At 48.5% G+C, this 57671-nt stretch carries 52 protein-coding genes (2 of these 52 only partly in view); 21 read left to right on the top strand and 31 right to left on the bottom strand.

What is annotated here, in order from left to right; genetic code table 11:
- Together F0P94_RS14475 and F0P94_RS14470 are read right to left on the bottom strand one after the other, a co-directional pair.
- Positions 1 to 4 carry the 5' end (the start) of a hypothetical protein gene (locus tag F0P94_RS14475; protein ID WP_150904604.1) on the bottom strand. 476 nt of this gene lie to the left of the window's left edge, so only the first 4 of its 480 coding nucleotides appear in the window; its start codon is at positions 2 to 4; its stop codon lies off the left edge, out of view.
- Positions 5 to 133: 129 nt separating this feature from the next.
- Positions 134 to 622 (bottom strand): DUF421 domain-containing protein, encoded by a 489-nt coding sequence (locus F0P94_RS14470; RefSeq protein ID WP_225307229.1) that lies wholly within the window; start codon positions 620 to 622, stop codon positions 134 to 136.
- A gap of 191 nt (positions 623 to 813) precedes the next feature.
- Between F0P94_RS14470 and msrA the strand changes: the two genes are divergently transcribed.
- Entirely contained in the window at positions 814 to 1290 is a 477-nt protein-coding gene (gene msrA / locus F0P94_RS14465; RefSeq protein WP_150904603.1) for a peptide-methionine (S)-S-oxide reductase MsrA, read from the top strand.
- A 256-nt stretch (positions 1291 to 1546) separates the two neighbouring features.
- Here the strand turns inward: msrA and F0P94_RS14460 are convergent, their stop codons facing one another.
- The gene (locus F0P94_RS14460; protein ID WP_150904602.1) at positions 1547 to 1870 is read right to left on the bottom strand and encodes a hypothetical protein; all 324 of its coding nucleotides are present in this window, start codon (positions 1868 to 1870) and stop codon (positions 1547 to 1549) included.
- Positions 1871 to 2118: 248 nt separating this feature from the next.
- Between F0P94_RS14460 and F0P94_RS14455 the strand changes: the two genes are divergently transcribed.
- Positions 2119 to 2775, top strand: a complete 657-nt coding sequence (locus F0P94_RS14455) for a hypothetical protein (RefSeq protein ID WP_150904601.1) — start codon at positions 2119 to 2121, stop codon at positions 2773 to 2775.
- 239 nt (positions 2776 to 3014) lie between these two features.
- On the opposite strand, the gene F0P94_RS14450 is transcribed toward F0P94_RS14455, so the two are convergent.
- The 9 genes from F0P94_RS14450 to F0P94_RS14410 form a co-directional block, all read right to left on the bottom strand.
- Positions 3015 to 3731 (bottom strand): TVP38/TMEM64 family protein, encoded by a 717-nt coding sequence (locus F0P94_RS14450; RefSeq protein WP_225307228.1) that lies wholly within the window; start codon positions 3729 to 3731, stop codon positions 3015 to 3017.
- A gap of 73 nt (positions 3732 to 3804) precedes the next feature.
- The gene (locus F0P94_RS14445; protein WP_150904599.1) at positions 3805 to 5094 is read right to left on the bottom strand and encodes a zinc dependent phospholipase C family protein; all 1290 of its coding nucleotides are present in this window, start codon (positions 5092 to 5094) and stop codon (positions 3805 to 3807) included.
- Positions 5095 to 5168: 74 nt separating this feature from the next.
- Positions 5169 to 6251: a DUF3616 domain-containing protein gene (locus tag F0P94_RS14440; protein ID WP_150904598.1), complete on the bottom strand. Its 1083-nt coding sequence runs from the start codon at positions 6249 to 6251 to the stop codon at positions 5169 to 5171.
- Between the two features lie 156 nt (positions 6252 to 6407).
- Complete coding sequence (locus tag F0P94_RS14435; protein WP_150904597.1) at positions 6408 to 6692, bottom strand: hypothetical protein; 285 nt, start codon at positions 6690 to 6692, stop codon at positions 6408 to 6410.
- A gap of 212 nt (positions 6693 to 6904) precedes the next feature.
- A complete protein-coding gene (lpdA, locus tag F0P94_RS14430) occupies positions 6905 to 8308 on the bottom strand; it encodes a dihydrolipoyl dehydrogenase (protein ID WP_150904596.1) in 1404 nt (467 codons plus the stop codon).
- 399 nt (positions 8309 to 8707) lie between these two features.
- Positions 8708 to 10321: a 2-oxoglutarate dehydrogenase complex dihydrolipoyllysine-residue succinyltransferase gene (gene odhB, locus F0P94_RS14425; protein WP_150904595.1), complete on the bottom strand. Its 1614-nt coding sequence runs from the start codon at positions 10319 to 10321 to the stop codon at positions 8708 to 8710.
- 148 nt (positions 10322 to 10469) lie between these two features.
- On the bottom strand, positions 10470 to 13223 hold the full coding sequence (locus F0P94_RS14420) for a 2-oxoglutarate dehydrogenase E1 component (protein WP_150904594.1): 2754 nt from the start codon (positions 13221 to 13223) through the stop codon (positions 10470 to 10472).
- A 167-nt stretch (positions 13224 to 13390) separates the two neighbouring features.
- Entirely contained in the window at positions 13391 to 14035 is a 645-nt protein-coding gene (locus F0P94_RS14415; RefSeq protein ID WP_150904593.1) for a PRC-barrel domain-containing protein, read from the bottom strand.
- A gap of 166 nt (positions 14036 to 14201) precedes the next feature.
- Positions 14202 to 14399, bottom strand: a complete 198-nt coding sequence (locus F0P94_RS14410; RefSeq protein WP_150904592.1) for a hypothetical protein — start codon at positions 14397 to 14399, stop codon at positions 14202 to 14204.
- Positions 14400 to 14722: 323 nt separating this feature from the next.
- Here F0P94_RS14410 and F0P94_RS14405 point away from each other — a divergent pair, with 323 nt between their 5' ends.
- The 3 genes from F0P94_RS14405 (at position 14723) to F0P94_RS14395 (ending at position 17040) form a co-directional block, all read left to right on the top strand.
- Positions 14723 to 15115 carry a DUF6960 family protein gene (locus F0P94_RS14405; protein WP_150904591.1) on the top strand — a complete coding sequence of 131 codons (393 nt, stop codon included), beginning with the start codon at positions 14723 to 14725 and terminating at the stop codon, positions 15113 to 15115.
- A gap of 494 nt (positions 15116 to 15609) precedes the next feature.
- Positions 15610 to 16542, top strand: coding sequence for a DnaJ C-terminal domain-containing protein (locus tag F0P94_RS14400; RefSeq protein WP_150904590.1), 933 nt, complete (start codon positions 15610 to 15612; stop codon positions 16540 to 16542).
- 153 nt (positions 16543 to 16695) lie between these two features.
- Positions 16696 to 17040, top strand: coding sequence for a chaperone modulator CbpM (locus F0P94_RS14395; protein WP_150904589.1), 345 nt, complete (start codon positions 16696 to 16698; stop codon positions 17038 to 17040).
- Positions 17041 to 17111: 71 nt separating this feature from the next.
- Here the strand turns inward: F0P94_RS14395 and F0P94_RS14390 are convergent, their stop codons facing one another.
- Complete coding sequence (locus tag F0P94_RS14390; RefSeq protein ID WP_150904588.1) at positions 17112 to 17549, bottom strand: DUF4345 domain-containing protein; 438 nt, start codon at positions 17547 to 17549, stop codon at positions 17112 to 17114.
- 254 nt (positions 17550 to 17803) lie between these two features.
- Here F0P94_RS14390 and F0P94_RS14385 point away from each other — a divergent pair, with 254 nt between their 5' ends.
- The gene (locus F0P94_RS14385) at positions 17804 to 19729 is read left to right on the top strand and encodes a gliding motility-associated C-terminal domain-containing protein (protein ID WP_150904587.1); all 1926 of its coding nucleotides are present in this window, start codon (positions 17804 to 17806) and stop codon (positions 19727 to 19729) included.
- Positions 19730 to 19770: 41 nt separating this feature from the next.
- Here F0P94_RS14385 and F0P94_RS14380 read toward each other — a convergent pair whose 3' ends face one another.
- From F0P94_RS14380 to F0P94_RS14370, 3 genes are all read right to left on the bottom strand, one after another.
- Complete coding sequence (locus tag F0P94_RS14380) at positions 19771 to 20433, bottom strand: hypothetical protein (protein ID WP_150904586.1); 663 nt, start codon at positions 20431 to 20433, stop codon at positions 19771 to 19773.
- A 181-nt stretch (positions 20434 to 20614) separates the two neighbouring features.
- Positions 20615 to 21715: a type I restriction endonuclease gene (locus F0P94_RS14375; RefSeq protein ID WP_150904585.1), complete on the bottom strand. Its 1101-nt coding sequence runs from the start codon at positions 21713 to 21715 to the stop codon at positions 20615 to 20617.
- A 101-nt stretch (positions 21716 to 21816) separates the two neighbouring features.
- Positions 21817 to 23031 (bottom strand): NAD(P)-dependent oxidoreductase, encoded by a 1215-nt coding sequence (locus tag F0P94_RS14370; protein ID WP_150904584.1) that lies wholly within the window; start codon positions 23029 to 23031, stop codon positions 21817 to 21819.
- Between the two features lie 359 nt (positions 23032 to 23390).
- Between F0P94_RS14370 and gcvP the strand changes: the two genes are divergently transcribed.
- Together gcvP and F0P94_RS14360 are read left to right on the top strand one after the other, a co-directional pair.
- Positions 23391 to 26312 (top strand): aminomethyl-transferring glycine dehydrogenase, encoded by a 2922-nt coding sequence (gene gcvP / locus F0P94_RS14365; protein ID WP_150904583.1) that lies wholly within the window; start codon positions 23391 to 23393, stop codon positions 26310 to 26312.
- Between the two features lie 312 nt (positions 26313 to 26624).
- Entirely contained in the window at positions 26625 to 27221 is a 597-nt protein-coding gene (locus tag F0P94_RS14360; RefSeq protein WP_150904582.1) for a DUF4136 domain-containing protein, read from the top strand.
- Between the two features lie 101 nt (positions 27222 to 27322).
- Here the strand turns inward: F0P94_RS14360 and lipA are convergent, their stop codons facing one another.
- Positions 27323 to 28207 carry a lipoyl synthase gene (gene lipA / locus F0P94_RS14355; protein WP_394349687.1) on the bottom strand — a complete coding sequence of 295 codons (885 nt, stop codon included), beginning with the start codon at positions 28205 to 28207 and terminating at the stop codon, positions 27323 to 27325.
- Between the two features lie 62 nt (positions 28208 to 28269).
- Positions 28270 to 28989, bottom strand: coding sequence for a hypothetical protein (locus F0P94_RS14350; RefSeq protein ID WP_150904629.1), 720 nt, complete (start codon positions 28987 to 28989; stop codon positions 28270 to 28272).
- A gap of 96 nt (positions 28990 to 29085) precedes the next feature.
- Here F0P94_RS14350 and F0P94_RS14345 point away from each other — a divergent pair, with 96 nt between their 5' ends.
- Positions 29086 to 29493, top strand: a complete 408-nt coding sequence (locus F0P94_RS14345) for an OsmC family protein (protein WP_150904580.1) — start codon at positions 29086 to 29088, stop codon at positions 29491 to 29493.
- A 345-nt stretch (positions 29494 to 29838) separates the two neighbouring features.
- Here F0P94_RS14345 and ytxJ read toward each other — a convergent pair whose 3' ends face one another.
- The 4 genes from ytxJ to F0P94_RS14325 are packed head-to-tail and all read right to left on the bottom strand — an operon-like array spanning position 29839 to position 33059.
- Positions 29839 to 30183, bottom strand: a complete 345-nt coding sequence (ytxJ, locus tag F0P94_RS14340) for a bacillithiol system redox-active protein YtxJ (RefSeq protein ID WP_150904579.1) — start codon at positions 30181 to 30183, stop codon at positions 29839 to 29841.
- A gap of 23 nt (positions 30184 to 30206) precedes the next feature.
- On the bottom strand, positions 30207 to 30533 hold the full coding sequence (locus tag F0P94_RS14335) for a hypothetical protein (RefSeq protein ID WP_150904578.1): 327 nt from the start codon (positions 30531 to 30533) through the stop codon (positions 30207 to 30209).
- Between the two features lie 2 nt (positions 30534 to 30535).
- The gene (locus tag F0P94_RS14330) at positions 30536 to 31057 is read right to left on the bottom strand and encodes a hypothetical protein (RefSeq protein ID WP_150904577.1); all 522 of its coding nucleotides are present in this window, start codon (positions 31055 to 31057) and stop codon (positions 30536 to 30538) included.
- A 25-nt stretch (positions 31058 to 31082) separates the two neighbouring features.
- Positions 31083 to 33059 (bottom strand): alpha-ketoacid dehydrogenase subunit alpha/beta, encoded by a 1977-nt coding sequence (locus F0P94_RS14325; RefSeq protein WP_150904576.1) that lies wholly within the window; start codon positions 33057 to 33059, stop codon positions 31083 to 31085.
- A gap of 384 nt (positions 33060 to 33443) precedes the next feature.
- On the opposite strand from F0P94_RS14325, the gene F0P94_RS14320 reads away from it, so the two are divergent.
- From F0P94_RS14320 to F0P94_RS14300, 5 genes are all read left to right on the top strand, one after another.
- Positions 33444 to 34727, top strand: a complete 1284-nt coding sequence (locus F0P94_RS14320) for a M16 family metallopeptidase (RefSeq protein ID WP_150904575.1) — start codon at positions 33444 to 33446, stop codon at positions 34725 to 34727.
- Positions 34728 to 34740: 13 nt separating this feature from the next.
- Positions 34741 to 35136 carry a hypothetical protein gene (locus F0P94_RS14315; protein ID WP_150904574.1) on the top strand — a complete coding sequence of 132 codons (396 nt, stop codon included), beginning with the start codon at positions 34741 to 34743 and terminating at the stop codon, positions 35134 to 35136.
- Between the two features lie 329 nt (positions 35137 to 35465).
- Positions 35466 to 35945: a 2-C-methyl-D-erythritol 2,4-cyclodiphosphate synthase gene (gene ispF, locus F0P94_RS14310; RefSeq protein WP_150904573.1), complete on the top strand. Its 480-nt coding sequence runs from the start codon at positions 35466 to 35468 to the stop codon at positions 35943 to 35945.
- A 54-nt stretch (positions 35946 to 35999) separates the two neighbouring features.
- A complete protein-coding gene (locus tag F0P94_RS14305) occupies positions 36000 to 37688 on the top strand; it encodes a M28 family peptidase (protein WP_150904572.1) in 1689 nt (562 codons plus the stop codon).
- Positions 37689 to 38141: 453 nt separating this feature from the next.
- Positions 38142 to 39518, top strand: a complete 1377-nt coding sequence (locus F0P94_RS14300; RefSeq protein ID WP_150904571.1) for a LutB/LldF family L-lactate oxidation iron-sulfur protein — start codon at positions 38142 to 38144, stop codon at positions 39516 to 39518.
- A gap of 46 nt (positions 39519 to 39564) precedes the next feature.
- Here the strand turns inward: F0P94_RS14300 and F0P94_RS14295 are convergent, their stop codons facing one another.
- Entirely contained in the window at positions 39565 to 39756 is a 192-nt protein-coding gene (locus tag F0P94_RS14295) for a hypothetical protein (RefSeq protein WP_150904570.1), read from the bottom strand.
- A 271-nt stretch (positions 39757 to 40027) separates the two neighbouring features.
- Positions 40028 to 40168: a hypothetical protein gene (locus tag F0P94_RS19700; RefSeq protein WP_191907052.1), complete on the bottom strand. Its 141-nt coding sequence runs from the start codon at positions 40166 to 40168 to the stop codon at positions 40028 to 40030.
- A gap of 266 nt (positions 40169 to 40434) precedes the next feature.
- Here F0P94_RS19700 and F0P94_RS14290 point away from each other — a divergent pair, with 266 nt between their 5' ends.
- Genes F0P94_RS14290 through F0P94_RS14280 form a run of 3 tightly spaced genes read left to right on the top strand, consistent with a single transcriptional unit; the run spans position 40435 to position 42368 of the window.
- Positions 40435 to 40698, top strand: coding sequence for an autorepressor SdpR family transcription factor (locus F0P94_RS14290; protein ID WP_150904569.1), 264 nt, complete (start codon positions 40435 to 40437; stop codon positions 40696 to 40698).
- Positions 40699 to 40704: 6 nt separating this feature from the next.
- Positions 40705 to 41373 carry an SdpI family protein gene (locus tag F0P94_RS14285; protein WP_150904568.1) on the top strand — a complete coding sequence of 223 codons (669 nt, stop codon included), beginning with the start codon at positions 40705 to 40707 and terminating at the stop codon, positions 41371 to 41373.
- A gap of 35 nt (positions 41374 to 41408) precedes the next feature.
- Positions 41409 to 42368, top strand: a complete 960-nt coding sequence (locus F0P94_RS14280) for an alpha/beta hydrolase (RefSeq protein ID WP_150904567.1) — start codon at positions 41409 to 41411, stop codon at positions 42366 to 42368.
- Between the two features lie 397 nt (positions 42369 to 42765).
- Here the strand turns inward: F0P94_RS14280 and F0P94_RS14275 are convergent, their stop codons facing one another.
- The 3 genes from F0P94_RS14275 to F0P94_RS14265 all read right to left on the bottom strand — a co-directional run bounded on the left by F0P94_RS14275 (position 42766) and on the right by F0P94_RS14265 (position 46273).
- Positions 42766 to 43200: a hypothetical protein gene (locus F0P94_RS14275; protein ID WP_150904566.1), complete on the bottom strand. Its 435-nt coding sequence runs from the start codon at positions 43198 to 43200 to the stop codon at positions 42766 to 42768.
- A gap of 219 nt (positions 43201 to 43419) precedes the next feature.
- Positions 43420 to 44328, bottom strand: a complete 909-nt coding sequence (gene sdaAA / locus F0P94_RS14270; RefSeq protein ID WP_150904565.1) for an L-serine ammonia-lyase, iron-sulfur-dependent, subunit alpha — start codon at positions 44326 to 44328, stop codon at positions 43420 to 43422.
- A 535-nt stretch (positions 44329 to 44863) separates the two neighbouring features.
- The gene (locus tag F0P94_RS14265; RefSeq protein ID WP_150904564.1) at positions 44864 to 46273 is read right to left on the bottom strand and encodes a thioredoxin-like domain-containing protein; all 1410 of its coding nucleotides are present in this window, start codon (positions 46271 to 46273) and stop codon (positions 44864 to 44866) included.
- Between the two features lie 561 nt (positions 46274 to 46834).
- Here F0P94_RS14265 and F0P94_RS14260 point away from each other — a divergent pair.
- Positions 46835 to 49297: a DUF5686 and carboxypeptidase-like regulatory domain-containing protein gene (locus tag F0P94_RS14260; RefSeq protein WP_150904563.1), complete on the top strand. Its 2463-nt coding sequence runs from the start codon at positions 46835 to 46837 to the stop codon at positions 49295 to 49297.
- A gap of 62 nt (positions 49298 to 49359) precedes the next feature.
- The gene (locus tag F0P94_RS14255; protein WP_150904562.1) at positions 49360 to 50883 is read left to right on the top strand and encodes an NAD(P)H-hydrate dehydratase; all 1524 of its coding nucleotides are present in this window, start codon (positions 49360 to 49362) and stop codon (positions 50881 to 50883) included.
- A gap of 435 nt (positions 50884 to 51318) precedes the next feature.
- Here F0P94_RS14255 and F0P94_RS14250 read toward each other — a convergent pair whose 3' ends face one another.
- A complete protein-coding gene (locus F0P94_RS14250) occupies positions 51319 to 52161 on the bottom strand; it encodes a UbiA family prenyltransferase (RefSeq protein WP_150904561.1) in 843 nt (280 codons plus the stop codon).
- Between the two features lie 48 nt (positions 52162 to 52209).
- Here F0P94_RS14250 and F0P94_RS14245 point away from each other — a divergent pair, with 48 nt between their 5' ends.
- On the top strand, positions 52210 to 53157 hold the full coding sequence (locus F0P94_RS14245) for a hypothetical protein (RefSeq protein ID WP_150904560.1): 948 nt from the start codon (positions 52210 to 52212) through the stop codon (positions 53155 to 53157).
- A gap of 39 nt (positions 53158 to 53196) precedes the next feature.
- On the opposite strand, the gene F0P94_RS14240 is transcribed toward F0P94_RS14245, so the two are convergent.
- The 3 genes from F0P94_RS14240 to pafA all read right to left on the bottom strand — a co-directional run bounded on the left by F0P94_RS14240 (position 53197) and on the right by pafA (position 56356).
- Positions 53197 to 53877: a DUF6766 family protein gene (locus F0P94_RS14240; protein WP_225307227.1), complete on the bottom strand. Its 681-nt coding sequence runs from the start codon at positions 53875 to 53877 to the stop codon at positions 53197 to 53199.
- A gap of 86 nt (positions 53878 to 53963) precedes the next feature.
- The gene (locus tag F0P94_RS14235; RefSeq protein ID WP_150904559.1) at positions 53964 to 54530 is read right to left on the bottom strand and encodes an inorganic diphosphatase; all 567 of its coding nucleotides are present in this window, start codon (positions 54528 to 54530) and stop codon (positions 53964 to 53966) included.
- A 167-nt stretch (positions 54531 to 54697) separates the two neighbouring features.
- Positions 54698 to 56356 (bottom strand): alkaline phosphatase PafA, encoded by a 1659-nt coding sequence (gene pafA, locus F0P94_RS14230; RefSeq protein WP_225307226.1) that lies wholly within the window; start codon positions 56354 to 56356, stop codon positions 54698 to 54700.
- A 158-nt stretch (positions 56357 to 56514) separates the two neighbouring features.
- Between pafA and F0P94_RS14225 the strand changes: the two genes are divergently transcribed.
- A protein-coding gene (locus tag F0P94_RS14225) for a ribonuclease D (protein WP_150904558.1) crosses the window boundary here: on the top strand, positions 56515 to 57671 show its 5' portion. It continues 103 nt past the right edge of the window; the window shows 1157 of its 1260 coding nt (coding positions 1-1157); it begins with the start codon at positions 56515 to 56517; its stop codon lies beyond the right edge, outside the window.

The following is a 57671-nucleotide window of genomic DNA, read 5'->3' as shown; positions in this document are numbered from 1 at the left end:
TCATGATCTTTTCTGTTGGTTAAAAATTAGCCCCATAAACGTAGTACAACATAAACGCAAAGCAGATACTACGGTTGTTTCAGCGCCGAAAAGCAGGATCGTAAAAATCACTTAAAGAATGAATCGGGTTTGTTTAGTCGGCTTTAATAATACTGATGCTGCCGTTCCGCTCAATAAAGGCATCTTTCACCTGTTGCAGGTTTTCTACGCTGTTTTGGCGGGTAGCTTCCTCCAGGTCGTTTCTCGTAATTTTGGCTTGCGCCAGGGCGTCTTCCTGAAATTGCCCGTTCTTTATGAGTTGCAGTTCCCGGCCCTTAACCAGTTTACCGAATTTAGGATAGTGAAAGGCAAAGTAAGCGGTAATCCGGTGCAGCCCCATTAAAACCACCGAAGTAAAAAGCGCCGGCCCGAAAGGGGCATTGCCGGTTATGGCCCGGCTCAGTACCGAGCCCAGCACGATGCCCATTACAATGTCAAGAGCCGTGTTTTTACCAAATACCCGCCGGTCGCCGGTGCGCAGGATTATCAGGGCGGCAATAAACACGATAACGGCGCGGAGACCCATTTGCCACCAAGTAATATCACCCTGGGTACCCAGTAACGCCTCGAAAAATTCTTCCATAGCCTTGTTGTTGCCCTTGCTTTTACTGCTTTTACTTTGCCGGGTTCATACATTATTTAAAAAAATTTAAAATTTTGTTTACTTAAATTTAACTGAGCCGTATAAGTCCCGGGGGAGGTATTTATACGCATGTATACTCCAAGCCAGTATTCATAAACCTGTTTCGTAGTACAAACTTTTATTTTAGCGGTATGGAGAAAGCCACTTTTGCGGCCGGCAATTTTTGGGGGGTTGAAGCTGTTTTCCGGCAGCTTAAAGGTGTAACAGCCACGTGTGTGGGCTACATGGGGGGCACCTCCGAAAGCCCCACCTACGAAGAAGTCTGTTCGGACACTACCGGCCATGCCGAAGCAGTGGAAGTGCTTTACGATCCGTCGCAGGTTTCTTACGATGAATTGCTGGAAGCTTTCTGGCAACTTCATGACCCTACCACGCTGAACCGCCAGGGCTCCGATGTTGGTTCGCAGTACCGTTCGGCCATTTTCTACCATAGCCCTTCGCAGAACGAAGCCGCGCAAACCTCCCGGGCTTTCCTGCAGCAAACTACCAAATACCTGAACCGACCAATTGTAACTCAGATCTGTCCGGCTGCCACTTTTTACCGGGCCGAAGAATACCATCAGCAATATCTGGAAAAGCGCGGACATAAAGCTTTACAGCTCGTTTAGAAAATATGCTAACCGTTAGCTATAGCAAACAGCAATAGATTCTTGTACAGGAAAACGCTTGTTCATTAAAACTTCAGCTAGAATCAGGGCTGAAGCCGCGAGCAATCTGTTTGAAATTTAAGGTTCGGCTACCTAAATTGATTACCAGCTTGCTAACTCCATGCTTATTTAGGATCTACTTTCTTCAATATTGAAATTATTATAAACAAAAAGCCCGGTAAAACTACCGGGCTTTTTGTTTGCATTATGTATTAGCTTACCGGCGGCCGGTTTTGCGGTGGCCGAAGTCGTTTTTGGAACGGGTCGATAACCAGCCGGCTCCCAGCACCAGTAAAGCGCCGCCAATAACTTTCTGGGTAGTGCTTAAGTTGCCCACCGATTTGGTAACCGAATTGCCGGCCTGTTTCAGCATGTCCGGAATTTTGTTCAGGTTGTTCATCATACCCGAAGAAGAACCGGAATCGAAGCCGGAGCTACCGCCTATGTTCGAAGACCCGCCGATGTTGGAGCCCATATTTTGGTTTGAACTGCCTTCCTGATAGCTGTTGTGCATAGAAGATGGATTGTTTGGATTTCTCATAATATAAAAAAAATTAAAGGTTGAAGGTAGTACTGGAAAAGCGGCGCACATAAAGCCCCGGACTTTCTATATCGGATAAGCGTAGGGTCTGGTTTCATTTAAAAGGCCGGATTACTTCAGAAAATGATAAGCATTTAATTAAGAAGTGCAAAGCCCGCAAGAACCTGGGTGACGGTGGTTCGTAAAGTATTAATGCGGCAGCTTTTTAAAGCGTTTACCGCATTTCGATTCACTTAAAATTGAAAGCTATGAAAAATAAGAAGCAAGAAAGTGGCGAACGTGGTCACCGCGACCACACCGCCGGACATGGAAATAAAGAAGGCCGTCAGGGTGGCGGACCGGGCGAACGGCAAAGCTTAGCCGGCGAACAGGGCGCCAAAGCCGAAACGCCGGAAAATAGCATCCGCTCCCATACCGAAGCCGGCGAAGTTCGCGGCCATGGCAGTTTAAAGGACGGCTCCAGCCGCGACCAACGCAGTGAAGAGCGGACAACCGGCCTTCATTTAGGCGACGATTTCCGCGTAGACCCGTTAACCGGGAAGCAAGACCAATCGGTGAAGCGTGAAGGCGGCGTGGCCAACCACATGGGCGGTAAAACCGAAGGTAACGGCGGCGGAAAAAGCAGCGGGGGCGCCGGCCATGGCCCGCAATCCGATCATAAAGGCCAATCCACTTATAACGATCCGCACAGGGGCAACAACCAGAATGCCTGGATAAAGAATAAGAGCAAGGGCAGCGGCAGCAGTTCCGGAACCTCCGGCACGCCGGATGCCTATAAAGGCTACGAAGGGGGTACCCCTCCCGGAAAACTGAAAAGCGGCGGCGACCACATGCACGCCGGCGAGTTCCCGCCCCGTACCCGCCAGAATCCGAACGAGGAAGGAAGCTCGGCCGGTAGCCATTAATTTCGATCTTTAAATTTAGACCTATTACAAAAAACAGCCCCGGTGTCTGATGACACCGGGGCTGTTTTTTATGCAGTGACAAATACATAGTCAAGTTAATTTTTAGAAAGTGGGATTACAAATCCCACGGCTCGGTAAAGACGGGATTATAAATCCCGTCAAGCAAATATCCATATACCGGGGCTGCTTTTTTATGGCTGAAGCCTACTGTTTTTCAGTACTTTTCCCACATTTAAAGCCTACCGTTTTTCAATCTTGCCGGCTTTCTTTCGCTTGTTGCGGTCGTAGAAATAGTAGATGATGAAGCCCAGAATTGATACCACCGACACCCAGATCAGGCCGGTTTTAAGCTGTTCCAAATCGTTACCCAGAAAGGCAATGAAAGCGATGAGCGGCGTAATACCGGCGATGGTTGCTCCCATATATTTCAGAAAAGGCATATTGCCGGCACCGGCTATAAAACTGATGGCATCGTTGGAAAGAAAGGGCGAAACACGCGCAATAATTACCGCCCAGATGCCGTAACGCGCTATTGCGGCTTCTACTTTGGCGGAGGATTTCCTGCCAATAAATTTATGCACCACTTTACTTCCCCACACCTTTCCAATAAAATAACCAATTACAGAAGCAATTATAATTCCGGACAGCGAAAGCAAGGAACCCCAGACCGGACCATAAGCCAGCACCGCTACAATTATCAGCAGCATTACATTTACTACAAACAAAAACATTTGCAGCACCATAAACAGAATGATAAAGAACGGCCCCCAGAAACCAAATTGCATCACCCAGTCAGAAATTCTTTCCTGGTCACCCGAAAGCAATACTTCCCAGCCTTCGCGCACGGTTTCGCCGAAGGCCGGCCAGAAAAAATACGCTGCCAGTATGCTTAAAACTATGCCTAAGGTAAGATAGAGCGGTAGCTTGCCCGATTTTTCTTCTTTTTCAGGTTTCAAATGCCGGATTGGTTTGTTGCGGGAGAAGATCGAAGCGTTTTACGGTTTTTTGGGTAGGAAAGGATACTGTTTTTTATTTATTGCCTGGCTTATTTATTTGTTGCAGCTGTTGCAGCATGGCTTTGGTTTTGCGGCACTGCTTTTTCTCCATGCGGCAATCGGATGGTGGCTGCGTGGCAAAATAGTGAAGGCCGTCGGCGCTCAACGTAGCCGGAGCAGTTTTAAAACCTTTGTCGGAGAGTTTCAGGAGTAAGCGCGAATACGTTTCATCCGCCAGAGAATATTCGCCTCTATGCGCTTCAAAACCGGTATCGAGGTTGTAATCGGTTAAAGCAGGCAGATTTTCCGGCAGGCTTTGCAGCGAAAAGCGGTATTGGTGCAGGGCCGCATCAAAGCTGTCCGCAAAAAGGCTTTCGGCTTCGGAGGTGGGAATCTTGAAATTGAGCGTCTTCAGCAATCCGACCTTAGGCACAAACCTGAAACCCATAGCTAAAAGCTTGGTCGAAAGGCTAGGCCCATCGCTATTCCGGAGAAGCATTTCGTCAAAACTGCTTCGGCGGAGCAAATGCGCTACTTTCTGGTTTGCGGTGCCGTCTTTATTTTTCAGCGCGTCTTTATCTATCCACTCCCAGGCAATGCCGGTAAAAAACGGCAAAACAACTTTCACCGAGACTTTGAAAACGAGCGCAGCCAGCGGCAGGTACACAAAAATTTGTTTGAGTCGAAGTCCGTACGTTTTATAAAATGCCCGTTCCAATGCATTTCCGGCCACTTTAAAGCCAATAAAATCGCGGTAAGCTTGGGGCGCATAATTGCCCCGGGCCGCCTGCAGCACATCAAACCCGAATTCCATACGCATGTGCGCTACCGGATCATCTTCGTAGGTAACTACATGGCCAAAGTGCTTGCCGGTTTTAGGATAAACCAGCGGCACACTCAGGTTGGTTGCCAGTTTGTGCCCCTGAATATCGCCGTGGTAATGCGCCAGCGCACCCAGAGCAAAAGCCAGTTCGTTGCGGTTCGTTGCTTCAGAAATTAAATTCCGGGTAAAATCGCCGGTGCGTACGTAATGCACCAGGTCGGTAAAGAAGCGGCTTCCGAAGGGATAATACCCCATATCGGGCACAATGGCGCCGCCGTATGCGTAGGCGTGCGCCTCTTTCAGTTCCCCGGCAGAAGCTCCCGGAAACCGTTCTTCCAGCACCGGCACGATCTCTTTGCTCCATACTGCATCGATCATGGCCTGGTGTGTAAGCACCGAATAAGCCTGCAGCTGCAAGCAGCCGGTGGAAAGCAAAATAACTGCAAAGGAAAATAAGATCTTCTGAAGCAAACCAGTTTTGTTTACTTCTTTCCTACGCATTTACCCCAAGGCCAGTGTGCCACCGGATCAAAATCTGGCAAAGGTCGGTTTTAGCGGCTCCAAACTTACCGTTTTCAGAGTTTATAAATATCGGCTACTACTCCGTTATCTCCGGTTTTCCGTTTTTCTGTTGGGCTGTCGAATACAATTAATACGTGGCTCTCGTCGTAGAGTGCCATGCCTTCGGCTTTGTCCTGGCCGCTGGTATCGCCGGAGCCATGCGGCACGTCGAATAAGCGTTCCAGTTCTTTGCGGTGCACCATGGCTTCTGACTCCTGCTTCATGGCATCTTTCCACCGGTAAACCGAAATGGTTCCGTCCAGATCCATGGTAGGGCCGGCCAGAATAAGCAGATCGTTTTTAATTACGCGTAATTCCCGGATGCCCATGCCTTCCAGGTGCAGGAAATGCTTTTTGTAGAATGCGCCTTTTTCGCCGATGGGTTTCAGCTTGAAATGCGCCGATTTGGTATCCTCGATCGCCACTTCCAGGATCATGGCCCAACCCCGCAAAACCGGACCGCGCAAACCGATAAAGATCTTTTCTTTGCTCAAGGCCAGGCCTTCAATATCGAAACCGTTGTCTTTGCCGGGAATGTTCAGGAAAGGTTTCAGGTGAATATCGTTGGCCAGTACGCTCATTAATTTGTTTTTATCGCCGTAGCTTACCAGTTGGGCAGCGTGCAATTTCACGTTCGGGATATCGGGGTGCGGGCATTCTTTGCGCAATACGTATTCGCCGGTTTCCTTGTCTTTCACCATCGGAATACGCGCCAGCAAATAGCGGTTCGGATCGTCTTTTACTTTCGCCAGCCGCTTGATCTGTTTTTCCGGCGTATCGGCTTTTCTGGGTTTCTTCCGGGCCAGGCTATGCGAACCTACGAGCCACAGGTAATGGTCTTCAAACCCAAGGCCTTCCACATCTATTTCGCTGTCGGCATCGGGCAATTCCAGGAACTCGGTTAAATCGAAGGATTGGTGATTGCCGAAGGTGTCCTTATCGGTGCGGGTGAGGCGTTCGAGGCTGCTCCGTTCGTCACAGGCAATCCAGAGGTTGTCGCCTAAAATGATGGCCGTAGAAAGCCCGTCGCGCACGTGCTTGCCGGCTTTGTTTATGCTTAGCTTCTCGTTGAATTCGAGGTTGAGGTGTTTTTTCATGAAGTATGTTTTGCCTTTAAACATAAGTAGTTTTCAGGTGTTGTTGCATACTGATTCTGGTGGGGTTGGGTTATGCTGCTCCATGCCCCGAAAGGCATAGTAATTCAATTTATTCCAGCAAAGGGCAATTAAATTAGTTTCGGTTTAGAATCGGAATTAGAACCTTTCCCAAATATAGTCTTTGATTAAGGAATCAATTTTCCAAAGTTGTTTGCTAAGTATTGAATCTTCTGATAGCCTATCAGTGATAGTAATAAGATAAAAAAGTGAATTCTGTAGTTCTAATTTTATCTTCTCCCCATTTATAACTTTTTCCTGAAGCCTAAACAAAACAGTCGTTGCCTCTTCATAGAACCATGTAATTCCATTTAGATTTTTATACCCTTCAATAGTCGTTAAAACCTCAGTTATCTTTTCAGTTAACTGATCTCTTACATCCATGTCGTAAAATTTAAAAAGCCATCAAGCTATCTTATGAGAACCTTAAAATAGTCATTTTAAACCCTAAAGCTATCCCAAACCCTCAAAAAAATCAGGGCAAAAAAATACCTCCCGGAATGGCAGTACCAGGAGGCATTTCAGTAAAAGAAAACTGATGATGTTGAATCTAAAAACAATTTTCAAATTTTCACATCTTCAAATTTCCAGATTTGTTAAATATGGATCGCACGGTTTTCCGTGGCGGCTAAGCAGGCTTCTTTCATCGCTTCGGTGTAGGTCGGGTGCGCGTGGCTCATTCTTGCAATGTCTTCCGCGGAAGCCCGGAATTCCATCGCAACTACGGCTTCGGCAATTAAGTCGGCAATACGCGGTCCGATCATGTGTACGCCTAAAATCTCGTCAGTATTCTTATCGGCCAGTACTTTCACGAAACCGTCGGTATCCATGGAAGCTTTGGCACGACCAGAGGCTTTGAAAGGAAACGAACCGGTTTTGTAAGCGCGGCCCTGCTCTTTCAGTTGCTCTTCGGTGAAACCAACGCCTGCTACTTCCGGCCAGGTATACACCACACCCGGGATCAGGTTGTAGTTAATGTGAGGTTTCTGACCGGCCATGTATTCCGCTACCAATACGCCTTCTTCTTCGGCTTTGTGAGCCAGCATCGCGCCACGAACTACGTCGCCAATGGCGAAAATGCCCGGTACGTTGGTTTCCAGGTGATCGTTCACGGCAATCATTCCGCGTTCGGCCATTTGTACGCCGGCAGCTTCCAGGTTCAGACCATCGGTGTACGGCTTACGACCAATAGAAACCAGGCAGTAATCGCCTTCGAAGGTAACGGTTTCGCCTTTCGGGTTTTCGGCCGTTACTTTTACGCCTTCGCCGGTATTGGTGGCGCCGGTTACTTTATGCTGGAAGAAGAATTCGAAGCCTAAAGTTTTCTTCAGAACGCGCTGCAATTCTTTACCCAAAGCGCGGTCCATGGTCGGGATAATGGAATCCAGGAACTCTACTACGGTGATTTTAGAACCTAAGCGCGCATACACCGAACCTAATTCCAGACCGATCACACCGCCACCAATGATGATCATGTGCTTCGGAACTTCTTTCAGTTTCAGGGCTTCGGTGGAAGTAATGATGCGCTCTTTATCTACCGGCAGGAAAGGCAGCACCGTTGGCTTGGAACCCGTCGCGATAATCACTTTTTCGGTTTCAATTTCCTGGGCTTCGCCACTTTCCGGCGTTACTTTAATTTTGTTTTTATTCACGAAAGAACCCAGACCGTTGTACACATCGATCTTGTTCTTCTTCATTAAATAAGTAATCCCGTCGTTATTCGATTTTACAACGCCGGCCTTACGGTTGATCATCTGCTCCAGATTTACCTGCAGGTTTTCCAGCTCAATGCCGTGCTCCTTGAAAGTATGGGCAGCGTTGTGGAAATGCTCGGAAGAATCTAAAAGCGCTTTGGAAGGAATACAACCCACATTTAAGCAGGTACCACCCAAAACATTGTATTTTTCAATTATAGCGGTTTTCATGCCCAGCTGTGCACAGCGGATTGCCGCCACGTAGCCCCCGGGGCCGGAACCGATAACAGTTACATCGTATTTCATTGCTTATTTCATTAGGGAGTTGCCTCCGGTTTTTCGTAATACTTTTAACCCACCCCTAACCCCTCCGAGGAGGGGAATTATCAGATAATGTATTTTCTTCGGAAGTGGGTCCACATTAAGCTTTCGCAACATATACACCTGTCATCCTGAACGCTAGTGAAGGACCTTGTTGGCTCGCCGTAGAAAAGCTTCTGCTAAAAGCCTACAAGTTGTTTCGCTATCGCTCAACATGACAAATATTTTATTGGAAAGCATTATTTCAAATAATTCAATCTTGCGACTACAAATTCCCAATTCCCCTCCTCGGAGGGGTTAGGGGTGGGTCCGCGCATTTCAGATCGAAAAACAAGAGGAGGAAATTCAGCCAAACCTTCTTCCCTCCTCTTCTATCATTTCAAATTAAACGCCTAATAATAAGCGCATCGGATCTTCAAGCAGCTCCTTCACGCGTACCAGGAAGCTCACGGACTCGCGGCCGTCAATTATTCTATGGTCGTAAGAAAGGGCTAAATACATCATCGGGCGGATTTCAACTTGTCCATTGATGGCAACCGGGCGCTGCACGATGTTGTGCATACCTAAGATAGCTGATTGCGGCGCGTTGATAATTGGCGTAGACATCATGGAACCGAAGATACCACCGTTGGTGATGGTGAAGGTACCGCCGGTCATTTCGTCGATGCTTAATTTACCGTCGCGGGCTTTCTTGGCTAAACGAATAACTTCTTTCTCGATACCGTCTAAGCTCAGCTGCTCGGCGTTGCGGATAACCGGAACCACTAAGCCTTTCGGCGAAGAAACAGCTATAGAAACGTCACAGAAATCGTTGAATACGATCTCGCCGTTGTCGATCATCGCGTTTACGGCCGGCCACTCCTGCAAGGCTACGGTACAAGCCTTGGTGAAGAACGACATGAAGCCTAAACCTACTTCGTGCTTTTCTTTGAACTTATCTTTGTATTTGTTCCGGATATCCATGATCGGCTTCATGTCTACTTCGTTGAAAGTAGTAAGCATGGCCGTTTCGTTTTTCACCTGCACCAAACGACGCGCTACGGTTTTCCGCAGGCTGGTCATTTTTTCACGGCGCTGATTTCTCGAACCAGCTACCGGAGCAGCAGTTGATGCAGCGGCAGGAGCTGAAGTTGCAGCAGGTTTTGCAGCCGGAGCAGCTTGCGCTGGTTTGGCTTGCGCGCCCATGGCGTCTTCCTTTGTAATTCTGCCGTCGCGGCCGGAGCCTTGTACATCGGCCGGGTTGATGCCTTTTTCTGAAAGGATTTTGCCTGCTGCCGGCGAAGGCGTGCCGGAAGCATAGGTTTGTGCACCGGAAGTGGCAGCAGCCTGCATTGGCTGAGCCGCCGGAGCCGGAGCAGCAGCCTGTGGCGCGGCAGCGCCGGCCTGAGCGCCGGAAGTTTCGATGCGGCAGATTACCGCGCCAATCTCAATGGTAGAACCTTCAGCAGCTACGATTCTCAATATTCCGGCCGCTTCGGCAGGCAGTTCAAAGGTTGCTTTATCGGATTCCAGTTCGCATAAAACTTCATCCATCGCTACCTGGTCACCGTCGTTCTTCAGCCATTTGGAGATGGTTACTTCGGTGATCGACTCGCCTACAGTTGGGATTTTAATATCCAGTGTGCCGCCAGCTGCAGCCGGTGCCGGAGCAGCAGCCGGTGCCGGAGCAGCAGCCGGCGCTGTAAACTGAGGTGCCTGACCGGCAGCTGGTTCCGATTTTGCGTCGGTTGCTAACGGGCTTGGGGTAACGGTTCCGGAAACGCCGGTCTGTTCAATGGTGCACAGTACACCGCCAATTTCTACGGTGTCGCCTTCCTGCGCTACTATCCTTAAAACACCGGCAGCTTCGGCTGGTAATTCAAACGTTGCTTTATCTGATTCCAGTTCGCAAATGATTTCATCCATGGCTACGGTATCGCCATCTTTTTTAAGCCATTTGGCTATGGTTACTTCGGAAATCGATTCGCCGACAACCGGTACTTTTACTTCTAATGACATTTCTTTTGCTTTAGAATTAATTCTTTTTTTTATTTCGGGCCTGTTTTCGTTTGACTGGTCGTTTGCGCGGTAGAGACGCCCTAATAGGGCGTCTCTACATTATTGCTACATTATTGTGTCAACGATATTGCGTCCCTAAATCATTATATTACAAACTAAACGCCCGTTCTACAATTTCCCGCTGCTCTTTCTGGTGCACTTTATTGTAGCCGGTGGCTGGGGAAGAACTTGGTTTACGGGAAATTACGTCTGCTACTTCCGCGCGCATGGCGTTCAGGATGTACATCCAGGCGCCCATGTTTTGCGGCTCTTCCTGTACCCAGTAAACTTTGGCACCTTTGTACTTCTTCAGTTCGGCGGCTAATTGGGTTTTCGGGAACGGATGCAGCTGCTCCATGCGAATAATAGCTACGTCTTTGCGCTTGTTTTTCTGTTGCTCTTCCAGCAGGTCGAAATACACTTTCCCGGTGCAAAGCAGTACGGTTTTTACCGATTTGGCCGTAGCATAATCATCGCCGATCACTTCGCGGAAACCACCTTTGGTAAATTCTTCGATTGGGGAAGAAACCAGTGGATGGCGCAACAACGACTTCGGCGACATAACCACGCATGGCTTGCGGAATGGCAGAGCCAACTGGCGGCGCAGCATGTGGAAGAAGTTGGCCGGCGTGGTGATGTTGGTTACGAAAATGTTGTATTCAGCAGCCAGTTGCAGGAAGCGTTCCGGGCGGGCGTTGGAGTGCTCCGGGCCCTGACCTTCGTAGCCGTGCGGTAACAGCATTACTACGCCGTTCATGCGCTGCCACTTCGATTCGGTAGAAGTCACGAACTGGTCGATCATTACCTGGGCGCCGTTGGCGAAGTCGCCGAACTGAGCTTCCCAGATAACCAGGGCATTCGGGTTGGCCATAGCGTAACCAAATTCGAAGCCTAACACGCCGTACTCAGAAAGCAGGGAATTGTAGATCTCAAGGCTGGCTTGTTTTTCGGCTATGTGGTCTAAACTGTTGTATGGCTCGCTGGTGTTAACGTCGTGCAATACGGCGTGGCGGTGCGAGAACGTTCCGCGCTGCACATCCTGACCGCTTAAGCGTACAATTTTGTTTTCCAGCAAAATAGAACCGTAAGCCAGTAATTCAGCGGCTGCCCAGTTCAATACTTTGCTGCCGAAGAACATATCCTGCCGCTCTTTCAGCAATTTCTCGATTTGCTTCAGCGGTTTATAGCCTTCCGGAACTACCGTTAACGCTTTACCCACTTTTTCAATTACCTCTTGGGAAATTCCGGTTTCAGGGGATTTCTCGAAGTCTTCCGGTTTGGAGCGGCGCAATTCCTGCCACTCTTTTTCCATGCTCTGGTAGTTGTATGGCAGCGGCTTTTGCTTTACCATATCCAGACGGGCCTGCAGCATGTCGCGGAACTGTTTGTCCATTTCCTGGGCCAGTTTCGCATCGATCTCGCCGCGGCTGATCAAGATCTCGTTGTAAACTTCGCGCGGGTTTTTGTGGCGGGAAATCAGGTTGTAAAGCGAAGGCTGGGTGAATTTCGGCTCATCGGCTTCGTTATGGCCATGACGGCGGTAGCACACCATATCCACGAAGATATCGGCGTGGAACATCTGGCGGTACTCAGTTGCCAAACGAACAGCAAAAACCACCGCTTCCGGATCGTCGCCGTTTACGTGCAGCACCGGCGCATCGATTATTTTCGCTAAATCGGTAGAATAAATAGATGAACGGGCATCTTCGAAATCGGTGGTGAAACCAACCTGGTTGTTAATTACAAAATGCAGCGTTCCGCCGGTTTTGTAACCCTCCAACTGGCTCATCTGCGTAACTTCGTAGCCAATACCCTGACCAGCAACAGCGGCATCGCCGTGGATCAGGATCGGCAGAATTTTATTGTAATCTTTACCGTACATGGTATCGAGTTTTGCACGCACAAAACCTTCTACCACCGGGTTCACCGCCTCTAAGTGCGATGGGTTCGGAGCCAGTTTCAGATTAACTTTATTGCCGGATGTGGTTTCAATTTCCGAGCTGAAGCCCATGTGGTACTTCACGTCACCATCGCCCATGGTCAGGTCCGGAACGGCAGTGCCTTCAAATTCGGAGAAGATCTGCTCATAGGTTTTGCCCATGGTGTTGGCCAACACGTTCAAGCGGCCGCGGTGCGCCATGCCAATTACCACTTCCTTAACGCCCAAGTCGGCGCCCTTTTCGATGATCGCATCCAGGGCCGGAATGGTCGTTTCGCCACCTTCTAATGAGAAGCGTTTCTGGCCTAAGAATTTGGTATGAAGGAAGTTCTCAAATACTACGGCTTCGTTCAGTTTGGAAAGAATGCGCTTTTTGTATTCGATACCCGGGTTGAAGTTCAGGGAATCTTTCTCGATTTTTTCCTGCAGCCAGCTTAGCACTTTCGGGTCGCGGATGTACATGTACTCGAAACCGATGGTGCGCTCATAGATCTTCTGCAACGCCGCGACAATGTCTTTGAGCGGTGCCGCGCCGATCCCGATCAGGCTGCCTGACTGGAACGTGGTGTTCAGATCGGCCTCGGAAAGGCCGAAATCCTGCAGATCGAGCATGGCATGGCGGTCTTTGCGCGGACGAACCGGGTTGGTTTTAGAGCGCAAATGGCCGCGGGTACGGTACGCATGGATCAGCTGAAAGACCTTTACTTCTTTATCGGAAACGGTCGGAGCCCCGGCAGCAGCAGACGGCTTGGCCGCGACAGCAGTTTCCTGGCCGTTTTCGGCCGGGTAGTTTTGAGAAAACTCAAAACCTTCGAAGAATTTGCGCCAGCCGAAATCTACGGCTTCCGGGTCCTGCTGATAAGTTTTGTACAACTCATCGATGTAGGCTCCGTGCGCATTGGCGATATATGAATATTGATCCATGCGGAGTTGAATTGGTAAGTGATTAAGGGCAAAGATACTAATTACCTATATTAGATTAAAATACATATTCGCATTCACGAATAAAGCTGATTAACAACAAAATAAAAACCATACTATTCTGAAAATGCTTCAGAATAGTATGGTTTCAGTCTCAAAAACCGGCAACACTACATGCCTATTGCCCGGCGTTTCAATATCTGAAATTCCTCTTCGGTCAGGCTGCCGTTTTCCCGCATTCTTATTAATCTTTCAATGGTATCGAGATCGTGGTGCACCGGATTTGGATTGGTTACGCCGCTACCCGGCCGGTTGTAAAATTTCTGTTCATCGAAGTATTCGTGGTTATAGAATTCTGACTGGATCGGGGTTTTGGATTGCTCGGCGGCCACCGGCGTCCGGTCCGGATTGATCATGGTTTCGCGTAAAAGTCGTTCGTATTCCGGCGCTACGGCTCCGCCGCCGTAAAGCGGGTAGCGCGGCAGGGTCATCTGGTCAAGGTGGTTTACGTACACTTTGTCGCCATCTGCCTGCAGACGGGCCGAACCGATGGGCACGAGCAAATGATGATCGGGGTTATTATGGATGAGGCTGTTATCAATATCTACATCCAGATACCGGACTTTCATCAGGGCTTCATCCACGATCAGGTCGTCTACTACGCCCAACCTACGGCCATCGGCGCCCAGCACTTCCCAGCCGCGCACATCAAGGTTATCTTTGGCGACTTTAAAATTTTTAAGCGATTTCAGGGGCGACAAGGTGGATGCCGGGTTGCCGTTAAAGTTATTTTCGTCGGTATAATGCGTGGTCATGGTTTTCGATTTTTCGATGGTTAGGTATTCGACTGTTCGATTGTTGAATGCTCGATTGCTCGACTTTTTATATTACTCAATGGCAGTTTCCGGATGGCAAATCCTACCATTTTAAAGCCGGAAAGACTTTAACCGGATAACTCGTTATGAAAATTCAGGCTAAAATTTAAGTCAGGTAAATGGGTTCTTCGTGCACGAAAAGCATGCCTACCGGCGCCTGCTCCAGGCTTTTATCCTGTTCATACTGAGTAGTATCCTGGAAGAAGAATTTGTAAACCGCCCAGCCAATGAGTGCCAGCAGAATAAGCAAAAGCAACCAGCCCCAACCGGAGCGTTTTTTGCGTTCGATGTTTATTTCAGCCATAGTTTTAGGTTGTTGGTAGAAGCTGTGCCGCAATTTTACCATTGAAGATCAGTACGGTTCGCGGCAAAAAAAGTACTGTTTCTACGGGGTAAAGGCGTAGGGGTTTTTTATTGATTTGAAGATTTGGGAATTTGAAGATTTGGAGATTTGGAAATGAAACTCAAAACGGGCTGATCCATAAAATAAAAGACAGCCGTTTCCGATTAATTAAATCCGTTTATACCTTTATAATGGAATTGGTGTCCGAAAAGCTTTCATTTTCTGAAGGCAACTTCGTAAACCCATTTCCAAACCTGCAAATTTTCAAATTTTCAAATTAAAACATGCGTCGCCAGCCTCTTCGTTTCGGACTTTATCCCTGGTTTCCCGAGCACGGTTATACCTACATCCACCCGGCCAACCGCCGCGATTTCGAAGATATTCATCCTGCCGGAAAGGTATTTGAGCTACTGGAAACCGCCAACGGCTGGCTCTTGCTTCGCTACCAGGACCGGCAGTACAAAGTAAAGCCTGAGCTTTTCTCGGAAGTAGACCGACCACCTTTGCGCTACGGCGATTGGGTAAAAGTGCAGAACCGCCCCGACCTGCCGGATACGCCCGCCGAAATAAACGACGTACTTTGGAACGAAAGCGAAGGACGCGCTTATTATGCCTTGGTGCAGCGCAAACGCAAAATCCCGGGCATTTTTAGCGAAGTGGAGTTGGTGAAGGTTTGACCCCACCCCAACAACTGGTTCAGGGGAGGGAGTTTTATTGTCTTGAACACGATTTTCAGGATTGAATGGATTGCCAGGATTTCAATTGGCCCTGGCTTTAGCTAAGGAAGTTGCAGATTTTCCTGTTGGCTTTAGCCAGATTACTTTGCTTTTTTTATTTCGGCTAAAGCCATTCAACAGCCGCCGTGGTCCCTTGGCTGAAGCCAAGGGCAATTCAATTCTGTACTTCAGGTTTTAAGCCCCAAAAGTCAAATGAAGCAGCGGCCAAAGCTCCCCTCCTTTTCAAGGAGGGGTTCGGGGGTGGTTAATTCTTCATGCGGCAATCCTGAAAATCAAAAAAATCCTGAAAATCGTATTCAGAAAGCTTTCATTGCCGTCTGCTTTAGCTGACGGGCCACAGCGAAAAACTCCCATGAATTACCTATTGGGTAGGATCACAACAATTCCTTTCAATCCCGTATAAAACCCAAACGAACGTCTTAAATTTCTGACCTGTGGAATACAAGGACTATTACCAGACTTTGGGGGTAAGTAAAACGGCATCGAAGGACGAGATCAAGAAAGCGTATAAGAAACTGGCCCGGAAATACCACCCCGATGTAAACCCCGGCAACAAGGAAGCAGAGGAGAAATTCAAAGCAGTTAGCGAGGCCCATGAAGTACTGAGCGACGAGGAAAAACGCAAAAAGTACGACCAGCTGGGTGCCGACTGGAAACGCTACGAACAGACCGGCGGTGGTCCAGGCGGTTTCGACTGGAGCCAGTACACCGGCGGGGCGGGTCCGGGTGGCGGCCGGTACACGCATTTCGAAGGCGATTTTGGCGGCACCGATTTTTCCGATTTCTTCAGTTCAATTTTTGGCGGCATGGGCGGCGGCGGCAGAACGCGGGGTGGCCGGCGTGGCTCCATGGCCCATAAAGGTCAGGATTATACCGCCGAACTAAACTTAAGCATGGCGGAAGCTTTTCATGGGGTACAGAAAACCATAACCCTGAACGGCAAAAACCTGCGCATCAGCATTAAGCCCGGCGTGGAAGATGGCCAGACAATCCGGTTAAAAGGTAGCGGCGGCCCGGGCATGAACGGCGCGGAAAACGGCGACCTGTATATCACCCTTCGCATTACGCCCGACCACCGCTACACCCGCAAAGGCAACGACCTGTTTATTGATGCACCGGTAAGCGTTTACAAAGCTGCTTTAGGGGGCGAAGAAATTGTAGACACCTTAAGCGGCCGGATCAGGATAAAAATTCAGCCGGAAACCCAGAACGGCAAAATGCTACGCTTAAAAGGCAAAGGCTTCCCCGTTTACAACCACCCCGGCCAGCACGGCGACCTCTACATAAAAACCGTACTCCACCTGCCCGAAAAACTCACCGACAAAGAAAAGGACCTCTTCCGCCAACTGGCTGAACTTCGTTCCTGATTATTGATTGTTAATTGCTAATTGTTAATTGCTAATTGTTAATTGCTAATTGTTGTTTGTTAATTGTTGTTTGTTAATTGACTTTTCCGAGCCAGATGCTTAGCGTTTTCGAAAGTCTAAAATCTAATGTCTAATTTCTAACATCCAAAAAAAATGAATTACATCGCGATCGAGGAATTTTGTACGTACCATGGCGTTCAGGTAGAACTCATCCGCGAGTTTGCCGATTTTGGATTGGTACGATTGCAGCAACAGGAACAGCAGGTTTATTTACCGGCCGAAGAAATTGAGAAGGCCGAACGCATGTTGCGGCTGCACACCGAGCTGGGCATCAATAAAGAGGGCCTGGAAATTATCCTGAACATGCGCGATCAAATGCTTTCCATAAATTCGGAACTGGAAACGATCCGCTACCGCTTGCGCCAACTGGAACAGGAGCAGGATCTGCGTTTATTCGGCACGGGCAACCAGGTTAATGACTTGGAAAGTGAAGTTTAAGCAGCTGCCCGTAAACAGAAAAGCACAGGTAATTTTACCCATGCTTTCTGAAGCCTCAACAACTCATTTTCTTAAACGCTTACGCTCAGATCCAAACCCGCACGCGCCGGAACGCTTTTCCGGGTACCCATAAACAACCCCGTTGCTATTATAAAAAATACCGATTCTATTACCAGCCATTGCGATCCGAATTCGCCCAAAGCCCCTTCCGAGAAAATGGTAATGGTACGGGAAAGAGCATAAAAGCCCCAGAGCAGCATTAAAAACGCCAATCCTTTCCGGGCATCTTTCAGCATCAAATAAATAAGCGTTATTACCAGTGTCATGCCTACGCCGCCGTACACGCCGCGAATAGAACTATACGCATCGGTATTCCCGAGTTTCACCTGCACCAGGTCCATTACCGCCTGGGGGCTGGCAAAGGCCATTAAACTTACCGATAATAAACTCAAGGCCGATAGCAGGATAAATCCTTTGGCTGCCACCATTACTGTGCTTTGTTTTTTCATGATCTTTTAACTTTAAAGTACAGGACAAAGGTGGGTTACCGCTGAAAAATAAACCTTGACGCGCATCAAGATTTTCAGACTGGGACTTCTTTCTGAAAAACCAACCTTGTAATCTTACAGATTTTCCCGTTCTCTGTTTTAGCTGCTGATTTTAAGCCTGATCTGAAAATTTTAAGGATAGCCAGGCCACGTTTCCGGCGCTTGCTGCGTCTTTCTGAAAAGCCAGCAACCTTAACGGCTACTACCCTGCTCCTATGAAAAAACTGCCGGTTATCCTCTTTTTGCTCTTCTTTTATAAAGCAGCAAGCGGTCAAAGTACGTTTGTAAAAAGCATTTCGGGATTAAACTTCGGACGGGATGTGCGGGTATTCCAGACTGCCGACCAGGGAATAGCCGTTTTTTCCTCAGACAGCCTGATGCTTTATAAATTTAACAGTTGCGGCGAGACGGAGTGGGCTAAGCAATATAAAATTTCTAAACGAAGGTCTTACCCCGGCGATATCAACCAAACCCGAAATGGTGGCTTTATTTTACTTAACCAGATACCAAACGGTACAATTTACAGCACTTCCGTTACCCTGCTTTCGGCTAACGGCACTATAATCTGGAGCAAAGAATATAACGATCCGGATTATATACATTTCCCTTATACCATTACCGAAACCGCGGATGGCGATTTTATTATGGCCGCCAATGTAAATCATATCAGCCCCAATGTGGGCTACAACGCTATTACCAGGCTCGATGCAAACGGCAATATCCGCTGGACCAGATTTTACGATTATGGTCCGATCTGGGGTGGCGCCATTTCTACGTCCGACAACGGGGTTCTGGCCCGGTTTGGCAATGCATTTGTAAAAACCGACAATGCCGGCAATGTACAATGGGCTAAAAATATAGGTGCTTCCGATTACTATTTCCCGCCGATAGAGGTAAGCGATGGCTATATTTTTACCGGTACCAGCATGCCGAACAACAAGATAAGCTTTCACAAAGTAGATAAACAAGGGAATTTGCTTTGGGGCGGCCGGAAGGTATTAGATTATTCAGGTCTTTCGTCGCTGCTATACCCGAAAAGCAACGGAAATTTTGTGGGGGTATTTAACAAGAACGGGTTCCCGAACGTGATCGAATTCGATAAAGAACTAAATATTGTAAAACAAGGCGCACTTAATTTTAAACCAAGTATGGGTGGTTTCAGAGGTAACCATGTAGGTTTTTCCGACGAAAACACTACCCTTTTCGCTGGCACCTGTTACATAGGCCTTTCCAACAACTCGCGGCTGTTTTTTTCCAAAACCGATAACCAGTTGAAAACCGGTTGCGACACCACCATTACTACCACCGTTACTAGCGAACCGGTAACCAGCAACCCCGTCACCTCTTTTACCCTTTCTCATACTTCTAACGTGGTAAATAAGACCTACCCTGTTATTCCTATTCCCAACACCGTTACGTCGCATTGCAGCAGCATTATTCCGGCACCAGTAAACATTCAAGCCGACAGCCTTTTATGCGCGGGCTCCTCTTTACTGCTGAAAGATAATTCAGGCGCCGCCTGGAACGCCTTTCGCTGGTCTACCGGCGAAACCACTCCTGCTATTGTGGTAAAAAAGCCTGGTAAATACTGGTTGCAGGCCTCCAACACTTGCAGTTCCTTGACCGCCTCCGACACCATTACGGTTTCCGAAGTCCCTTTCCCGCAACCCGCTTTAACCACCGATACAGTCCTTTGCCAGCATAAGCCGGTTTTCATAAATGCTGAAATACCCGGCGCTACGTACCAGTGGCAGGACGGCTCTACCGACGCCGTTTACCGCGCCACCAAACCCGGCATCTACGAGGTTTTAATTACTTACCGCAACTGTACGAAAAATTTCAGTGTACAGATCGGCGATCACGAAAAGCTGGTGCTGCCGAACATTTTTACGCCGAACAACGACGGCCGCAACGATGCTTTTATGCCCATGGAAATGTGCGGCGTGGCTTCCGGAACTTTAAAGATCTTCAACCGTTGGGGCCAGCTTATCTCTGAAACTGCCGAAGTGAGTAAAGGCTGGAACGGTAGGGTAAACGGCAAAAAAGCAGCGGATGGGGTTTATTATTACCTGGTAAAATACGCGGATTTTAAGGGGCAGCAGAAAATAAAAAAGGGCTGGGTGGAGTTGATTGGGAATTGAGAAAATGGTAGCGTTTCAAAGGAAAAAGTAACGGATCGGCTTTAAAAATTCACCTCTTTTAATTCTACAAAAACTTTTTCGCCGCTTGGTTTCTGATAATGCGTAGCCACAAAACCATATTTATCGTGGAAGTAATGCGAAACTTTATAAACCCCCAGCTCGCTGGTACCGGTTCCCGTTATCTTCCAGGCATTTTCAAATTTCCGGAAAGGCGTTCTTATTGAAGTTGTATCCGTAATATGGTATCTATTCTCAACTTTTTTACCGGCCCATTCTTTCCAGCCGGGGCCAATCGTAATGGTGCTGTTCCAGGTTTTCCCGATTGCTGCCGGCAGCCTTATTTCCGGGAAAGGGGCAAGCTCGGTAATGCGTAAACTCCCGCTTCTGAAAGGATGCAGCCAGATTTTATCTTCCAATTCCGCCACGCCGGTAGTTTCAGAAGTTTCAATTTTACTTCCATCCGGCTTATGCTCGGTTACCGAATACTGAATTTGCGTTTGCAAGAAAAATGTCCCTTCCAGCACTTTCAAAGGAAAACTAAACGAATCTACTAATCCGCCTTTGGAATCGAACTCAGAAACCTGATAGATCCACTCTCTGCCTGGCTTATAGATCTGTTGCGTATTCAGATTCTGGGTGCAGCCCATAAACAGAACAGCGATCAGGTAAAGGCAAGGCCTGTAACCAAAATAATTTTTCTTCATCCGGCGCAACTTATGCTATATCAAATATAGGTGTTATTACAGAAAACAATTATGTTATTTTCGGGATGGGCAAAAAAAAACCGGGGCTAATAGAAAGGATTAAAATCGGAAATGTCCGGAATTTGTAGGAAGAAGGCAAAAAAAAACAGCAGCTACTTTGGTAACCACTGTTCTTTAATTTTCAGGATGCCAGTTCCTTTTTCGTATCGTAACTGCAGGCTGTGGCAATTAAATTGTCTGCATACTTATAAATATCATCCAGGCTCGCTAATTCAACCTTAATTTCTTTCCGGTTTTCATCGAACATTACCATTTGTTTTCGGCTGCTTTCCAGAAATAAGCGGCAGATCGGTTTCCGGTTATTATCGTCAAGCAGAATACCGAAATAGCTTTGCGTATCGCGGTGCACAATTCTGTTCGCATCCATTTTAGTACGCAAGATCGACCGGATTATAAAATAAGCTTCCTTTTCTATTTCGTGGGTTACTACTTTGGTTTCCGCTTCTTTAACCGGCGTAACCGTTACGTCTTCGTTCACCTGTTCCGAAACAGTCGCTAATTCGCGGTAAGCCTCATTCGACAAGGCAGATTTAAGCCGGTCGCTGATCATATCGCTGATCAGGTTGTTCAGGCTTTTCTTCACCACGGCCGTAAATTGCTCCATTATTTTAGCCGTCATCGGGCCGGTATGAATTTGCTTTCCGAAATGCTTCACAAAAGTATCGGTAGGCTGATTCAGCTCTTCCAGCATTATCCGGCGGATCTCTTTGGCGTACTTCAGCTCGGTAGCCGAACTCAGAATATTTTCGACATTAAACGCATTGCGCTGGTACTTCTTCAGTTCAAAAACGTTGGCTTCGCTGATATCGGTAATGTTGAATTCCCAGAATGGCTTGTCGTCCATTTTGTTCGATTCTTCCAGATCGGTATAAAACTTATAAATGATACCATTGGTAAGAATGCCGAAACGGGAAGAAGTAACGTGAAAATAGCGGTGAAGCTGGGAATTATGAACGTTCAGGTCTTCTTTCCAATGCTTGCATTCAATGATAATGATCGGGTTATTATCTTTCAGAATGCAATAGTCTACCTTCTCCCCCTTCTTAATTCCCAAGTCGGCAATGTACTCCGGAACCACCTCGTGCGGATTGAAAACATCGTAACCAAGCACGGAAATAAACGGCATAATGAAAGCCATTTTGGTAGCTTCTTCCGTCTGGATGCTTTCTTTCATGCGGGCAACTTTCTCGCCCAAAGCCTTAATCGAATCAATAAAGTCCATAGTCTTATGTTTTAGAAGTTTCCCTAATGCAACATTATTTAAAATCAATTGTTTATGATATCTAAATAATGTTGCAATAAAACATAAGAGCTAAAAACTACTTACTTCCCATCCACATAATCCTGCAGGTAGGCATACTTCTCCGTCAACTTGCCATCTCTGGTAATGGTAGCCCGGGCAATCGTACCATCGTCTTCGCCTAATAAATACGGGAACACGTTATCGATCAGCTGGCGGCCGAAATCGCGGGAAGCGTTGCGGGGAAGTTCGCAGGGCAGGTTATCTACGGCCATAATGGTAATGTTGCCCTGCTTGTTGTAAGGCGGCTCCAGGTGCGAGGTCCAGGGGTTGTAATCATATACCGGATCGGGAATGGTAGACGAACGCTTAGTGCAGGGAATCGAGCCGTCAATATCGCAGGTTACGTCGGCAATGGTATTTATCTTGAATCCGGGCTCCCGCATTTCGTCTTCGGTAAACAGTTTCGGCGCTTTCGGATCCCAGTAGGCACAGGCAATCAGCAGATCGGTAACTTTGGTAAACTTATCGAACGTAGCTTTGTAGTCTTGCGGATTGGCGTAGAAATCCGGAGAATCCCAAACTTTGCCGTCTTTGCGGGTATTGTAATCGGAAGAGTGCAGCTGGGCGTAAACCGGTTCGTTGAAATTGTTGTAGAGATAGTCGAACACGCTCACTTTCTTAATGCCCATCATATCGAGCACTTCCTTGGCGCCGGTGGCCACCCTTCCGCCGCCCGTAATGGCTATCTTGATCGGCGGCAGGTTCTTTACCTTAAAGAATTCTTCCTGCATGTCTTCCATATCCACGCACTGGTAGGCAGGTTTCAGGTCGAACAGGCTCCACTTTTTAGCATAGGTCAGAATACCGTTATACGCGCCCACAATGCCGGCCCAATGCCCAAAAGCCACAATGCGGTTGCCTTTTTTATCGGTCAGGGTTTCGTAATCTACCAGACAGATGTTCTTTTCCAGAATGGCCTGCAGCAGCTTGCGGTTGTAAGGCTGCTTTTTAATAGTGTGCGAAAAGAACAGGTACGTTTTATTCGGAATAAGCTGCTCGATCGGCACTTCCTTCACGCCCATAATAATGTCGCAATCGGTCAGGTCTTCCTGCAGTTTTACGCCGTACTTGGTAAATTCTTCGTCTTTAAAACAACGGATCGGGCTCGGCTGCACCACAATTTCCACATCCGGGTAGGTTTGCAGGGTTTCAGCGCACTTTTTAGGAGTTAAGGGCACCCGTTTGTCTACAGGCACTTTTCCTTCTTTTACAATACCGATCTTATGTTTAGTCATTTTGAAATTAAGCTTGGAATTCAGATTGGGAGTTCGGCCGTAAATTTAAGAAAATTTTCACCCCACCCCAGCCCTCCCCTAAAAACAGGGGAGGGAGCTTTTTTTATTTGTGCGGGCAAAACCAATTCTGAAAATTCTTTAAATGCTGAAAATTCTTATTCAGACAAAAAATCCTGATTCAAACCAAAACTCCCTCCCCTGTTTTTAGGGGAGGGCCGGGGAGGGGTAAATTTCCTCATTTCCATTTCTATTAAATCAAAATAAATAAAGTTACTTTTGCCGTGGAATTCAGCAGCGTTTTTAAACGTTAATTAACTGAATGCTACATCGTAAAAGCTATTCCCTTAAATCCTCTTTTTATGATATTCAAAACCAAACCTGCCGACGTGTTTAAAGAGCGCCATAACGGCCCCACCAAGCAGCAGATGCAGGACATGCTGAGCACCATCGGCACCGACTCCTTAGATACCCTCATCGACGAAACCATTCCCCCGGCCATCCGCCTGAAAAACCCGCTGAACATTCCGGCTGGTTTAACCGAGCGCGATTTCCTGCGGAAGTTCAGCGCGATAGCCAAGCAAAATAAAGTTTTCAAATCGTACATCGGCTTAGGCTACCACGATACCATCATTCCGCCGGTAATTCAGCGCAACATTCTGGAAAACCCGGGCTGGTACACCGCTTATACCCCGTATCAGGCCGAAATTGCCCAGGGCCGTTTAGAGGCTTTGATCAATTACCAGACCATGGTAATGGACCTGACCGGCATGGAGATCGCCAACGCATCTTTACTGGATGAAGGCACTGCTGCTGCCGAAGCCATGGCCATGCTGCACGCTAACCGCAAAGGTACCCGCAAAAATGCCGAGCGTTTCTTCGTATCCAACCAGATGCTGCCGCAAACCATCGACGTACTGATGAGCCGCGCCACGCCAATCGGCATTGAACTGGTAATCGGCGATCACCGCGAAGCAAACCTGAACGACGAAACCTTATTCGGTGCTATTTTACAGTATCCTGCTGCTGACGGCGAAGTTTTCGATTATACTTCCTTCATTGCCGAAGCGCACAAAAACGACATGTTCGTAGCCGTTGCGGCCGATATCCTGAGCTTAACCTTGCTTACTTCGCCGGGCGAAATGGGCGCTGACGTTGCGGTAGGAACCACCCAGCGATTCGGCGTTCCGATGGGCTTTGGTGGTCCGCACGCGGGTTATTTTGCTACCAAAGAAGCTTTCAAACGCGTAATTCCGGGCCGTATCATTGGCCAGTCTATCGATGCACAGGGCAAAAAAGCGTACCGCATGGCGCTGCAAACCCGCGAACAGCACATCCGCCGCGAAAAAGCTACTTCCAACATCTGTACTGCGCAGGTTCTTTTAGCCGTAATTTCCGGTATGTACGCCACGTATCACGGTCCGCGTCGTTTGAAATACATCGGTCTGAACACCCATTCAATGGCGCAAATGCTGAACGAGCAACTGAAAGGCCTAGGCTTCGAGCAGCTGAACGAGAACTTCTTCGATACGCTGAACATTAAAGCCGAAAACGCCGAAATGGTAAACGCGATCCGCAAAGAAGCAGAAGCGGCTCAGATCAACTTCCGTTATTTCGGTCAGAACCAGATCGGTATTTCCCTGCACCAGAACATGGATGTGGAAGAAGTAAAAGAGATCGTGGAAGTGTTCGCCAAAGTAGCCGGTAAAAAAGCTGACGTTTCGAATTTAGCCATTGCCGAAGAAACCTACATTTCCTGGCCGGAAGCTTTGATCCGCAAATCGGAATATTTAACTGCCGACGTGTTCAACGCGCACCATTCCGAGCACCAGATCCTGCGTTACATGAAGCAGCTGGAAAACAAAGACTTCTCGTTAACGCACGGCATGATTCCGCTGGGTTCCTGCACTATGAAACTGAACGCTACGGCTGAGATGATGCCGATTACGTTCCCGGAAATTGCCCACATGCACCCGTTCGCCCCAGCCGACCAGACCAAAGGTTATAAACAGATCTTCTCTGATTTAGAATCCTGGTTATGCGCGGCAACCGGTTTCGATGCGGTTTCACTTCAGCCGAACTCCGGCGCGCAAGGCGAATATGCCGGCTTAATGGTTATCAGAGCGTACCACGAAGCGAACGGCGATACGCACCGCAACGTGGCTTTAATTCCTTCTTCGGCCCACGGTACCAACCCGGCTTCGGCGGTTATGGCCGGCATGAAAGTAGTGATCGTGAAATGCGATGAGAAAGGTAACATCGACGTTGCCGACCTGAAAGCCAAAGCCGAACAGTACAAAAACGAGCTGAGCTGCTTAATGGTAACTTATCCGTCCACCCACGGCGTTTACGAAGAAAGCATCATCGAAATCTGCCAGATCATTCACGAAAACGGCGGCCGTGTGTACATGGACGGCGCCAACATGAATGCCCAGGTTGGTCTGACTTCTCCGGCTAATATTGGCGCGGACGTTTGCCACCTGAACCTGCACAAAACCTTCTGCATTCCTCACGGCGGCGGCGGACCAGGCGTTGGCCCGATAGGCGTAGTGAAAGACCTTGCTCCTTATCTGCCAGGCCATGCCGTAGTAGACATGGGCCGCGAGAAAGCGATCCATGCCGTATCGGCAGCACCTTGGGGTTCGGCTTCTATTCTGCCGATTTCTTACGCTTACATTGCCATGATGGGCGGCGAAGGCTTAACCGAAGCTACCAAAGTGGCGATCATGAATGCAAACTACATCAAAGCCCGTCTGGAGAAATATTACCCGGTACTTTATGTAGGTAAAAACGGCCGTTGTGCTCACGAAATGATCCTGGATTGCCGTGCGTTCAAGAAATTTGGCGTAGAAGTAGAAGATATTGCCAAGCGCTTGATGGATTATGGTTACCACGCGCCAACCGTTTCGTTCCCGGTAGCGGGCACGCTAATGGTGGAGCCAACCGAATCGGAAGCCAAAGAAGAACTGGACCGTTTCTGTGATGCCATGATCGCGATCCGTAAGGAAATCGAGGAAGTAGAAAACGGTGCTGCCGATCAGAAAAACAACGTACTGAAACATGCGCCACATACTGCTGAACTGGCCCTGTCTGAAAACTGGGATCGTCCGTACAGCCGCGAAAAAGCCGTTTATCCGTACGAATTCAGCCGCACGAACAAGTTCTGGCCAACCGTTTCCCGTATCGATTCGGCTTACGGCGACCGTAACCTGATCTGCTCCTGTACGCCATTGGAAGCCTACAACAATCCGGAAGTTGCCCAGCATGCTACGGGTATCGAATAAGCTAAATTGTTAAATGGCTTAATTGCCAAATTGTTAAAAAGCTAAAAAAGCCGCTTTGGAGAGATCCGGAGCGGTTTTTTTCATTCAGGGCTTTTTCTTTTTTACTGCCAAAGAATATCGTTTTATGAAAGGTCAAAAGCTTTCAGAGGGTTAATCTGATCTTCAGCCTGGTCCGCCTTTAGTGTTTTCAAATCCCGGGCACAAAACATTGTTTTCTACTGGTTATCAGAAATTTACCTAAACTATTTTAGAACGTATAACCTAGAACGTCAGGCTCTTAAGCCAAATATTCAGAATTTATCCAGCTTAACTATGAAAACACTTTTGCCTTTAATTCTTCTTTTTGGCCTACTCTGGGGCTGTGCTTCATCGGTAAGCGTAAGCACCGATTATGACCGCTCAGCTAACTTTACCAGCTATACTACTTATAAATGGTACCAGGATACACCACCTGCGCGCCGCGATTCCATCCGGACTTACAATACCTTCCTGGATAAAAGGATCAGAAGCGCTGTAGAAGCCAATATGGCCCGCAAAGGTTTCCGATTGGTAGATTCAAACCCGGATATACTGGTGGCTTACGATGTAAAAGTAGTTACGCGCCAGGAGCTTCATAACGATTACGGCTACTACCCCGGCTGGTACGGGCCCGGCTGGTATGGTTACGGCTGGTGGTATGGTTATCGCTACGATTATGGCTATTCGCGCTTTGCTTACCCCATGTACATCGATCAGTACCAAGATGGAACTATCATCATCGACTTGGTAGATGCCAGGGACAATGAGCTGGTATGGCGGGGCTGGGGCCAGATGCGGGTAGACAACGTTAATATTTCACAGAGCGAAGTAGATAAAATTGTTTCCCGGATCTTTGAAAAATATCCTCCCGGTGCAGACAAGAAAAAATAACTTGATTTCCACCTCGGTTATTCACCTCCGGCAGGCGTATAAAAACAATAGCCTTTTCCGATTGGAAATGGCTATTGTTTTCAGATAAAAAAGTAAAGTGCTTAAACGTGTACGTGGCGTTCGGCGTGATAAGAGGAACGTACCAGCGGGCCGGATTCTACGTATTTCAGGCCGCGGCGTAAGCCTTCTTCCTTATAATGCGCAAACAGATCCGGGTGAATAAATTCAGCTACTTCTATGTGGCGTTTGGTCGGCTGCAGGTACTGCCCTAAGGTTAGAATATCCAGGCCGTTGGCAGCAAGATCGTCCATGGCCTGGTAAACTTCTTCCTTCTTTTCGCCGAGGCCCAGCATAATACCGGTTTTGGTGCGTTTGCCGTATTCTTTCGTGCGGCGGATCTGCTCCAGGCTGCGGTCGTATTTGGCCTGCGGGCGCACCATGCGGTACAAACTGCCGACAGTTTCCATGTTGTGCGATACCACTTCCTGCCCGGCCGAGATCATTACTTCCAGGGCCTCCCAGTTGGCTTTCACGTCCGGAATTAACGTTTCAATGGTAGTTAATGGCGATAATTCTTTGATCAGCACTACCGTTTCGTGCCAGATGGCAGCGCCACGGTCTTTCAGTTCGTCGCGGTTCACCGAAGTGATTACGGCGTGCTTCACGCCCATGGTTTTAATGGCTTCGGCAACGCGGCGCGGTTCGTCTACATCGTACTCGTTTGGCCGGCCGGTGGCTACGGCACAGAACGAGCAGCTGCGCGTGCAAACGTTCCCTAATATCATGAACGTAGCGGTGCCGGCGCCCCAGCATTCGCCCATGTTCGGGCAATTTCCGCTTTCGCAAATGGTGTGCAGTTTATTTTCGTCCACAATGCTGCGGACTTTGGCGTATTCCTTCCCTACGGGCAGCTTTACCCGCAACCAGTCGGGCTTGCGGTTTTTAGGCTGTTCTACTACCGGTTGTAAAACCGGCAACCTTAACAATTCATCCATAAGGCAAAGGTACGAAGGAACTTGCGGATAGCAAAGAAAGTATCGGGCTGGCTTTATTTGCGGCGGCCGTAGTAGATGGTAAGATAAACGGAAGTGAATACACTGTTATTCTGGGCCTGGGGCAACAAAATTATTTTTTTAGGATAAGCTTCAAACAGGAATCCGGTTTCTATGCCAGTAATGTTTTCCTGGTACCGGCCGTATTCGAAACTCACGGCTGTTCTCAGGTGGGCCCCGATATTTACCTCGGTTTCGTTTATACCGGTTAAAAAGCCGGCACTGCCTATTATAAAATCAGGTTTATTATGTTCCAGAACAGGATCGTAACGAACCCGCTGAATATCGCGTTGTTGGGCCGGGTTACCGCTTCGCCCTACTTCGTTTACATCGTAATCGATATAATACGGTACCAGCAAAGCAACAGAAGGACCAACGCCGATAACCGCATTCACCTCCACGCCCGATTCCTGGGCTTTTTTAAAGAACATGTATTCCCGTCCGTATTCCGGACGAAATACATACATATAATTGGTTTTGCCGAGCACAAAAATATCGCCGCCCTGGCCCAGGTACTTATTTTCTTTCGGATGCTTTACCTCCACAATTTCCAGGCCCCAGAACTGCTGCCATCGGTCCTGAATAGTTTTGGAAGAACGCAGGGAAATTCCGCCGATAATACCTCCGTTGGTATTGAAGTTTAGGCCGTAAGTAAATTCTTTCCGGGGCGCTTCCGTTTGGGCAAAGCCGGTTGGAGCAAACGCCAGGAAAAACAAAATTGAGAGACAGGAGAATTTAAACACGGCAAAGGACAATTTGTGGTTTAAAAGTAATAAATTTACGCTCACGAACAAATTTAGTTTTTTCCAGAAATGAGCACAATCAGCACCGTTTACTCCGGTAATCTCCGCACCCAAGCTACTCATAACGCTTCCGGCAACACCATTATTACCGATGCTCCTACCGATAATAACGGCCGCGGCGAAGCCTTTTCCCCTTCCGACCTGGTATGCGCCGCTCTGGGCAGCTGCATGCTCACCATTATGGGAATTGTGGCCGAACGCAACAATATTCAACTGGAAGGCACAACCCTGGAGATAAAGAAAATTATGGCTGCCGAACCCCGCCGCATTGCCGAAGTAGTAATCGGCTTTAACATGCCCGACAGCAACACCTTTACCGATAAGGAAAAAGCCATTCTGGAAAATGCCGCCCGTACCTGCCCGGTAGCCCTAAGCCTGCACCCGGAAATCAAGCAAACGGTAGCTTTTAACTATTAAAAAGTAAGTTCAATTTGTCTGAACACAATTTTAAGGATTAATAAAACAGACAGGATTGAATTTCAAAAAATTAAATCGGATTCAGTAGAAAAACGAGGAAGGCTCAGCGAAAGAAAAAAATTCTGGTAAAAGCTCTGTGAAAGTTTCAAGCCCAACCTTGCACTGAAAGCAACAGGTTCGGCTATTCCAAAACTTCTCTTTTTCTCTTTACGCTCCGGGTTTGTAGTAATTCTTTTGTAAGAAATTCTGTACATCCTTTAATACTGTAAATCATAGTACAGACAAACTAAAAAGCATTGCCCGGTTAAACAGGCAATGCTTTTTTGTTTATAAAGGCTTTACAACTTATGAAGTAACCAGCTTTTTAACTTCGTCGAGTTTAATACCCATGTGCGAAGCATGGTAGGTACAAACGCCATCCTGAATAAGCAGCAGCTGCGGTGATTCATGACGGACCTGGAAGAATTCGGCTATTTCGTTTGAAACCGGGCGGAAGCTGAGCAGATCGAGGTAATATGGTTTAATGTTTTTCAGGCTGCTGTCTTCCCACTGGCGCTCCAGCCGGCTTTTGGCCATAGAACTAATGGAGCAGCTGGTGCTGTGTTTGAAAATAACGATCGGTTGCTCTTTCGACTCTTCGGCTAAAGATTCTATCTGAGCGGTCTGATTTAAGGGTTTCCACTGGATCATGGCTTTTGCAATTAAGTCCGGTACTAGTTTTTCTTTTTGAAAAGCCGCCGCTCGTTTTTTACCGGGTTCGGGCCGTTGTAGATTTCGTCTGTTTCCAGCTCTTCGTTTTTAGCCTTTTTGCCGGCAGCGCCCCGCTTATAAGAATACATTTTCATATTCAAGTGCGAATCCTTTACATCGTCAGCTTTGTAGCGGGCAGCTTCCCGGCGTATTTTACGGCTATCGGCCCGGGAGCGTTCGCTTTCAAAGGAAATTTGCGCAAAAGCAGCGTTCGATATTCCCGCCGAAAGGCAGATGGCTATTACAGAAGCTTGCAGAAATTTGGATAAGGAGTAATCAGAAGTTTTCATAATCATTCATCTACAGGTTCAACATTCGGTTCCGGTCTCGATTTTGTTTTCTTCGTCTTCTTCGTCTTTTTCCCTGAGAACAGGTCGGTAAAGAAATTTCCTTTCCGCTTCACTTTACGGGCAGGATTGTTTCGGAGTTTCTTGTACTTTCCTTTCTGTAGCAGCCCGTTCTTATTATAGCGGTTCTTTTTCGCCGTCAGGCTTGCTTTTGGCTTGCTCTCGGTAGTGGCGGCATCGTCTAAAGAAGCAGTCGCATTATCCGTAGCATCGGCGCTGGCCGTGGCATCCTGACTGGCATCGTCCGGGTTCGGATTGTCGGGGTCTGCCAGGTTTGCCGGTCTGGCCTTTTTCTTCTTCTTTGTGCCTTTCTTGGCCTTGGCGGTTGCTTTGTTTACATCCGGGCAAGGCAGTTTACGGCTGCACCCTTCCGAAAAAACAAGCGCCATAGCCAGTAAAAGCAACAAGGTACTTTTTTGGCCCAAAAGGCTATTGTTTTTCCGGAAAAGCCGCAGCACGTTCAACATATTGGTTAAATTACACTATTCCCGCCTAATATACAAGCATTTTCTCAACGGCTTCCTGCAAACGCTTCACCGGCAGGAATTCCTGCTCCAGCGGCGGCGCGAACGGAATAGCCGTATCGAGGCCGCCAACGCGGATAACCGGCGAATCGAGGCGCTCGAAACAGTTTTCGGCAATCCATGCGCCAATCTCCGCACCGATGCCACCGGTTAAGGTATCTTCGTGCAGAATAATTACGCGGCCGGTTTTCTCAACGGTTTCCCGAACGGCTTCTTTATCCCAAGGCAATAAGGTCCGAAGATCAAGCACATCTGCACTTAAAGACAACTTATCTAGCATTTGCGTTGCCCAGTGTACGCCCATTCCGTAAGTAATTATTGAAAAGTCTTCGCCTTCGCGCGCTAAAGCCGCTTTTCCGATCTCGGTGGTATAATAATCGTCCGGAACCTGGGCCGCTAAAGAACGGTACAGCATTTTGTGCTCGAAGTACATTACCGGGTTCGGGTCTTCAATAGCAGCGTTCAGCAAACCTTTGGCATCAACAGGATTGCTTGGATACACAATTTTCAGACCCGGCGTGTGGAAGAACCAGGCTTCGTTGCTTTGCGAGTGGAACGGACCCGCTGCCGCGCCCGCGCCCGTAGGCATCCGCACCACTACATCGGCGTTCTGTCCCCAACGGTAATGCGATTTGGCTAAATTGTTCACGATCTGGTTGAAACCGCAGGTCACGAAATCGGCAAACTGCATTTCTACCATCGTTTTCTTTTTCTTGATCGACATACCCAGACCTATACCGATAATGGCGCTTTCGCATAAAGGCGTATTACGTACGCGAGCTTTGCCGAATTTCTCTACGAAGCCTTCGGTAATTTTGAAAACACCGCCATACTCGGCAATGTCCTGACCCATTAAAACCAGTTCCGGGTAACGCTCCATGCTCTGGCGCAAACCGTCGGAAATAGCATCCACGAAACGTTTCTCCGTAGTTTTATCCGACGCCGGCTCAATTACCACCTGTTCAAAAGGCTGGTACATGTCTGCAATTTCTTCTTCGGCGTTGGCCGTAGGCATTGGCGTGCCGAAAGCAATATCCAGGCCGCGCTCGATTTCTGCTTTGAATTCCTCGCGGATAGCCGCCATGGACTTTGGCGTCAGCACTTTTTCTTCGAGCAGGTATTTTTCGAAATTATCTACCGGATCTTTTTTCGCCCATTTCTCGAACAGCTCCTGCGGCACGTATTTGGTTCCGGAAGCTTCCTCGTGGCCGCGCATCCGGAACGTCATGGCTTCGATCAGCATCGGGCGCGGATTTTTGCGCATGCTGTTGGCCGCCTGCCGCACGGTGTCGTACACTTCCAGCACGTTGTTGCCATCTATCTGCAAGGCATCCATGCCGTAAGCCGGACCTTTATCGATAAAATAGTTGAATTTGAATTGTTCGTTGCTTGGCGTAGAAAGGCCATAACCGTTATTCTCGATCATGAAAATAACCGGCAGGTTCCAAACCGCCGCTACGTTCAGAGCTTCATGGAAATCGCCTTCGCTTGCGCCGCCGTCGCCGGAATACACCAGCGTTACTTTTTCCCGCTTTTCGAGCAGGTCAGCCAGCGCAATACCATCGGCAACCGCCAGCTGCGGCCCCAGGTGCGAGATCATGCCTACAATGTGGTGCTCGTTCGAACCGAAGTGGAAAGAACGGTCGCGGCCTTTGGTGAAACCGGTAGTTTTACCCTGGAACTGGGCAAACAGCTGGTCCAGCGCCATGTCGCGGCAGGTGAAAACACCTAAATTCCGGTGCATCGGCAAAATATATTCGTCATTATCGAGGGCTAAGGTAGAGCCCACCGATATAGCTTCCTGACCGATACCGGAGAACCATTTACTCACTTTTCCCTGGCGGAGCAGGATGAGCATTTTCTCCTCGATCATGCGGGGTTTCAGAATGCCACGGTACAGACGGATCAGGTCTTCGTCGGTATAGTCTTTGCGGTTGAAATTCATAGTCTTAAATGCGAATTAAAAGCGCCGCAAAATTAACCTATTTCCAGCCAGCCGGAAAGAAATAACATTTAATTTTTTCACCCCTCCCCGGCAGCTAATTCAGGGGAGGGAGAATTTTTATTTGTACGGACAGGGCTTGACCTGTCCCCCACGCATTCCCGGTAAAAAAATCCTGTCCAACCTTAAAATCCAGAAAATCGTGTTCAGATAATTTATCACAATAAGCACACAGACAGCCCACCACCAGACCGCATGCCAATATTTTCCGGCAATTGCTTAAATAATTCCCCGAAAAAGCTGAACTTCGGCACAAACTGTCGTAAAACGGTAGGTTTTGGACAAAAAAAGTCCAGCTACCTGATACCTGATACTTGATACTGAAATATGATTCAATTCGAAGAATTTACTTTAGATAACGGCCTCCGCTGCATTGTGCACGAAGATCTAACCACGCCCATGGCGGTTTTGAACGTGCTCTACGATGTAGGCTCCCGCGACGAAGACGAAAACCACACGGGCTTTGCCCACTTATTTGAGCACCTAATGTTCAGCGGTTCGGTAAACATCCCGAGCTACGACGAGCCGTTGCAGCGCGTAGGCGGCGAAAACAACGCCTTCACCAGCCCCGACATTACAAACTATTACCTCACTGTTCCGGCCCAAAACATCGAAACCGGTTTTTGGCTCGAATCGGACCGGATGCTTGGCCTGGCTTTCAGCGAAAAAGGCTTGGAAGTACAGCGCAAAGTGGTGGTGGAAGAATTCAAGCAGAATTACCTGAACCAGCCCTACGGCGACGTGTGGCTGAAACTCCGTCCGCTCGTGTACCAGCAGCACCCGTACAAATGGGCTACCATCGGCAAAGAAGTGGCGCACATCGAAAATGCCGTAATGGACGACGTCCGGAATTTCTTCGACAAGCATTATTCCCCGATTAATGCGATCTTGGTAGTGGCCGGAAATATTACGGTTGCCAAAGCCAAAGAATTGGCTGAAAAATGGTTCGGCCCCATTCCATCGGGCGTAAAATACGAGCGTAACCTGCCCGTAGAGCCGAAACAAACCAAAGCCCGTCGCCTGGATGTGTACGCCGACGTGCCGCTGAGTGCCCTGTACAAAGCCTACCACATGCCCGCCCGCACCGACAAAGATTACCACGCCGCCGATCTGGTAAGCGATATCCTAGGCCGCGGAAAATCTTCGCGCCTCTACAACAAACTGGTAAAAGAAGACAAACTTTTGAACTCCATCAGCGCTTCGGTTATGGGCTCCATGGAACCGGGACTGCTCATTATCCAGGGCAAACTGAACGCCGGGGTAGACATTGAAGTCGCCAACAAAGCCATCGAGGAAATTAACGCCGAATTTATGGCGAACGGCATTTCGGAAGAAGAGCTGACCAAAGTAAAGAACCAGGCCGAAACTTCCCTGGTGTTTTCCGAGATCGAATTGCTGAACCGGGCCATGTCTTTGGCTTATTTCAAACTGATGGGCGACGCCAACCTGATAAACCAGGAAAGCGCCAACGTACAAGCCGTAACCGCCGACGCCCTGCTGCAGCAAGCCCGCACCATTTTAGACCCGAAGAACTGCTCCACACTTTATTACCATGCCCAACCGAAATTAGGAATGCCGGCAGAAGCAGAGGAAAGCGAAGCAGAAGCATAACCAAAGGCAGACAATGAACACCAAACTTCTAATGACTTCAAGCGGCTTTTTTATGGCTGCCTCCGGTATTACGCTGTCGTTTTTCCCGCACGAGATTTTACAGTTTGCCGACCAGAAACCGAGTCTGGTTATGGATTTGGTTTTACAGGTTTTGGGTGCGCTTTACCTCGGTTTTGCGATGCTTAACTGGATGGCAAAAGGAAATCTGATCGGCGGAATTTACAGCCGCCCGGTTGCAATTGGGAATTTAGCGCATTTTCTGATTGCCGGACTGGCACTGCTGAAAGCTGCTTTCACTATGGGTAATTCGCCTTTCGTATGGGCGCTGGCCATCATTTACGCTGGTTTCGCCCTTGCCTTTGGCTTGGTTACCTTCACGCATCCGGCTAAGGTTAAAGCGGCAGTTTAGCAGAAATAACCACCCCAACCCCTCCTTGGTAAGGAGGGGAGCTGCTTTTCTGCTGAAAGAATGCTCTTGAAGGCTTTAGGCAGCTTTCTGCTAAAATAGTATGCTTAAAGGCTGAAAAGCCAAAAAGCAGCAGCAAAAAAAGCTCCCCTCCTTTTTCAAGGAGGGGCCAGGGGTAGTTGAAAACAGTACTGCTTTCAGGCAAAATACAACTAACAAGCTTTTCTGCCCACAGACAAAACGAAATGAATAAATTACATTAATCACCAAATTAAACAACCTACCAAAACCCCCTCCCCTGAATTAGGGGAGGGCCGGGGTGGGGTCACACTATGAAAATAAGAACCGGCTTCGGCTACGACGTACACCAATTAAAAGAAGGATTAGATTTCTGGCTCGGCGGCATTAAAGTGCCCCACACCCACGGCGCCCTCGGCCACTCCGACGCCGACGTGCTCATCCACGTAATTTGCGATGCTTTATTAGGCGCGGCTAATCTAAGAGACATCGGCTTCCATTTCCCCGATACCGACCCGAAATACAAAGGCGTAGACAGCAAAATTCTATTAAGAGAAGTAATGCGCCTGCTCCGCGAACAGAATTACCAGGTAAGCAACATCGATTCTACCATCTGTTTGCAGGAACCGAAGATCAACCCGCACATTCCGGCCATGAAAACCTGCCTTTCCGAAGTGATGGGTATTCCGGAGGAAGATATTTCCATAAAGGCTACCACTACCGAAAAACTGGGCTTTGTTGGGAAGAAAGAAGGCGTAGCCGCGTACGCTTCGGTGCTGATTTTCCGTTCTTAGAAAAAAACCGTAGCTTATTGGCTTCAAACAAGGTAAGCCTACCCAACAATCGAAATGAAGAAGAAAATATACGTATTGCTCTTTGCCGCTTTGGTTTCCGCGCCGCTGGCACAGGCCCAGACCAAAAAGAAAACCAAGGCCAAAGTTAAAACCGAAGCGGTAATTCAGGAACCTGAAATGGAGCGTCAGGTGGTAAACTACACGGTGGAAAGCGGTGAATCCACTGCCGAAATCTTTGCCAGAACCATCACCGCCGCCGACCTTTCCAAATACCTGCACGTGCTCGCTTCCGACGAATTTGAAGGCCGCGAAACCGGGCAGAAAGGTCAGAAACTGGCCGCAGCGTACATTTCCAACTTCTTCCGCGAAAACGGTTTGATTGGTCCGGTGGCGTCTAACCCGGGCAATACGTATTACCAGAAATTCAATCTGGAGCAGGCCACTTGGAAAGCTGCCGCCTTAAAAGTGGGCAAAAAGCAATTCGTTTACCAGAAAGATTTCTTCCTTTTCGGCGATGCGCCTGAGCAGCCTACCCAGCAACTCGACCTCGTATTTGCCGGCTACGGCATCGACGATAAGAACTATTCCGATTACCGCAACCTGAACGTAAAAGGCAAAACGGTAATCGTACTGGCCGGCGAACCGATGGACAAAGCAGGAAATTACCTCATAAGCAAATCGAAGGAAGCTTCTCCGTGGGGTGCCGATTCGCGGGCAAAAACCCGCGCAGCAACTCAGAAAGGCGCTAAAAATGTACTGGTAATCGAATCTTCCGAAGCCAATCTGCAGAAGTCCATGGAAGGCCTGAAGCACTGGCTCGATTCCCCGATGATCGCCTTTCCGGGAAAAGACCGGCGAAACCCGACCATTTTCGTGTCGCCGGAGGTAGGCGCCGCGCTCCTGAATACATCAGCCAAAAAACTGCAGGCCTACCAAAACAAGATCAGCGAAAGCGGCAAACCCGTACCGTCTGAATTTAAACTGGCCACCGGCGTAGAACTGCAAACCGAAAAAGTGCGCTCGCCGCTGCCTACCGAAAACGTTTTGGGCTTTATTGAAGGCACCGATAAAAAAGACGAAGTAATTGTGCTAACCGCGCATTATGACCACATCGGCATGGACCCGACCAAAACCGGCGACCAGATCTTCAACGGCGCCGACGACGACGGTTCCGGCACATCCGCCATCATGGAAATGGCCCAAGCCTTTATGGAAGCAAAAAAAGCCGGAGCAGGACCGCGCCGGAGCATTCTGTTCATGGCCGTAACCGGCGAAGAAAAAGGCTTACTGGGTTCGGAATACTACACCAGCAACCCGGTATTCCCGCTGGCCAACACCGTTGCCAACCTCAACATCGACATGATCGGCCGCACCGACGAAAAATATGCCGGCAATAAGAACTACATTTACGTAATCGGTTCTGACAAATTATCTTCTGAGCTGCACGACATCAACGAAATAGCCAACCACCAATACACCAAACTGGAACTGGACTACACCTACAACGACGAAAAAGACCCGAACAAATTCTACTACCGTTCCGACCACTACAATTTCGCCAAAAACAACATCCCGGTAATTTTCTACTTCAACGGCGTGCACGAAGACTACCACAAAGAAACCGACGAAGTAGACAAGATCATGTTCGACAAAATGGAAACCATCACCCGCCTCGTATTCCATACCGCCTGGGAACTGGCCAACCGCGACGAACGGATTAAGATGGATAGTAATAAGAAGTAAATTGTTAAATGGTTGAATGGTTGAATAGTTGAATTCTGCAGTTTCTATTAGAGAAACCCTTCCTTTTAGTTTACCTTTTCTGTCATCCTGAAAGGATCTTGTGAATACGAGACGCATCATCCCAAAAACCCACAAAAGATTTTTACCATAGTCAGAACCTGTAGAGACGTAAATATATTACGTCTCCATTCAGGGAATTACGTCTCCATTCGGGGCAGCAAGAATATTTCATCTATAACGGAATACCGGAAGTGGTAAAAATTCAGCTACCCGTTTAAACACAATACATTAAAACAATACCGTAAGAGACGTAATATATTACGTCTCTACAACCTCAGAAACCCAACTAAAAACCGTATTGCTTTCGGCCGAAAAACCCCGAACTTTGTACTAATTCCGATTTGAGAATCATTTCCAGATTTTCAAATCTCCAAATTTTCAAATCAATACCAGGTGAACAGATTAAAACAATTTTTATTGGAATCGGAGGCGAAGGCGTTTGATCTCGAGCACCGGAAAAAGATCCGTTTCAACATCGGCAAATACAACGCCGCGGTAGAAAAAGGCATGCACCAGTACAGCAACCACGAACTGGCGCGCCAACGGGCATCTTTTATCAAAACCACTACCATCAACAACCTCGATAAATACCTGATCGAGTTCGAGAATAATTTTACCCAGCGCGGCGGCAAAGTGATCTGGGCCCAGAACGCCGAAGAGGCTTTAAAAGAAATCGGCCAGATCATGAAGCGGAAAAAAGCCAAAACGGTGGTGAAGTCCAAATCCATGATCACGGAAGAAATTCACCTGAATACCTTCCTCGAAAAAAATGGCATCGATGTAGTGGAAACCGACTTGGGCGAATACATCGTGCAATTAGCTGACCAGCGCCCCTACCACATCGTAACGCCGGCCATGCACATGTCTAAAAAAGACATTGCTGACCTATTCGTAAAAAAACTCCGCATTCAGCCCACCGACGATGCCCAGCAACTGGTTTTAACTGCCCGTCGGCTGCTCCGCGAAAAATATACTTCAGCTGAAATTGGGATAACCGGCGCTAATTTCATTCTGGCCGATGTAGGAGGAATTGCCCTTACCGAAAACGAAGGCAACGCCCGCTTAAGCACCACCTTCCCGAAAACGCACATTGTAGTGGTGGGCATCGAAAAAATGCTGCCTTCCATTAACGACCTCGATCTGTTCTGGCCTTTGCTGAGCACCAGTGGCACCGGGCAACAGGTTACCGTGTATAATACCGTAATTACCGGCCCGCGTCAGCCCACTGAAAAAGACGGTCCGGACGAAATGTACGTGATCTTATTAGATAACGGCCGCACCAATTTATTAGCCCAACCCGACAAACGCGAAGCCCTGAACTGCATCCGTTGCGGCGCCTGTCTGAACATTTGCCCGGTCTATAAAAACATTGGCGGCCACACCTACGAAACCACGTATTCCGGCCCTATTGGTTCGGTAATAGAGCCGCATATGAGCGGCATGGCCGAAAACAAACACCTGAGTTACGCCAGTTCGCTGTGCGGCGCCTGTACTTCGGTTTGCCCGGTAAAAATAAACCTGCACAACCTGCTCCTGCTAAACCGCAAGCAAAGCGTAGACGAAGGCCTGGTAGAAAAACAGGAACGCTACGTTTTCAAATTCTGGGAATACGGCATGAAACACCCGCGCCTGCTCGACATGGCCCCGGTTGGCATTAAAAATTACTTCCTCCGCAAAGTGCAGAAAGAAACCTGGAGCAAACGCCGCGAACCTTTACAGGCAGCCCCTAAATCGTTCCGCCAGCTTTGGAAAGAACAGCACCCTTCCTAAATACAAAACCCTACCATTGCAAAATGGTAGGGTTTTGTATTTAAAACTAGTTCTGCCGGGCACCCGGACGGTACACGTATTTCTTTTTCATTTTTCTGACCTTCGGCTTTTTCTTTCCGAATAAGGAGGGCTTCGAAATAGTAACGGTTTTATTCGTATTCGGGTCGCGCGTTGGTTCTGAACCTACGGCGGGTAAAACCAGCATTGCTGCCAGCGTATAGATAATTATCTTTTTCATAGCGCATAATTCATAAACCTTATAATGAATTATACGCAAGCTACCTTGGCTGAGCAAGGCAGGCTAACCAGCTATTCCTAAAAGCATACATTTTTATGGCTTAAATATAAATTTTCAAGGGCGAAAAGCCTGAAAACAGCAGTGCCCTGACCTCGTATTTGCATTTAAGGGCTTTTTACTTAATCTTCTCAAGTTTAACCGATTACAACTTTAAACCCTGCTGCTTTAAAACAACAGGGCCTTAACAGGAAGACCACTTTACTTTCCGGCCTTAGTGTTTAATTTTGGGTGGTTTGGTTTTGCCTTTTTTTCCACCTTTCTTTTTCTTTCTCTTCTTCATAAAGTTGGAATAACCGGCATTTTCTTTACCCGCTGCCATCGTTTCTGCAAAGGCTGCTTCCAGCGGAGCCATCAGGAAAAGTGCAAAAAAACAGATAAACATTCTTTTCATAAGCTACTAATAATCAAAGGTTAAAGATAAATACTACTGCTTCTACAACATGGTAACGGTTGTTTATACGCTCCAATATTCTTCGGGTTGAAATATCCTAATTTTTTATTTTAATAGTTATATAGCAATTTATAAATGTTAAAAACAAGGCGTAACTTTTTTTTTTGATTTAACCGACAGTATTTAGATATTTGTCTAAATACCTAAATAAAAGAAAAGAGGCTGGCATGAACGCTTTATTCAAAGCTTTAGATGATCCTACCCGGCGGAAGATCATCGAACTGCTCCGTGAGAAGGACTTATCGGCCGGAGAAATTGCCGAGGCTTTCAACATCAGCAAGCCCAGTATTTCGCACCACCTGGAATTGTTAAAGAAAGCGGAAGTGGTGGTAGCCGTCCGGAAAGGCCAGTTCATCATGTATTCCCTGAACACCACCGTGTTCGACGAACTGGCCAAATGGGTAATGGACCTACTTAAAAAGGATAAATAAAACGTTATGAAAAACCATTCAAAAACCGAATTCCTGATCTTCCTGCTGCTTATAGTTCCTTTTGTGTACTTGGCTTTTACCTGGAACGATTACCCGGACCGGGTGCCGATTCATTTCAACCACAAAGGCGAAGCCGATAACTATGGTCCCAAATCGTTTGGTTTACTCATGCTGCCGGTAATTAACATTTTCCTGTACCTGCTTTTAAAATACCTGCCGAAGATCGATCCGCGGAAGGAAAATTATGCCTTGTTCGAAGGCCGTTACAAAGCCATTCGGCTGCTGATCCACCTGTTCATGGTTTTTATCTTTGTCCTGCTTACCGTTTCCATGCTTAAAGGCGCCTCTTCCCTCCTTTTTCCTAAACTGGTAGTTGCCGGCGTGGCGGTGGTTTTCATGATCTTAGGTAATTATTTCAGTGCGGTGCGCCCGAATTATTTTGTAGGCATCCGCACCCCTTGGACGCTGAGCAACGATGAAGTATGGAAGAAAACCCACCGTTTTGCCGGAAAGCTTTGGGTTGGGGCCTCGCTGATCCTGTTAATGCTGGTGCTGGCATCTGAAAAAGCCCATCCGGCTATTGTTGTTATTTACATCGGAATTCTGGTAATTGTACCCGTGGTTTACTCGTACCTCCTCTACCGGAAATTTTCCCGCCAGAATGGTACGCATTAATCCTTCAAAATCATCAGGCATATAAACTTATCGTTATGAAATCAGTTAATCTTTCCCTGTTCGTTTTCTTCTTCACGATGTCGCAACTATTTGCCGCAAACACACCTTCGGCCGTAGAAAAAACGCTGGAGCTTACCACCCGGTCCGGCATCCTGAAAGGCACTCTGCTCAGAATTCCGGCCGAAAAACCAATCCCGGTTGTCCTGATCATCAGCGGCTCCGGCCCTACCGATAAAAACGGCAACAACCCCATGATGCAGAACAACCACCTGAAAATGGTAGCCGAAGACCTCTCCAAAGCCGGTATTGCCAGCTTGCGCTACGACAAACGGGGAATCGGAGAAAATGCCCCGGCCGGACCTGCCAGGGAAAATGATATGCTGTTCGACCACCTGGTAAACGATGCCGCCGATTGGGCCACGAAACTGAAAGAAGATCCGAAGTTTAGTAAGGTGATTATCCTGGGCCATAGCGAAGGCTCCCTGATCGGGATGATGGCAGCGCAAAAAGCCAAAGCCGATGCCTTTATCTCTGTAGCCGGCGCCGGACAAACTGCCGATAAAATAATCAGGGAGCAGTTAAAAGGCCAGCCAAAACAAATATCCGACGAAGCCTTGCCCATTCTGGAAGAATTAGCCAAAGGCAAAACCGTAGCCAATGTAAACCCCATGTTTGCTGCCTTGTTCCGCGAAAGCGTTCAACCTTACCTCATTTCCTGGATGAAATACGATCCACAAATTGAGATCGCCAAATTAACGATGCCGGTCTTCCTCGTGCAGGGCACCACCGACCTTCAGGTAACCGAAAAAGATGCCCGCCTTCTGGCTGCAGCCAACAAAAAAAGCAAACTGGTCCTAATCGAAGGCATGAACCACGTGCTGAAAACTTCCACCGCCGATCCGCAAAAGAACATGGCTACCTACAACAACGCGGAACTTCCGCTCGCCCCGGCCCTAACCCCGAAACTTACCGGCTTTATCGCTTCACTGAAGTAAGTATAAAGACATTGGTATCTGGATATTAGTATCAAGATCAAAAACATTAAAACAATTTGCCGTTGTTGGTGTTTTCATCAACAACCGTACTGCAGTTTTTAATTATGTCTTCCTGAGCGCCAGCGAAGGACCTCGTTGGCTCGCAACAGAAAAGCCCAAAACAACGAAATTATACCAAATCGCCAAAAGCCAATTCCATTAAATACTTATGCTGGTGCGAGCCTCCGGCTCGTATCACTTTCAATACCTGATCAAATAATTCCGATACGAGCCGGAGGCTCGCACCAGCGATCAAGGTAATTACAGGAATGGAACAAGCTTTAAAAGAACTGGTATTATTATTAGCCAACGAGTTGTTTCACCCTCACTCAACAGACAAGTGTATTTCGGGCAGCTTCTATTCCCAGGGAAGGAAATAATAGGAAGCCAGCATCAGGATCACGGAGAAAGCCGCAATAAAAGCCAGCTGGCAATTTATGGAAGCGCACCAGATCAAACTGGAAAATCCGTTCAGGTTACCGGCCACAAAGATGTTAATTGCCGAAAACAGGATTACGGCCAGTACCAGCAAAATTCTTGCGCCCTGGCTTACCGGCAGTTTATTTTTAAGTAAATTCTGAATGATCAGAAAAAAGAGCAGCGTCGGAAAGTAGCCCCACAGGCAGGCGATCCACACGTAAAAGCTTTGGGTAATGCCTTCGGCCTGGGTTAAGGTGCGGGCTTCGGGCAACAGGTAAATGATGATCAGAAAGTAATTCAGCGGCGCCAGGATCAGAGTAGTAAACCAGACTTTCAGGGCATAACCAACCAGATCTTTGTGTACGTTTTCCATAGTTCAATTAAACGAAAAGCCCGGACAAATGCCGGGCTTTTTTATACGCAAAACAGTAACAAAACCGAAGAAAAAAGTAAAGAAAGGATTTCAGCTAAGTAAGTAAACTAAATTAACCGCATAAATTGAAAGGGACTTCAATTATGTAGTCTTGTGAATACAAGTCTCATTATATGTTTTAGTCTAGATACTAATATCCAGATACCAGTGTCTTTTCAATTATACTTCCGCATCTTCATCCGGCAGAATTTCCACGTCCTGCACCAGAACCAGTTTTTCAATTTCGCGGGCTTTTGGTGTATTGGCCAGGCCGCCCAAGGCCGTTTCTTTGTACTTGGTTTCCATGCTTTGGCCTACTTCGCCTAAGGCCATTACGCACTGGTCTACCGGAATTACCGGGTTTACGCCCGCAATCGCCATTTGCGCCGAAGAATAAGCAATAGCCGCCGCACTCGCATTCCGCACAATGCAGGGCACTTCCACCAGACCGGCCACTGGATCGCAAATCAAGCCCAGCATACATTGAATGGTAATGGCTACCGCTGCAAAAACCTGATCGATAGAACCACCCAGGCAATACACAATGGCACCGGCACCCATGGCCGCCGCACTACCAGTTTCCGCCTGGCAGCCACCGACCGCGCCGGCCAGTGAAGCGTTGGTTTCAATGATCAAAGCAATACCCGCTGCCACTAACAAACCTTCGTGAATTTTCCGGTCGTCGAGTTTGTGCAAATCCTGCAGCGTGGTTAAAATGCCCGGCAATATCCCCGAAGCTCCGGCCGTTGGCGCTGCCACTACCCGGCCCATGCAGGAATTCACTTCCTTGGCACCCAGTGCCCGCGTTACCAGCATTTTAAATTCCGGGCTCAAAACCGTAACCGGCGAAGCAGCCACTTTTTTCGCCCCGTTATTTACCATTCCCGAACGGGAGGTCATATTTTCGGTAAGGCCGGTTTTTACCGCATCCTGCATCACAGCATAGGCTTGCGCCATGGTCTGCCAGATAAGTTCCTCGGTACGGCCTTTCTGGGTAATCTCATATTCGAGCACCGGCTGAAAAAGGGCTTCGCCGGTTTCCTCGCAATGTTTCTGCCAGGAGGCAAAATCGTTAAATAATAAAGACATATCGCTAAATTCAGAGCATTAAAGAATAAGGGAGGGAAAGAAGGCTTCAGGTATTTTAATCGAAAACAGCCTTCCTGAACCTTTGTTCATTCCGCCACACAAGGTCAGAACGTTTTTCCGGATTCACAAATTCACTTTTTAGGGTACTCTGCCCTTTCCTGGCTTTTGTCAGAATCAGAATCAGGATTTTCAGGATTTAAAGATTTTCAGGACATTAGTCTGAAATCAGAAACGAAGTTCGGCGGAGCCAATTTCCAGAATTTTAGAATTAACAGAATTATTGAAAATTGGCTAACCCATAACTAACTACGTTGAGCCGGAGGAATTCTGGTAAGAAAGAGAAGCGAATTTATTTGAGCAGCTAACGGTTTTGCAGAAACTTAGAGCTTGTGCACTCCCCTCCTTTTCCAAGGCAAATGTTAGCAGGGAAAAACCTGGAATAATCAATTCCCCTCCTAGGAGGGGTTAGGGGTGGGTTCAAACTAGTGTAAAAAAGGAAAGAAGCGGTTTTCAGCTTCCTAAAAGATCTACCCCCTCAATGCACCGCAATCAAACTCTTCTCCCCTGTTTCCGCATCCACCCGGTAAAGTTCATGCGAGTTCGTACTGCTAACCCAAAGCTCCCTGCCCACAAATTCCACGTCGTTCGGTTCGAACAGCCCGGCAGTTAAGGTGCGTACGCGCTTACTTTCCAGGTTCAGGATCTTGATTTTTCCGTTGTAGGTATCGGCCAGAAAGAGGCAGTTTTCTTTTTCCGTCAGGCCGGTAAGATGCTGCAGCAAGGCAATATCCGCATCGCCGTCCATATCCCCGAAATCGAATAAACCTTTTCCCAATAAAGTATTCACCGAACCATTGCGGAGGTCGAGGCAGCGGACCGCACTGGCTTCGGCATCGGCAATGTAGAGTTTATCGCCGCTCAGGGCAAGGCCGCTGGGCTGGTTGAAGGCTGCATCGTGCAGGGTGCCGTTTAAGAGCGCTTCGGAACCGGTGCCGGCAAAACGGGTTACCACTTCGGTTTTAAGGTTCATTTGCAGGATCTGGTGGTTTCCGGCGTTGGCAATGTAGAGGGTATTTTCTTTTATAACCAAGTCCCAGGGCGAATTCGGATCTACCGGCACACCCCATTTTTCATTTCCGAAATAATACCCCAGTTTACCGGAACCGGCCGCCGTTTGCACCTCTTTAGAAACCAGGTCTACTTTCCGGATCGCGTGGTTGCGGGTATCGGCTACGTACAGAATATTACCGGCCAGGGCCATGCCTTGCGGTTCATGGAAGGAAGCTTCGGCAAAGCTGCCGTTCGCAAAACCTTCCTGGCCGGAGCCGATCGTTTCCAGCATCTTTCCTTCCCTGTCCAGTTGGAGGATGCGGTTATTGCCGCTGTCGGCTACAAAAACGGTATCGTTATGGGCTAAAATCTTGGTGGGGAAGCGCAACACATTCCCTTCCTTTTCCTCCTTCCGGAAATGAATGATCTCCCGGTTCAGCTTGTCCTCGAAATCTTTGATCATAAAATCCAGGTTCGGCTTCACCACCTCGTAAACGCCTTCGCCGGCCCGTTGTCCTACTACTTTTCCGTCCGGGTCTATCAGCACAATGGTGGGCCAGGCATTTATGGCGTATTGGCGCCAAATGCTGAAATCGGCGTCGTTAATGACCGGGTGTTCGATCCCGAATTTCTGAATGGCTTTGCGAATGGTATCGCTGCTTTTTTCGGCGTCGAATTTGGCCGAATGCACCCCGATCACCACCAGTTCTTCCGGGTATTCCTGTTCCAGGCGTTTCAGGTCGGGTAAAATATGCTGACAGTTAATACAACCGAACGTCCAGAAATCGAGCAGTACAAATTTGCCGCGCAATTCTTTCAGGGAATATTCTCTGTCGGTGTTGAGCCAGCCAAATTTGGAGTGCAGTTCGGGAGCGTTTACGCGGCCTGTATTCATAAATAAATTCGTGTGAGGTTTAGAGTAGTCGGAACTAGTACGGGATATTACCGCAAAACGATATTCCCCATTTCCTATTGTCGCATTTTTTGGGCAAAACGTTTCAAGAAGAACCAATAATATTTACCTAACAAGTAAACTTCACGGAACGCTGCCGCTACCCAAACGAATTTCTGTCCCCTTTCAGTCTCAGGGTCGATTCATTCTATCGGATTCTCGCTTTCAAAAGAGTTATAGGAGTGTCATTTACCGGTTCATCATTGTAGAAACAGCCCTTTTGAGGCTGTCGCCTCACTGAAGTTACAAACTTCAGATTATTTATAGGTCCAAGTTTCCGCTACGCTCAAACTTGGACCAGCGAACGTGAAGAATGAATCAGCACTGCTTTCAGACTTGGCAAAACGGTAACAATTCTTCCTAAAAAAGCAATTCCGGCATTTTAATCAGCCAAAAATATACTTTCACTATTTTGAAGTTCGTTCCCTCACAGGTTTTTATAACTTCAGGCAACCTCCGCTGCCTGCTTTGCATCTAAGGTTCCGTAACGCTCAAAATAATACTATGAAAAATATTCTGGTGGTTCTGGTTCTGCTTTTTGGCTTGCATAACCTTGTACTGGCACAGCACTATACCTTGCAGGGCCTTACCCGCGACGCGAACAGCAACACCCCGCTACCTTTCGTGAGCATTCTGATCAACAACGGTCCGAACGGCACCACTTCCGACATCGATGGCAAATTCCAGATCAAGAGCAAAGAACCCATCCGGCAGCTTACTTTCAGTTACCTGGGCTACGATCCGCTGAAACTGGAAATTACCGGCGCCGAAAACTTCCTCAACATAAACCTGAAGTCCGCCGAAACCAACCTGCAGGAAGTTACCGTGCGGGCCAATTTTAATCCGGCGCACCGCATAATAAAACTGGCAACCGCCAACCGGAAAAACAACGATCCCGCGCAGCTGCCGCAATACACCTATCGGGTCTACACCAAAACCGTAGCCACTTTCGACCCCGAAAAAGTAAACCTCACCGATACGCTTCGCCTGCAGGAAAAGCCCAAAAAAACGAACCGGAAGCCAGACGCCAAAGCCAGCGCCGCTGATTCTGCCGACGACAAGGAAATGGAAGAATTCTTCCGCAAAAACTATTTATTTCTGGCCGAAAGCATTGCCGATCACGCCTTCATTAAACCCGATCTGGATAAAGAAACCGTGCTGGCCACGCGCATTTCCGGTTTGCAGCACCCCACCTTCGCCCTGCTTTCCACCGACAGCAAAGCGTTTTCGGTTTATTCGGAACTGGTGAATTTCTTCGGCAAAACCTTCCTCAGTCCGCTCAGCGAAGGCAGCACCAGAAAATACGATTTCCGCCTGGAAGATACCACCTATGCCGGCGCCGATACCATTTTCATCATTTCGTATAAGCCGCTGGAAGGAAAGAATTTTGAAGGCCTGAAAGGGCAGCTGCACATCAGCAGCGACGGCTGGGCGGTAGAAAACATCATTGCCGAATCGAATGAAAAAGAACAGCAGGGCGTGCGCCTGCAGCAGCATTACGAGAAAATTGGCGGCCAAAAGTGGTTCCCCGTACAGGTTACGACCGATTACATCGTAAAAACGCTTCTGGTAAACGACCGCAAACCCGTAGCCTTCACCCGTAGCTATTACACCAACATCAACCTGAACCCGGAACTGAAGCGGCGCGACTTTAAGGCGGTTACCATCAAAATGAATCCGGATGCGCACAAGCAGCCCGAAGATTTCTGGGCTAAGCACCGCCCCGATACCCTGAACGCCCTCGAACGCAGTACCTACCATACCCTCGACAGCCTGGGCCGGAAAGTAAACCTGGACGCTAAATTCCGGATCATGGAAGCCATTTTCTCGAAGCAGGTACCCGTAGGCCCGGTTTCCATAGACCTGAACCACATTGCCAAAATAAACCGCTACGAAACCGTAAGGTTAGGCCTGGGCCTGCACACGAACGAGAAACTTTCCGGCTTTTTCTCCCTAGGGGGTTACGCCGGTTACGGCTTCCGCGACAAAGCCCTGAAATACGGCACCGACCTTAGCTTTAACCTCTACAAACCTTCCAACCTAAAATTAACGCTGACGCACACGGAAGACATTCAGGAATCAGGCGGCACGGTGCTGCCGTTTTACAACCCGCCGCTCATCAGCAACAACCTACGTCCTTTCATTGTCCGGAACATGGATAAAGTAACGCACCAAAGTGCTTTTCTGTCGGTGCGGGTGCTGAAATACCTCGACCTGCAAACCGGTTTGCAACAGGAAAACAAACGTCCATCCAGCGGCTATACCTACGAGGTTGCTTCCGATAAATTCAGCAGCAATTTTCATTTTACCGAAGCCGTAGCGGGAGCCCGGTACGCGTTCCGGGAGCAGGTTATGCGCATGTTCAACCACAATATTTCGCTGGGCACCAACTATCCGGTTGTCTGGTTGCAGTACCGCCAGGGCCTTGAGAATGTGCTGAACGGCGAATACGCTTACCACAAATACATCACCCGCATCGAAAAAACTTTTAAACACAAGAGCTTAGGCACTACCCGGATCGACCTGACCGGCGGCCTGGTACAAGGCAATGCCCCCGCCACGAACCTGTTCAACGGCAACGGTTCTTTCGATACGGGTTACCGCGTGTATACCGGCGAAGGCTTCCAGACTATGGCCCCGACCGAATTCCTTTCCGATCGCTATGCGGCTTTGTACCTGCGCCACAACTTCGGCAAGCTGCTTTACAGATCCAAAAACTTCGCTCCCAGCCTTACTGCCGTAACCAATCTGGCCTACGGCAGCCTGAAAGACCGGGAACGCCACCAGAATTTAGGGTTTAAGACCATGGAAAAAGGCTTCTACGAATCGGGCTTGCTGGTGAACGACCTGGTAAAAGGAGGCTTTTCGTCTATAGGGCTGGGCGCCTTTTACCGCTACGGCGCTTACCGCAAACCGGAACTGCTCGACAATTTCAACCTGGTACTCACGGCCGCCGTCACTTTCTAAATTCCCGGCCGCAACATCAGAATTTTCGTTAGCTTTCCGGAATCAATCTTCTTTCCCGTACCATGAAAATCCTGACTGCTGCCCAGCTCCGCGAAGCCGATGCCTTTACCATTGAAAGGGAAAAACTCGGTCCCGGCGAATTAATGGAACGCGCCGCCACGGCTTTTGTAAACTGGTATACCGCGCATTTCACTTCGGAAAAAGAAACGCTTATCTTTTGCGGCCCCGGCAACAACGGCGGTGACGGTCTGGCCATTGCCCGGCTCTTGCATCAGCAGCAATACCCGGTTCGCGTCTTTTTACCCGAAACCGGTAGCAGTTTTTCCGCCGATTTCAGCCTGAACCTGGAGCGGCTGCCGCCTGAAATTCCGGTACAGCGTTATGAGTCCCTTAGTGGGCTTCCGCATTTTGAAAAAGAAAAATCCCGCTTTATAGATGCCTTATTCGGCACCGGCTTAAACCGGCCGTTAACAGGTTTGTACGCCGAAACCATAGCGTTTTTAAATGCTTCCGGAATTGAAATTATTGCCGTAGATGTGCCTTCCGGCTTATTTACCGACTCTCCTTCGCCGGAAGATGCCCCTATCATACAAGCAACTTATACGGTAAGTTTTGAAATGCCGAAACTGGCTTTTCTGCTGCCGAAAACCGGGGAATTTGCCGGAGACTGGCAAACGGTCCCAATTGGCCTGAACCAGGAATTCATTCATGCGGAACGCACGCCTTATCATTTCACTACCGAAGAAGCTGTTAGCAAAATATTCCGGAGCCGGCCAAAGTTCAGCCATAAAGGAACCTTCGGACATGCGCTTCTTATGGCCGGCAGTTACGGCAAAATGGGCGCAGCCGTATTGACTGCTCAGGCCTGCTTGCGTAGCGGCGTAGGCTTGCTGAGCGTTGCCATTCCGGAATGCGGGTACCAGATCCTGCAGATCTCCGCGCCCGAAGCCATGGTGCTACCCGATCCTTCCGAAAGCCACCTTACCGAATTCCCTGCCGATCTGCAAAAGTATTCCGCCATCGGGATCGGCCCCGGAATCGGGCAACAACGCGAAACCAGACAACTTCTATCCGGTTTGCTGGACCACGCGGAAGCGAAACTAATACTGGATGCCGATGCCCTGAACCTGCTTGCCGCCGACAAAAAATTACTGAACAAGCTTCCGCCGGAAACCATTTTAACGCCCCACCCCAAAGAATTTGAACGCCTGGCCGGCTCCGCCACAGATGATTTTCAGCGACTCGAATTGCTACGCGAATTTTGCGAACGCTACCGCTGCTACGTAGTCCTGAAAGGCGCGTACTCCTGTATTGGCACGCCTTCCGGCAATTTTTATTTCAATTCCACCGGTAACCCCGGCATGGCCACCGGCGGCTCCGGCGATGCCCTCACCGGCATCATCACCGCCCTTCGCGCCCAGCATTACCCCCCGGAAGAAGCCTGCATTTTAGGCGTCTACCTCCACGGCCTCGCCGGCGACCTGGCCAAAGCCGAAAAAGGCGAAACCGCTTTAATTGCCGGCGACATCATTGCTTATTTGGGAAAGGCTTTTCAAAGGATCGGGGAAAGGGCAACAGAGGGCTAAGCACTAAACTTTAAGAATAGAACCTGTCCGACGAATTTGCAAAAATTTAGTTTTTCGAGTTCCCCTCCTTTTAATGGAGAGGCAGGGGCAATCTGCCGGGGACATCCGTGTCCCCGTATGCATAAACGCGGACACAGATGTCCGCACCAGAATAAGTTTCAGACACGGATGTCCGAAACAGCATTTTTAATTTGTATCTCTTGACGGCATTGAGGACAAGGGTGGTTCTTTCTGCTTAAGAAAATCAGCCAAACTATTTCGTCATTTCGAGCGAAGCCGAGAAAACTTATACATACTTCTATGACAAAGCGAGCGTAGCAAGATTTGTCTTACAGCTTAATCTCAAACCACTGGCCTCATAAGTTCCCTCAACTTCGTTCGGGATGACGAAACGAAAAAACGAAGAGATAAAAAGGTAGGATCTTAAGCTAAAAATCAGCAACTAAACCCCCACACAACTAAAAACTGTAGCAGCATCATGCCATCGGCTAAAACAGCAAAGTAATAATCCGGCCGGTCTTCCTCCGCGTTATACACCACCAACCCGGCGGCAACCGCCGAAAGCGCCAGGGCCGGCAAAACGCTACCGGTTTCCGAGATAAAAACCAGCACTATAAACCCCAGCAATGCCATTCCGGATAATACTTTCGTAAAAACGCTGCCAAAACGGCCTGGAAAAGTAATGGTGCCCGCGAGTCGGTCTTTGCGGGAATCGCGGATATCGAAAAGCAGCGTTAAGGCAAAAATGAACAGGAACCGGCGCAATAGCAGCAGCAAATTGTATTCACTTCCCAGGCTTTCGCCGGAAACCAATAAAGGCAGTGCTACCGTCAGCGCCGACCAAACCAGGGCAACCAGAAACACCTTCAGAAAAGGTACATCGCGGAGCGGGATCCGTTTACCTCTATAGGGAATAACCGGCAGGGAATACAGGATCGAAACCAGGAAAACCGGCAGAATAAACCCCAGAGGAATTTTCGGGAACAGGTACAGGAATAAACCCAAGGCGGCTATACCGCTAAAAATGACCACGGCCAGTAAGAATTTCCGGTGCCCGAGCAGCCACTTTTTCCGCTCCGACAATACCATTTGCTGCCCCGTTTTGTAAGGCAATAAATTATCGAGGTTATACAGGAAAAGGGTAGCGAAAAAGATGAGAAAAGCTACCGGCCAGTTTAACGGCTGCAGCGTAAGCAGGCAAGTTTCCAGCACCAGGCCCAGCCCGCACAGCGAAATAAAAAAACTGCTGTATAAGAAAAGGTCGGTTATTCTTTTCAATCCCTGCCCGGTTACGTATAAAAGCGCGGCCTACTCAGATGAAGCCTTATGCCCCAAAGTTACAAAACAAATCGACGCGTTTCCGGTGTGCCAGGCAGGTGGTTCAGGGTTGCTGCCTGCCTGCTGCTTTTCACTCTTTCCGCCTATAATAGTCAGGCTGCCAAACCAAAGAAAGCCCTGCCCGGTTACCAGGTTTTTACGAGCTACGAATACCGATTTAGGTTACCTCAGCCGGAAGCAGCAGCTGCCTGGGAAAAGATCCGGTTGCGCTATTCAGCCCCTAATCTCCCATCCGGTTTTACCTCCGACGTGAAGGAACAGAACATCATCGATCTTTATTTCGACGACGAAAAACAAGCTTTGCTGGAGCAGGAATTGATGCTCCGGCACCGGCTTTTTATTTCCGGCGAAGGGCGCAAAGAAAGGCTGCAATTCCTGGTTCCCGAAGCGGAAAGAACCACCCAAACGTTCATCTTCCGGCAGAACCGAAAACCCGACAAAGGCGCCAATTTTACGGATCATCCGCTCCTGAAACTGTTGCGCGCTAAGGACCGTCCGGCACTTGATTCGCTTTTGAGAAAATGCGATATAAGCGCTCAAAATTTACAACCGGTACTGGAAGTCACCCATCGGGAAAAACGCTTGTATTTGCGCCGCCAGGGCAACGAATGGGTAAGCATTGCCCTGGCCCAATACAGTACCGAAGCGCCGGAACATCATTTTGCCGAGCTTCAGATCCGGGTAAATCAGCAACCGGCAAATAAGGCCCAAATGCAGGGGCAAAAATTCACCGTTGATACGTTAGCTGCCAGCCTGCAAAAGTTATTCAACCTTCAGCCTGAAACCAGTACCGAGTATGCTGCCCTTACAAAAAACCGAGAACAGGAATCCCCAAGCTTCACCCGTACTAAAGCCTTGGCCGGAACCACGTTACTTGTAGGCATGGCCGCCTATTTTATTTTCAGGAAACTCAGAAAGAAAAAGGAGAAGCATTAACCGGCTTTTTCAGCTTAAAGCATACCCTTTTTCAGGCGCTTATTCTTCCGTTTCCGAGTTGGGGGAATCTACCGGTTTCGATTCCGGCGAGCCCTGCTGCCTCAGGAAAATGGAAAGCACTACAATGGAAACAATGGAAAGGAATTCGCTCTGCCAGTTCTGAAACGATTCGAACCAGAACTGGGAAGTAGCCATGTAGCCTAATACCGTAACGGTAGGTTTTCCTTCGTCTATCTGCTCCAGGTTATACACTTCCGCGCCGCCGTAGGCATGCAGGTAAAAGGAGATAAGAAACAACACAAAGAAGGCAATGCTGAGCGAATGCTTGTAAACTTTCAGATACATGCCGCCTTCCTGCACCGGCCAGGGCGCATCTTTTTTCGGCTTCGGCTCGCGGTCCACTTCCTCTTTCTCATACAGTTTTTTCGATTCCGAAGAACCTTTCTGCCGGAGCCAGACGGTAAGCACCACGTAAAGCCCCATTTGCAGGAATTCACTTTCCCAGTTCTCAAATAAGGCTTCGATAAAGTGCCCGGAACTCAGGTACTGCAAGGGCGTGAGCGGATCGCGGTGCAGCTTTTCCAGCTCTTCGTTATAAACGTTCCAGCCGGTTATGGCCTGGCCGATAATGGTTACAAGGGTAAAAAAGGTAACGGTAAGCGAAAGGCTGTTTTCATAGAAGAACCGCACCATTGGCGATTTGGGAGGATGTGTAGGCATAAAAAAACGGCTTTGTTCTCCCCCCAATTACGGAAGAGGAACAAAGCCGTTATATGTTTAAATAGTAATATTTAAATATCAGCCTATTACTTTTCTACCGAAACCGATTTTTCGTTTTTCGGAAACGTTTCGTTGTAAAGCTCGATGCTGCGTTGCACGATCTCGAAAGCGGCTTCGCGGCCCAGGAAATTCTCCACGATCACCTCTTTGTTTTCCAGCTTTTTATAGTCTTCGAAGAAACGGCGCATTTCCAGCAGGGTGTGCGGCGGCAGCTCCGAAATATCGTTGATGTGGTTCACAGACATGTCGTGGGCAGCCACAGCAATGATCTTATCGTCTTCCTCGTTATTGTCGATCATCTGCATTACGCCAATAACTTTAGCTTCCACCAGGGTCATCGGGCGAATATCGATCGAGCAGATCACCAGGATATCGAGCGGGTCGTTATCGTCGCAATAAGTTTGCGGAATGAAGCCGTAATTAGCCGGGTAATGCATGGAAGAGAACAGCACGCGGTCCAGTTTCAGCATGCCGCTTTCTTTGTCCAGTTCGTATTTTCCTTTCGATTTTTTCTGAATCTCAATAATGGCCGTTACTTCCTGTGGCGCGTTTTCGCCGTAAGGCACCGCGTGCCATGGGTTAAAATTTTCCATTTAGTTCTAAAGCGTATTTATAAACTCAATATTTCGTTGCAATTGTTAGCGCAATAACCGGAACAGCCAACTTCAGATTTCCCGTTGTGGTTCCCAAACGGTACTTAAAAGCCTGAAAAAGTTGAATTTGCACCTATTTTTTGCGGCAAACGGCTGCAAAGATACTACTATTTCATCTTATCCTGCAAGGGTTTGCCAATACAAGCGTCAGGTTCCTGAATTTTAAGCCATTGCGCCAGCGTAGGGGCAATATCGGTAATGTAAACTTCTTCGGGGCTGCTGCCCTTTTTCACCTTCCAGCCGTACCAGATCAGCGGCACGTGCGTATCGTAGCGGCCCGCGGAGCCGTGGGTAGTACCCTTCAGCATGGGTCCGGCATACCCTTCGAGCCAGCCCGGTTGGTATGCCAGTAACACATCACCGGAACGGTTCGCCAGAAAACCCCGCTGGAACATGCCCGCCAAACCGGCTTCCCACTGGTTTATCCGTAATTCTTCGCCGGTTACCACGCGCATTAAAACCGGGAAGTACTGTAAATATTGCGCAATCTTGCGCTGCATGTCGGCCACTTCCAGTTTCCGGGTTCTTAAATAGGCATGGTCGAGGTAGATCTGGTGGTTCGTATAAGCGCTGATGTAATTGCCTTTGCCGTATTGCCGGTTCAGGAACTGCTGCACCGAATCTTTAATCACGCCGGGCCCATAGCTTCCGGCCGGCATGCGCTGGCTCAGCATAAAGTTAGGCGCGTGCGCCGCGCCGTGGTCGGCAGTTAAAAATACCAGCGCATTCTTTTTCCCTACATGCTTATCCAGGAACTTCAGAAAATCGGCAATGTCGCGGTCCAGACGGAGGTAGGTATCCTGCACTTCCACGGAATTCGGCCCGAACTGGTGGCCTACGTAATCGGTAGAAGAAAAACTCAGGGCCAGGAAATCGGAAAATTCGCCCTGTCCCATTTTCTCCTGCTTCAGAATTTCTTTTGCAAAATCTTTGGTGTAGGTATTGCCGAACGGCGTCTGCCGCAACAAATCAAAGGAATTACCGCGAAGCTTCGGCAGGTCGTGCGGAAATACCGGGCGGGTTTCACCTTTGAACGGATTCTCGAATTCATTATCGTCCGGTGAGCTTTCGGTGTATTGGTTTAGTGGCAAAAGCGGGCTCCAGGGTTGGCTCAGCAGCTTTTCGGCATCTTTGCGGGCATTGTATTGCTGTACCCATTCCGGCAGCTGTTGCGCGTAATACGTGCTCGTGATCCAGCCGCCCACGGTGCCGTCGTACCAGTAAGCGGCAGTCGGCATGTGGCCGGCCGGCAGAATAGAACCGCGGTCTTTTATGCAAACGCCAATCACTTTGGAGCGCGCATTGGTAGCAAGGCGAAGCTGGTCGGTAATGGTGCTGGCCATTAAGCTTGCCGGCGACATTTCGCCCCATACCGAAGTGCTGCCCACCGATTTCACCGTTTTATCTTCGGTGCAATACAAGTTTTTACCGGTGCTCCGCGTGTACCAGTCGTTGGCTACAATGCCGTGCATGGCCGGCGTGGTACCCGTGTAAATAGAAGCATGGCCCGGTCCGGTATAAGTAGGCACGTAATTGTACTGGGTATTTTCAAAGCTGAAACCTTCGCCTAAGAGGCGTTTAAAACCATCGTTGCCGTATTTATCCCAGTACCGGTACAGGAAATCGTAACGCATCTGGTCAACCACAATGCCAACCACCAGTTTCGGCCGGTCGAGGGGTTTGGATTTGGCATAACTGAAAAACGGTAACATTCCGGCCAGAAAAACCAAAACCGGAAAAAAGGAAGGGAAGAAAAACTTACGCATCAGATAATCAGGGAATTTACGGCTGCAAAGATACGAAGACCTGCCCGCTTGCTGAACCGCCTTCGCACTTTTCTCCCACATTTAATTATTTGTTAAAGGCTTCCGTTTGAAAACAAAACCCGTAAAACTTCTTACCTTTAAGGCATTAACCGAATGCTATGACCCAATTAGGCGATTTCTTTTCCGCCGCTAACCAGCATAAACTGAACGGCCCTGTTTCGGGGCTGCACCCTTTTACAGGCTTCAACGATACCGGCTTCCCGATCCGGCTGGTAACTACTCCCCAGGAACTGCAGGAAGCCTGCCAGATCCTGAGCAAGCACACCGAACTGGCTTTCGACCTCGAATTCGACGATATGCGCTATTTCTATGGCCGTACACTGAGTCTGGTACAGGTTTTCGACGGCGAAAGCGTATTTATAATCGATACGGTTTCTTTAAACAATAAAATTGAACCGCTGCTGAAGATCTTCGAAAATGAAGGCCTGATCAAGATCTTTCACAGCAGCTGGAACGATCTGATGGTGCTGAGCGAGGTGTATAACTGCCACCTGAAGAACGTAATGGACACCAGTATTTTGTACCGCATGCTGGGTCATTCAGAAAACAGCATCTCGCTTAAAAACCTGATAAAGCATTACCTCGACGTAGATCTGGAAAAAGGCGAACAATCCTCCAACTGGATCACGCGCCCGCTTACCGAATCGCAAATACTCTACGCCGCCAAAGATGTGATCTACCTGCACCGGGTAAAGCATTTGCTGCAGCAGGAACTCGAAGCCGCCGGGCGCTGGGAATGGGCGCTGGAAGAATGCCGCGCTTTGGAAAGAATAAAATTCCTGAGCGACCCGCAACCATTCCTGAAGCTGGCCCAGAAAAACCGCATTTACCCGCATTTGCTTCCCCGGTTTGCCGAGGTCTGGTATTTCCGCGAAAGCCTGGCGAAGAAAATGAACAAGCCGCCTTTCCAGCTCTTCCCCAACGATGTGCTGTGCGAACTGGTGCGGAACCCGGCGCGCACCCTGGAAAAATGGGAATCTTTCAGGGGCATTCACCCGGCCATGCGGCGCGAAAACAACCTGGCTGAACTCGCCCGGCTTACCGCTGCCGAAATGCCTGCTCCTTCCTTGCCCTACCGGGAAATCGAGAACCGGTACAAAGCCTTTGAGCGGAGCATGATCGATTACAAAGGCTGGCTTCGCAACGAACGGAAACAGCTGCTCATGGAGGTAAAGAAACGCCTGGTACTGGTCTACGGCCTGCCCATTGTAAATTTATTTTTGTCTGAAAAGCTGCTGCCCGAACTGGCCGATTT

It is taken from the genome of Adhaeribacter soli (assembly GCF_008727925.1).
Lineage (GTDB): Bacteria > Bacteroidota > Bacteroidia > Cytophagales > Hymenobacteraceae > Adhaeribacter_A > Adhaeribacter_A soli.
Note: the sequence above shows the minus strand (reverse complement) of the source record. Positions and strands in the feature narration are given on the sequence as shown.

What these genes read in the sequence shown, in the direction of transcription:
- F0P94_RS14345 (WP_150904580.1), top strand. Translation starts at nt 29,086, where the DNA reads ATGAGCACAATCAGCACCGTTTACTCCGGTAATCTCCGCACCCAAGCT.
- F0P94_RS14290 (WP_150904569.1), top strand. Translation starts at nt 40,435, where the DNA reads ATGAACGCTTTATTCAAAGCTTTAGATGATCCTACCCGGCGGAAGATC.
- F0P94_RS14325 (WP_150904576.1), bottom strand. Translation starts at nt 33,059, where the DNA reads ATGAATTTCAACCGCAAAGACTATACCGACGAAGACCTGATCCGTCTG.
- F0P94_RS14415 (WP_150904593.1), bottom strand. Translation starts at nt 14,035, where the DNA reads ATGACCACGCATTATACCGACGAAAATAACTTTAACGGCAACCCGGCA.
- lpdA (WP_150904596.1), bottom strand. Translation starts at nt 8,308, where the DNA reads ATGAAATACGATGTAACTGTTATCGGTTCCGGCCCCGGGGGCTACGTG.
- F0P94_RS14470 (WP_225307229.1), bottom strand. Translation starts at nt 622, where the DNA reads ATGGAAGAATTTTTCGAGGCGTTACTGGGTACCCAGGGTGATATTACT.
- F0P94_RS14330 (WP_150904577.1), bottom strand. Translation starts at nt 31,057, where the DNA reads ATGTTGAACGTGCTGCGGCTTTTCCGGAAAAACAATAGCCTTTTGGGC.
- F0P94_RS14235 (WP_150904559.1), bottom strand. Translation starts at nt 54,530, where the DNA reads ATGGAAAATTTTAACCCATGGCACGCGGTGCCTTACGGCGAAAACGCG.
- F0P94_RS14285 (WP_150904568.1), top strand. Translation starts at nt 40,705, where the DNA reads ATGAAAAACCATTCAAAAACCGAATTCCTGATCTTCCTGCTGCTTATA.
- F0P94_RS14460 (WP_150904602.1), bottom strand. Translation starts at nt 1,870, where the DNA reads ATGAGAAATCCAAACAATCCATCTTCTATGCACAACAGCTATCAGGAA.
- F0P94_RS14320 (WP_150904575.1), top strand. Translation starts at nt 33,444, where the DNA reads ATGATTCAATTCGAAGAATTTACTTTAGATAACGGCCTCCGCTGCATT.
- F0P94_RS14275 (WP_150904566.1), bottom strand. Translation starts at nt 43,200, where the DNA reads ATGGAAAACGTACACAAAGATCTGGTTGGTTATGCCCTGAAAGTCTGG.
- F0P94_RS14410 (WP_150904592.1), bottom strand. Translation starts at nt 14,399, where the DNA reads ATGGCTGAAATAAACATCGAACGCAAAAAACGCTCCGGTTGGGGCTGG.
- F0P94_RS14395 (WP_150904589.1), top strand. Translation starts at nt 16,696, where the DNA reads ATGAATTACATCGCGATCGAGGAATTTTGTACGTACCATGGCGTTCAG.
- F0P94_RS14280 (WP_150904567.1), top strand. Translation starts at nt 41,409, where the DNA reads ATGAAATCAGTTAATCTTTCCCTGTTCGTTTTCTTCTTCACGATGTCG.
- F0P94_RS14265 (WP_150904564.1), bottom strand. Translation starts at nt 46,273, where the DNA reads ATGAATACAGGCCGCGTAAACGCTCCCGAACTGCACTCCAAATTTGGC.
- F0P94_RS14445 (WP_150904599.1), bottom strand. Translation starts at nt 5,094, where the DNA reads ATGCGTAGGAAAGAAGTAAACAAAACTGGTTTGCTTCAGAAGATCTTA.
- F0P94_RS14305 (WP_150904572.1), top strand. Translation starts at nt 36,000, where the DNA reads ATGAAGAAGAAAATATACGTATTGCTCTTTGCCGCTTTGGTTTCCGCG.
- F0P94_RS14260 (WP_150904563.1), top strand. Translation starts at nt 46,835, where the DNA reads ATGAAAAATATTCTGGTGGTTCTGGTTCTGCTTTTTGGCTTGCATAAC.
- F0P94_RS14315 (WP_150904574.1), top strand. Translation starts at nt 34,741, where the DNA reads ATGAACACCAAACTTCTAATGACTTCAAGCGGCTTTTTTATGGCTGCC.
- F0P94_RS14240 (WP_225307227.1), bottom strand. Translation starts at nt 53,877, where the DNA reads ATGCCTACACATCCTCCCAAATCGCCAATGGTGCGGTTCTTCTATGAA.
- F0P94_RS14455 (WP_150904601.1), top strand. Translation starts at nt 2,119, where the DNA reads ATGAAAAATAAGAAGCAAGAAAGTGGCGAACGTGGTCACCGCGACCAC.
- sdaAA (WP_150904565.1), bottom strand. Translation starts at nt 44,328, where the DNA reads ATGTCTTTATTATTTAACGATTTTGCCTCCTGGCAGAAACATTGCGAG.
- F0P94_RS14370 (WP_150904584.1), bottom strand. Translation starts at nt 23,031, where the DNA reads ATGACTAAACATAAGATCGGTATTGTAAAAGAAGGAAAAGTGCCTGTA.
- F0P94_RS19700 (WP_191907052.1), bottom strand. Translation starts at nt 40,168, where the DNA reads ATGGCTCCGCTGGAAGCAGCCTTTGCAGAAACGATGGCAGCGGGTAAA.
- pafA (WP_225307226.1), bottom strand. Translation starts at nt 56,356, where the DNA reads ATGCGTAAGTTTTTCTTCCCTTCCTTTTTTCCGGTTTTGGTTTTTCTG.
- ispF (WP_150904573.1), top strand. Translation starts at nt 35,466, where the DNA reads ATGAAAATAAGAACCGGCTTCGGCTACGACGTACACCAATTAAAAGAA.
- F0P94_RS14375 (WP_150904585.1), bottom strand. Translation starts at nt 21,715, where the DNA reads ATGGACTTTATTGATTCGATTAAGGCTTTGGGCGAGAAAGTTGCCCGC.
- gcvP (WP_150904583.1), top strand. Translation starts at nt 23,391, where the DNA reads ATGATATTCAAAACCAAACCTGCCGACGTGTTTAAAGAGCGCCATAAC.
- F0P94_RS14255 (WP_150904562.1), top strand. Translation starts at nt 49,360, where the DNA reads ATGAAAATCCTGACTGCTGCCCAGCTCCGCGAAGCCGATGCCTTTACC.
- F0P94_RS14420 (WP_150904594.1), bottom strand. Translation starts at nt 13,223, where the DNA reads ATGGATCAATATTCATATATCGCCAATGCGCACGGAGCCTACATCGAT.
- F0P94_RS14405 (WP_150904591.1), top strand. Translation starts at nt 14,723, where the DNA reads ATGCGTCGCCAGCCTCTTCGTTTCGGACTTTATCCCTGGTTTCCCGAG.
- F0P94_RS14295 (WP_150904570.1), bottom strand. Translation starts at nt 39,756, where the DNA reads ATGAAAAAGATAATTATCTATACGCTGGCAGCAATGCTGGTTTTACCC.
- F0P94_RS14435 (WP_150904597.1), bottom strand. Translation starts at nt 6,692, where the DNA reads ATGGATGTAAGAGATCAGTTAACTGAAAAGATAACTGAGGTTTTAACG.
- odhB (WP_150904595.1), bottom strand. Translation starts at nt 10,321, where the DNA reads ATGTCATTAGAAGTAAAAGTACCGGTTGTCGGCGAATCGATTTCCGAA.
- F0P94_RS14360 (WP_150904582.1), top strand. Translation starts at nt 26,625, where the DNA reads ATGAAAACACTTTTGCCTTTAATTCTTCTTTTTGGCCTACTCTGGGGC.
- F0P94_RS14380 (WP_150904586.1), bottom strand. Translation starts at nt 20,433, where the DNA reads ATGAAGAAAAATTATTTTGGTTACAGGCCTTGCCTTTACCTGATCGCT.
- F0P94_RS14390 (WP_150904588.1), bottom strand. Translation starts at nt 17,549, where the DNA reads ATGAAAAAACAAAGCACAGTAATGGTGGCAGCCAAAGGATTTATCCTG.
- F0P94_RS14245 (WP_150904560.1), top strand. Translation starts at nt 52,210, where the DNA reads ATGCCCCAAAGTTACAAAACAAATCGACGCGTTTCCGGTGTGCCAGGC.
- F0P94_RS14335 (WP_150904578.1), bottom strand. Translation starts at nt 30,533, where the DNA reads ATGAAAACTTCTGATTACTCCTTATCCAAATTTCTGCAAGCTTCTGTA.
- F0P94_RS14440 (WP_150904598.1), bottom strand. Translation starts at nt 6,251, where the DNA reads ATGAAAAAACACCTCAACCTCGAATTCAACGAGAAGCTAAGCATAAAC.
- ytxJ (WP_150904579.1), bottom strand. Translation starts at nt 30,183, where the DNA reads ATGATCCAGTGGAAACCCTTAAATCAGACCGCTCAGATAGAATCTTTA.
- F0P94_RS14385 (WP_150904587.1), top strand. Translation starts at nt 17,804, where the DNA reads ATGAAAAAACTGCCGGTTATCCTCTTTTTGCTCTTCTTTTATAAAGCA.
- msrA (WP_150904603.1), top strand. Translation starts at nt 814, where the DNA reads ATGGAGAAAGCCACTTTTGCGGCCGGCAATTTTTGGGGGGTTGAAGCT.